The 54,941-nt window shown below is 59.0% G+C and carries 55 protein-coding genes, 4 tRNA genes, 2 pseudogenes and 1 riboswitch (2 of these 62 cut by a window edge); of the genes and pseudogenes, 33 read left to right on the top strand and 28 right to left on the bottom strand.

Translation table 11 applies throughout. The annotated features are described in order from the left end of the window. Both ACNFHO_RS16050 and ACNFHO_RS16055 read left to right on the top strand, forming a co-directional pair. A protein-coding gene (locus ACNFHO_RS16050) for a hypothetical protein (protein WP_416766848.1) crosses the window boundary here: on the top strand, positions 1–189 show its end. The gene continues 282 nt to the left of window position 1, outside the view; 189 of the gene's 471 nt are visible here — the last part of the coding sequence; the start codon falls outside the window, past its left edge; the stop codon is at positions 187–189. 69 nt (positions 190–258) lie between these two features. Further along, entirely contained in the window at positions 259–549 is a 291-nt protein-coding gene (locus ACNFHO_RS16055) for a PA4642 family protein (protein WP_054894593.1), read from the top strand. Between the two features lie 86 nt (positions 550–635). Here the strand turns inward: ACNFHO_RS16055 and mqo are convergent, their stop codons facing one another. Together mqo and ACNFHO_RS16065 are read right to left on the bottom strand one after the other, a co-directional pair. Continuing rightward, complete coding sequence (gene mqo, locus ACNFHO_RS16060; RefSeq protein WP_054894592.1) at positions 636–2,141, bottom strand: malate dehydrogenase (quinone); 1,506 nt, start codon at positions 2,139–2,141, stop codon at positions 636–638. 605 nt (positions 2,142–2,746) lie between these two features. Then, positions 2,747–2,980 carry a hypothetical protein gene (locus ACNFHO_RS16065; protein ID WP_063542935.1) on the bottom strand — a complete coding sequence of 78 codons (234 nt, stop codon included), beginning with the start codon at positions 2,978–2,980 and terminating at the stop codon, positions 2,747–2,749. Positions 2,981–3,124: 144 nt separating this feature from the next. On the opposite strand from ACNFHO_RS16065, the gene ACNFHO_RS16070 reads away from it, so the two are divergent. Beyond that, positions 3,125–3,709 carry a YajG family lipoprotein gene (locus ACNFHO_RS16070; RefSeq protein WP_054894590.1) on the top strand — a complete coding sequence of 195 codons (585 nt, stop codon included), beginning with the start codon at positions 3,125–3,127 and terminating at the stop codon, positions 3,707–3,709. Between the two features lie 136 nt (positions 3,710–3,845). On the opposite strand, the gene ACNFHO_RS16075 is transcribed toward ACNFHO_RS16070, so the two are convergent. Further along, complete coding sequence (locus tag ACNFHO_RS16075; RefSeq protein WP_054894589.1) at positions 3,846–4,052, bottom strand: hypothetical protein; 207 nt, start codon at positions 4,050–4,052, stop codon at positions 3,846–3,848. A 157-nt stretch (positions 4,053–4,209) separates the two neighbouring features. On the opposite strand from ACNFHO_RS16075, the gene ACNFHO_RS16080 reads away from it, so the two are divergent. Beyond that, a complete protein-coding gene (locus tag ACNFHO_RS16080) occupies positions 4,210–4,470 on the top strand; it encodes a hypothetical protein (protein WP_054894588.1) in 261 nt (86 codons plus the stop codon). 85 nt (positions 4,471–4,555) lie between these two features. On the opposite strand, the gene ACNFHO_RS16085 is transcribed toward ACNFHO_RS16080, so the two are convergent. After that, positions 4,556–5,722 (bottom strand): 1-acyl-sn-glycerol-3-phosphate acyltransferase, encoded by a 1,167-nt coding sequence (locus ACNFHO_RS16085; protein ID WP_054894587.1) that lies wholly within the window; start codon positions 5,720–5,722, stop codon positions 4,556–4,558. A gap of 128 nt (positions 5,723–5,850) precedes the next feature. Between ACNFHO_RS16085 and ACNFHO_RS16090 the strand changes: the two genes are divergently transcribed. From ACNFHO_RS16090 to ACNFHO_RS16100, 3 genes are read left to right on the top strand one after another with little or no spacing between them, the layout of a single operon-like run. Then, positions 5,851–6,036 carry a CPXCG motif-containing cysteine-rich protein gene (locus ACNFHO_RS16090; RefSeq protein ID WP_063542939.1) on the top strand — a complete coding sequence of 62 codons (186 nt, stop codon included), beginning with the start codon at positions 5,851–5,853 and terminating at the stop codon, positions 6,034–6,036. Beyond that, positions 6,036–6,296 (top strand): putative signal transducing protein, encoded by a 261-nt coding sequence (locus tag ACNFHO_RS16095; protein ID WP_054894585.1) that lies wholly within the window; start codon positions 6,036–6,038, stop codon positions 6,294–6,296. Before ACNFHO_RS16090 ends, ACNFHO_RS16095 begins: the two co-directional genes overlap by 1 nt. Before the next feature lie 12 nt (positions 6,297–6,308). Then, positions 6,309–6,929 (top strand): SOS response-associated peptidase, encoded by a 621-nt coding sequence (locus tag ACNFHO_RS16100; protein WP_054894584.1) that lies wholly within the window; start codon positions 6,309–6,311, stop codon positions 6,927–6,929. 82 nt (positions 6,930–7,011) lie between these two features. Here ACNFHO_RS16100 and ACNFHO_RS16105 read toward each other — a convergent pair whose 3' ends face one another. Together ACNFHO_RS16105 and ACNFHO_RS16110 are read right to left on the bottom strand one after the other, a co-directional pair. After that, complete coding sequence (locus ACNFHO_RS16105; protein WP_371105661.1) at positions 7,012–7,854, bottom strand: methyl-accepting chemotaxis protein; 843 nt, start codon at positions 7,852–7,854, stop codon at positions 7,012–7,014. A 12-nt stretch (positions 7,855–7,866) separates the two neighbouring features. Next, a pseudogene (locus tag ACNFHO_RS16110) lies at positions 7,867–9,117 on the bottom strand (HAMP domain-containing protein); the annotation flags it as partial. A gap of 155 nt (positions 9,118–9,272) precedes the next feature. Between ACNFHO_RS16110 and ACNFHO_RS16115 the strand changes: the two are divergent. Then, positions 9,273–10,088 carry a M48 family metallopeptidase gene (locus ACNFHO_RS16115; protein WP_054894582.1) on the top strand — a complete coding sequence of 272 codons (816 nt, stop codon included), beginning with the start codon at positions 9,273–9,275 and terminating at the stop codon, positions 10,086–10,088. 235 nt (positions 10,089–10,323) lie between these two features. On the opposite strand, the gene ACNFHO_RS16120 is transcribed toward ACNFHO_RS16115, so the two are convergent. The 3 genes from ACNFHO_RS16120 to ACNFHO_RS16130 form a co-directional block, all read right to left on the bottom strand. Beyond that, entirely contained in the window at positions 10,324–10,911 is a 588-nt protein-coding gene (locus ACNFHO_RS16120; RefSeq protein WP_054895644.1) for a TMEM165/GDT1 family protein, read from the bottom strand. An 87-nt stretch (positions 10,912–10,998) separates the two neighbouring features. Next, a riboswitch (yybP-ykoY riboswitch) is annotated at positions 10,999–11,121 on the bottom strand. 41 nt (positions 11,122–11,162) lie between these two features. Then, positions 11,163–12,161 (bottom strand): methyltransferase, encoded by a 999-nt coding sequence (locus tag ACNFHO_RS16125; RefSeq protein WP_416766849.1) that lies wholly within the window; start codon positions 12,159–12,161, stop codon positions 11,163–11,165. A gap of 304 nt (positions 12,162–12,465) precedes the next feature. Next, a complete protein-coding gene (locus ACNFHO_RS16130) occupies positions 12,466–13,425 on the bottom strand; it encodes a 2-hydroxyacid dehydrogenase (protein ID WP_112897343.1) in 960 nt (319 codons plus the stop codon). A 195-nt stretch (positions 13,426–13,620) separates the two neighbouring features. On the opposite strand from ACNFHO_RS16130, the gene ACNFHO_RS16135 reads away from it, so the two are divergent. From ACNFHO_RS16135 to phnN, 8 genes are all read left to right on the top strand, one after another. Further along, the gene (locus ACNFHO_RS16135) at positions 13,621–15,303 is read left to right on the top strand and encodes a fatty acid--CoA ligase (protein WP_416766850.1); all 1,683 of its coding nucleotides are present in this window, start codon (positions 13,621–13,623) and stop codon (positions 15,301–15,303) included. A gap of 324 nt (positions 15,304–15,627) precedes the next feature. Further along, positions 15,628–17,514, top strand: coding sequence for a DUF1302 domain-containing protein (locus ACNFHO_RS16140; protein WP_112897345.1), 1,887 nt, complete (start codon positions 15,628–15,630; stop codon positions 17,512–17,514). 24 nt (positions 17,515–17,538) lie between these two features. Further along, a complete protein-coding gene (locus tag ACNFHO_RS16145; protein WP_112897346.1) occupies positions 17,539–18,903 on the top strand; it encodes a DUF1329 domain-containing protein in 1,365 nt (454 codons plus the stop codon). Positions 18,904–19,111: 208 nt separating this feature from the next. Then, positions 19,112–21,676, top strand: a complete 2,565-nt coding sequence (clpB, locus tag ACNFHO_RS16150) for an ATP-dependent chaperone ClpB (RefSeq protein WP_054895234.1) — start codon at positions 19,112–19,114, stop codon at positions 21,674–21,676. A gap of 335 nt (positions 21,677–22,011) precedes the next feature. Beyond that, positions 22,012–22,087: transfer RNA gene (locus ACNFHO_RS16155), tRNA-Asn, on the top strand. A 4-nt stretch (positions 22,088–22,091) separates the two neighbouring features. After that, positions 22,092–22,168: transfer RNA gene (locus ACNFHO_RS16160), tRNA-Pro, on the top strand. Between the two features lie 6 nt (positions 22,169–22,174). Then, a tRNA-Lys gene (locus ACNFHO_RS16165) sits at positions 22,175–22,250 on the top strand. Positions 22,251–22,596: 346 nt separating this feature from the next. Continuing rightward, a complete protein-coding gene (gene phnN / locus ACNFHO_RS16170) occupies positions 22,597–23,157 on the top strand; it encodes a phosphonate metabolism protein/1,5-bisphosphokinase (PRPP-forming) PhnN (RefSeq protein ID WP_063542955.1) in 561 nt (186 codons plus the stop codon). Between the two features lie 105 nt (positions 23,158–23,262). On the opposite strand, the gene ACNFHO_RS16175 is transcribed toward phnN, so the two are convergent. From ACNFHO_RS16175 to ACNFHO_RS16185, 3 genes are all read right to left on the bottom strand, one after another. Beyond that, the gene (locus ACNFHO_RS16175; protein ID WP_054895236.1) at positions 23,263–24,558 is read right to left on the bottom strand and encodes an NAD(P)/FAD-dependent oxidoreductase; all 1,296 of its coding nucleotides are present in this window, start codon (positions 24,556–24,558) and stop codon (positions 23,263–23,265) included. A gap of 84 nt (positions 24,559–24,642) precedes the next feature. After that, on the bottom strand, positions 24,643–24,816 hold the full coding sequence (locus ACNFHO_RS16180) for a DUF3094 family protein (RefSeq protein WP_054895237.1): 174 nt from the start codon (positions 24,814–24,816) through the stop codon (positions 24,643–24,645). A 143-nt stretch (positions 24,817–24,959) separates the two neighbouring features. Beyond that, complete coding sequence (locus ACNFHO_RS16185; protein WP_054895238.1) at positions 24,960–25,589, bottom strand: DUF1780 domain-containing protein; 630 nt, start codon at positions 25,587–25,589, stop codon at positions 24,960–24,962. A 112-nt stretch (positions 25,590–25,701) separates the two neighbouring features. On the opposite strand from ACNFHO_RS16185, the gene ACNFHO_RS16190 reads away from it, so the two are divergent. Next, positions 25,702–26,397 carry an energy-coupling factor ABC transporter permease gene (locus ACNFHO_RS16190; RefSeq protein WP_416766851.1) on the top strand — a complete coding sequence of 232 codons (696 nt, stop codon included), beginning with the start codon at positions 25,702–25,704 and terminating at the stop codon, positions 26,395–26,397. A gap of 81 nt (positions 26,398–26,478) precedes the next feature. Here ACNFHO_RS16190 and yacG read toward each other — a convergent pair whose 3' ends face one another. The 4 genes from yacG to ACNFHO_RS16210 are packed head-to-tail and all read right to left on the bottom strand — an operon-like array spanning position 26,479 to position 29,375. Then, positions 26,479–26,679 carry a DNA gyrase inhibitor YacG gene (yacG, locus tag ACNFHO_RS16195; RefSeq protein WP_054895240.1) on the bottom strand — a complete coding sequence of 67 codons (201 nt, stop codon included), beginning with the start codon at positions 26,677–26,679 and terminating at the stop codon, positions 26,479–26,481. After that, positions 26,676–27,299, bottom strand: coding sequence for a dephospho-CoA kinase (coaE, locus tag ACNFHO_RS16200; RefSeq protein WP_054895241.1), 624 nt, complete (start codon positions 27,297–27,299; stop codon positions 26,676–26,678). Before coaE ends, yacG begins: the two co-directional genes overlap by 4 nt. Then, entirely contained in the window at positions 27,299–28,165 is an 867-nt protein-coding gene (locus ACNFHO_RS16205; RefSeq protein ID WP_416766852.1) for a prepilin peptidase, read from the bottom strand. Before ACNFHO_RS16205 ends, coaE begins: the two co-directional genes overlap by 1 nt. A gap of 1 nt (position 28,166) precedes the next feature. Then, positions 28,167–29,375: a type II secretion system F family protein gene (locus tag ACNFHO_RS16210; RefSeq protein ID WP_416766853.1), complete on the bottom strand. Its 1,209-nt coding sequence runs from the start codon at positions 29,373–29,375 to the stop codon at positions 28,167–28,169. Positions 29,376–29,588: 213 nt separating this feature from the next. On the opposite strand from ACNFHO_RS16210, the gene ACNFHO_RS16215 reads away from it, so the two are divergent. The 6 genes from ACNFHO_RS16215 to trfA all read left to right on the top strand — a co-directional run bounded on the left by ACNFHO_RS16215 (position 29,589) and on the right by trfA (position 33,512). Then, positions 29,589–30,029, top strand: coding sequence for a pilin (locus tag ACNFHO_RS16215; protein WP_414154796.1), 441 nt, complete (start codon positions 29,589–29,591; stop codon positions 30,027–30,029). Positions 30,030–30,081: 52 nt separating this feature from the next. Next, a tRNA-Thr gene (locus ACNFHO_RS16220) sits at positions 30,082–30,157 on the top strand. 165 nt (positions 30,158–30,322) lie between these two features. After that, positions 30,323–31,540, top strand: a complete 1,218-nt coding sequence (locus ACNFHO_RS16225; RefSeq protein ID WP_200929067.1) for a tyrosine-type recombinase/integrase — start codon at positions 30,323–30,325, stop codon at positions 31,538–31,540. Next, complete coding sequence (locus ACNFHO_RS16230; protein WP_416766854.1) at positions 31,537–32,283, top strand: hypothetical protein; 747 nt, start codon at positions 31,537–31,539, stop codon at positions 32,281–32,283. The genes ACNFHO_RS16225 and ACNFHO_RS16230 overlap by 4 nt, the downstream gene beginning before the upstream one ends. A 117-nt stretch (positions 32,284–32,400) precedes the next feature. Further along, positions 32,401–32,604: a helix-turn-helix transcriptional regulator gene (locus tag ACNFHO_RS16235; protein ID WP_081502512.1), complete on the top strand. Its 204-nt coding sequence runs from the start codon at positions 32,401–32,403 to the stop codon at positions 32,602–32,604. A 2-nt stretch (positions 32,605–32,606) separates the two neighbouring features. Next, entirely contained in the window at positions 32,607–33,512 is a 906-nt protein-coding gene (gene trfA, locus ACNFHO_RS16240; RefSeq protein ID WP_416766855.1) for a plasmid replication initiator TrfA, read from the top strand. Positions 33,513–34,060: 548 nt separating this feature from the next. On the opposite strand, the gene ACNFHO_RS16245 is transcribed toward trfA, so the two are convergent. The 3 genes from ACNFHO_RS16245 to ACNFHO_RS16255 are packed head-to-tail and all read right to left on the bottom strand — an operon-like array spanning position 34,061 to position 35,683. Continuing rightward, on the bottom strand, positions 34,061–34,525 hold the full coding sequence (locus tag ACNFHO_RS16245) for a hypothetical protein (RefSeq protein WP_416766856.1): 465 nt from the start codon (positions 34,523–34,525) through the stop codon (positions 34,061–34,063). Then, the gene (locus ACNFHO_RS16250; protein WP_164524110.1) at positions 34,522–35,448 is read right to left on the bottom strand and encodes a site-specific integrase; all 927 of its coding nucleotides are present in this window, start codon (positions 35,446–35,448) and stop codon (positions 34,522–34,524) included. Before ACNFHO_RS16250 ends, ACNFHO_RS16245 begins: the two co-directional genes overlap by 4 nt. Further along, a complete protein-coding gene (locus ACNFHO_RS16255; RefSeq protein WP_164524111.1) occupies positions 35,441–35,683 on the bottom strand; it encodes a hypothetical protein in 243 nt (80 codons plus the stop codon). The genes ACNFHO_RS16250 and ACNFHO_RS16255 overlap by 8 nt, the downstream gene beginning before the upstream one ends. A gap of 951 nt (positions 35,684–36,634) precedes the next feature. On the opposite strand from ACNFHO_RS16255, the gene ACNFHO_RS16260 reads away from it, so the two are divergent. The 5 genes from ACNFHO_RS16260 to ACNFHO_RS16280 all read left to right on the top strand — a co-directional run bounded on the left by ACNFHO_RS16260 (position 36,635) and on the right by ACNFHO_RS16280 (position 43,772). Further along, positions 36,635–38,491, top strand: a complete 1,857-nt coding sequence (locus tag ACNFHO_RS16260; protein WP_164524112.1) for a hypothetical protein — start codon at positions 36,635–36,637, stop codon at positions 38,489–38,491. 223 nt (positions 38,492–38,714) lie between these two features. Then, a complete protein-coding gene (locus tag ACNFHO_RS16265) occupies positions 38,715–39,170 on the top strand; it encodes a hypothetical protein (protein WP_416766857.1) in 456 nt (151 codons plus the stop codon). Positions 39,171–39,426: 256 nt separating this feature from the next. Beyond that, positions 39,427–39,945: a hypothetical protein gene (locus ACNFHO_RS16270; RefSeq protein WP_416766858.1), complete on the top strand. Its 519-nt coding sequence runs from the start codon at positions 39,427–39,429 to the stop codon at positions 39,943–39,945. A 408-nt stretch (positions 39,946–40,353) separates the two neighbouring features. Beyond that, on the top strand, positions 40,354–42,429 hold the full coding sequence (locus ACNFHO_RS16275; protein ID WP_164524114.1) for a DEAD/DEAH box helicase: 2,076 nt from the start codon (positions 40,354–40,356) through the stop codon (positions 42,427–42,429). After that, a complete protein-coding gene (locus tag ACNFHO_RS16280; protein WP_416766859.1) occupies positions 42,426–43,772 on the top strand; it encodes a DNA-processing protein DprA in 1,347 nt (448 codons plus the stop codon). Before ACNFHO_RS16275 ends, ACNFHO_RS16280 begins: the two co-directional genes overlap by 4 nt. Positions 43,773–44,897: 1,125 nt before the next feature. Here the strand turns inward: ACNFHO_RS16280 and rclC are convergent. After that, entirely contained in the window at positions 44,898–45,497 is a 600-nt protein-coding gene (gene rclC, locus ACNFHO_RS16285; protein ID WP_063542969.1) for a reactive chlorine resistance membrane protein RclC, read from the bottom strand. A gap of 172 nt (positions 45,498–45,669) precedes the next feature. Between rclC and ACNFHO_RS16290 the strand changes: the two genes are divergently transcribed. Further along, positions 45,670–46,617, top strand: a complete 948-nt coding sequence (locus ACNFHO_RS16290; protein WP_112897385.1) for an AraC family transcriptional regulator — start codon at positions 45,670–45,672, stop codon at positions 46,615–46,617. A 50-nt stretch (positions 46,618–46,667) separates the two neighbouring features. On the opposite strand, the gene ACNFHO_RS16295 is transcribed toward ACNFHO_RS16290, so the two are convergent. Continuing rightward, complete coding sequence (locus ACNFHO_RS16295; RefSeq protein ID WP_193217512.1) at positions 46,668–46,928, bottom strand: DUF2790 domain-containing protein; 261 nt, start codon at positions 46,926–46,928, stop codon at positions 46,668–46,670. Positions 46,929–47,293: 365 nt separating this feature from the next. On the opposite strand from ACNFHO_RS16295, the gene ACNFHO_RS16300 reads away from it, so the two are divergent. Next, entirely contained in the window at positions 47,294–47,644 is a 351-nt protein-coding gene (locus ACNFHO_RS16300) for a putative quinol monooxygenase (protein ID WP_153772554.1), read from the top strand. 100 nt (positions 47,645–47,744) lie between these two features. Then, positions 47,745–47,867, top strand: coding sequence for a hypothetical protein (locus tag ACNFHO_RS16305; protein WP_196759878.1), 123 nt, complete (start codon positions 47,745–47,747; stop codon positions 47,865–47,867). A gap of 8 nt (positions 47,868–47,875) precedes the next feature. Here the strand turns inward: ACNFHO_RS16305 and ACNFHO_RS16310 are convergent, their stop codons facing one another. Beyond that, the gene (locus tag ACNFHO_RS16310; protein ID WP_063542975.1) at positions 47,876–48,379 is read right to left on the bottom strand and encodes an Lrp/AsnC family transcriptional regulator; all 504 of its coding nucleotides are present in this window, start codon (positions 48,377–48,379) and stop codon (positions 47,876–47,878) included. Between the two features lie 138 nt (positions 48,380–48,517). On the opposite strand from ACNFHO_RS16310, the gene ACNFHO_RS16315 reads away from it, so the two are divergent. Beyond that, complete coding sequence (locus ACNFHO_RS16315; RefSeq protein WP_063542977.1) at positions 48,518–49,453, top strand: DMT family transporter; 936 nt, start codon at positions 48,518–48,520, stop codon at positions 49,451–49,453. 88 nt (positions 49,454–49,541) lie between these two features. Here ACNFHO_RS16315 and ACNFHO_RS16320 read toward each other — a convergent pair whose 3' ends face one another. Continuing rightward, entirely contained in the window at positions 49,542–50,672 is a 1,131-nt protein-coding gene (locus tag ACNFHO_RS16320; RefSeq protein WP_416766860.1) for an L-dopachrome tautomerase-related protein, read from the bottom strand. 51 nt (positions 50,673–50,723) lie between these two features. On the opposite strand from ACNFHO_RS16320, the gene ACNFHO_RS16325 reads away from it, so the two are divergent. Then, positions 50,724–51,614, top strand: coding sequence for a LysR family transcriptional regulator (locus ACNFHO_RS16325; protein WP_063546637.1), 891 nt, complete (start codon positions 50,724–50,726; stop codon positions 51,612–51,614). A 39-nt stretch (positions 51,615–51,653) separates the two neighbouring features. Here the strand turns inward: ACNFHO_RS16325 and ACNFHO_RS16330 are convergent, their stop codons facing one another. The 5 genes and pseudogenes from ACNFHO_RS16330 to ACNFHO_RS16350 form a co-directional block, all read right to left on the bottom strand. After that, entirely contained in the window at positions 51,654–52,442 is a 789-nt protein-coding gene (locus ACNFHO_RS16330; RefSeq protein WP_416766861.1) for a glycine betaine ABC transporter substrate-binding protein, read from the bottom strand. A gap of 12 nt (positions 52,443–52,454) precedes the next feature. Beyond that, entirely contained in the window at positions 52,455–53,552 is a 1,098-nt protein-coding gene (locus tag ACNFHO_RS16335) for a major royal jelly family protein (RefSeq protein WP_226938348.1), read from the bottom strand. 81 nt (positions 53,553–53,633) lie between these two features. After that, positions 53,634–54,641 (bottom strand): zinc-binding alcohol dehydrogenase family protein, encoded by a 1,008-nt coding sequence (locus ACNFHO_RS16340; RefSeq protein ID WP_153772551.1) that lies wholly within the window; start codon positions 54,639–54,641, stop codon positions 53,634–53,636. A gap of 180 nt (positions 54,642–54,821) precedes the next feature. Beyond that, positions 54,822–54,932, bottom strand: a pseudogene (locus ACNFHO_RS16345) (carboxymuconolactone decarboxylase family protein); the annotation flags it as partial. 2 nt (positions 54,933–54,934) lie between these two features. Beyond that, on the bottom strand, positions 54,935–54,941 hold the 3' end of the coding sequence (locus ACNFHO_RS16350; protein WP_063542985.1) for an SDR family oxidoreductase. Its footprint extends 758 nt past the window's final position; only the last 7 of its 765 coding nucleotides appear in the window; the start codon falls outside the window, past its right edge — the gene reads right to left on this strand; the stop codon is at positions 54,935–54,937.

Here is a 54,941-nt window from a genome sequence, read left to right on the forward strand (position 1 = left end):
GGCGGCAAGAGCCTCAAGCGGCCGACCTACGATGACAAGACCCGCACCCTGACGCTGAATTATCCACAGGCCGATTACCGGGTGATCATGGACCTGCTGCGCAACGAGACGCTGTACGTGCAGTTCCTCAGTTATGCCAACGGCCATGTCTGGGCCGACCTGCACACTGGAACCGTACGTACGCGTTGAGGCGCATGGGCAGCCAGCGGTACACTGCCCGCCTTTGAAATGCCCGTGATGGCCCAGTTGGAGTCGGCAATGCGTAAAGACAAGAAGCAGGTTATCGGTGACGAGATCAGCGACGACTACATCAAGACGTTCCTTCAGTTCGAGCCGGCAGATGGCCTGACCTCGCCGTCGCACCACAAGCTGATCAAGGCCTACCGTGGCCTGCGCATCGATGACTTCGAGCGTTTCGTCGGCTTCTTCGTTGAAGCTGGATACGATGTCGATGGCAAGGACGAGCACGGCAAGACCTTCGCCGAGGTGATCGCCGACCAGCGCAACGCGCCCGAGTACATCGAGATCATCGCTAACGCCCGCGGCTGATCCTCGAGCCGGTTCTGCCCTTTTTGCGGGTAGGGATTCCAGGCACAAAAAAACGCCCCTCGGGGCGTTTTTTCGTTTCAGCCGTTTCAGGCGTAGTGCTTGGCCGGGCTGTTTTGTGCCAGGTCCAGGGCCACGTCGTTGTCGGCGCTGATCTTGTGGTACAGCGCGGCATCGGTGGCCAGTGTCTTCTCGCGAGCCGGGAAGATCTCCTTGAGCTTGGCAGCCCAGGCGCCTTTGGCCTGCTCGGGGAAGCAGCGCTCGATCAGCTCGAGCATGATCGAGACCGTCACCGACGCGCCCGGCGAGGCGCCAAGCAGCGCAGCCAGGCTGCCATCGGCGGCCGAGACCAGCTCGGTGCCGAACTGCAGGATGCCGCCTTTCTTCGGATCCTTCTTGATGATCTGCACGCGCTGACCGGCCACTTCCAGGCGCCAGTCCTCGGCTTTCGCTTCGGGGTAGAAGCGGCGAAGCGATTCCAGGCGCTGCTCCATCGACTGCATCACTTCGCTGACCAGGTACTTGGTCAGGTCCATGTTGTCGCGGGCCACCGCCAGCATCGGGCCGATGTTGCCCATGCGCACCGACAGCGGCAGGTCCATGAACGAGCCATGCTTGAGGAACTTGGTGGTGAAGCCGGCGTAAGGCCCGAACAGCAGGGATTTCTTGCCGTCGACCACGCGGGTGTCGAGGTGTGGCACCGACATTGGCGGGGCACCGACCGCGGCCTGGCTGTAGACCTTGGCCTGGTGCTGCTTGACGATCTCCGGATTGTCGCAGCGCAGCCACTGGCCGCTGACCGGGAAACCGCCGAACCCCTTGCTCTCCGGGATGCCCGACGCTTGCAGCAGCGGCAGCGCCGCGCCACCAGCGCCGAGGAAGACGAAGCGGGCGTCGACTTCACGGCTGTTGCCGCTGTTGACGTCCTTGATGCTCACGGTCCAGCCGTCGCCTTTACGGCGCAGGCCGGTGACCTTCTTGCTGTACTTGACCTGGGCATTGGGGCTGTCGCCCAGCAGCTTGAGCAGCTTGTTGGTCAGGGCGCCGAAGTTGACGTCGGTACCCTTGAGCACGCGGGTGGCCGCGATGTGCTGGTCGGCCGGGCGGCCAGGCATCATCAGCGGCATCCACTCGTTCATCAGCGCCTTGTCTTCGGTGTATTCCATCTCGGAGAACGCGTGGTGCTGCTTGAGCAGCTCGAAGCGCTTCTTGAGGAATTGCACGCCCTTGTCACCTTCGACATAGCTCAGGTGCGGCACGGGATTGATGAAGTCGCGCGGCGAGCCGAAGCCGCCCTTCTTGCTCAGGTAGGCCCAGAACTGGCGGGACACCTCGAACTGGGTATTGATGTGCACGGCCTTCTTGATGTCGATGCTGCCATCGGCGGCCTGGGGCGTATAGTTCAGCTCGCACAGGCCGGCGTGGCCGGTCCCGGCGTTGTTCCAGGGGTTGGAGCTTTCCGCGGCCCCGGAGTCCATCGCCTCGACGACTTCCAGCTTGATCGCAGGGTCCAGCTCCTTGAGCAGTACGGCCAGGGTGGCACTCATGATGCCCGCGCCTACCAGTACCACATCAACCGATTCGTTCTGCGCCATTAACGCGTCTCCACAATCTACAGCACCTAATTGACAGCATAGGACCCCTGGGTTGGCCAGGATCGCCATGTCCGACTCTTCGCAGTTCTTGCAACTTCCGCGGACACCGCCAATCAGTCTTGGGTGTTCGATAATTGAACGCCATTTGCCACGGGTGCGGCAATTCGACTTATGGTCAAGTGTTCCGTCGTGCGTTATGGACCGGCCTCAGGCTCCCATCCAGGATGAGCGCTTTTGCCGTCTGTTCAGGGCTGTTCGAGACGTATCTGCCGCTTTTGCACATGCCAGACTGTTCATTTGCTCGCCACACTCTCGTGAAGTTGTGAAAAACCGTTTTTTCACGCTCTTTTGGAGTCGTGAACCTCAAAAGTGGACTGCGCGGTGGCAACCCGCAGGTTCATGCGCAGCAGACGGCCAGAGACAGCAGGCACGACAGCCAATGCAAGACCTGAGTGGAAGGCTCTCTGTGGGCGAAGCGGTGAAGGTGCCGGGGTCAAGCGGCGAGTGCGGGGCCCGATCAGGAGACGTCCTTATAATCGGGGGGAGATTATAACGAGGTCGCGGGCAGAAAGGTCGTTCTTCTTGGGTTTTTATTGCAGCGTTTGTCAGGCGGGGAGGATGCGTTGCTGCCAACGGCGGCTTGCAGGTACGCAAATCCGGGCACTGTTGGGCAGCGGATGGCCCAGCCAGCCCAGGTGCGCTTCGCTGACCTGGACCCAGCCACTGCCGCTCGGTGCCTGGTGGCACTGCTTGAAGGCCAGGCATTTTCCATCGGCATCCAGGCGGGCGTAGGTGTTGTGGCGCGGGCGTTGGAAGAGCAGGGTCCAGAGCGAGGCCATGGCGGCGAGTCCTGTTTGATCGGGCTGGGGCAAGGATAACGCCGGGGCCATGAAACCATTGTGACAGCAGCTGCGGGCCGATGACTGGCTTGCTTCAGGCTGGGTATACTGTGTGCCTTTGCCGCTTTTTCTGGAGAAATGCGCATGCTGCAACGTCTGTTGTTCGGTTTGATGGCGGTGGCCACCCTGAGCCTGGTCGGCTGTGCACACAGCCCGCAGCAACTCAGCCCGCAACCCAAGCTCACCGCTCAGCTCAATCCGGTAGGTCGTGGCCAGCCGGTGGTCGTGCGGGTGGTCGACGGCCGTGCTTCGCAGTCGCTGGGCACGCGGGGTGGCATGTACCCCGAGACCAGCACCATTACCGTCAACGGCAATGACGTGGTGCCCAAGCTGCAGGCCCAGGCCGAAGCGGCAGTACGCCTGCTCGGCTTTACACCCACCTCGGGTGCCGGTAGCGCGCCACAGCTGACCGTGACCCTGGCCGAGCTGAAGTACCAGTCGCCCAAGGACAAGATGTACGTGACCGAGGCCACCATCGGTGCCACCTTCCGTGCCGACGTGTCCAACGCCAACCGTCGCTACAGCGGCCGCTATGGCGCCTCTCTCGACCAGCGCTTCGGCATGGCGCCGAACCAGGAGACCAACACCAAGCTGGTCAGTGACGTACTCAGCGATGCGCTGACCCGGCTGTTCAAGGACCCGACCATCGGTCAGGTGCTGGCTGAATAAGCACTCAGCGTGGATGAACAAAACCCGCTGCCTGGCGACAGGCAGCGGGTTTTTCTTTGGCTGGACCAGGGCTGAGGCTCGCTCAAACCCTGGTTGGTGCGGCACCTGGGGTCATCTCTCTGTGGGTGCGGGCAGGTCAAGCCGCCTCGATTCCAAAGTCCAGCACACTCAGCCCGGTGTCTTGATCCACTTCAGGCAGGTCCTGGTGCGCATGACCGCCCAGGGCGCAATACACCAGCCAGCGCTGGTCGTGGACGTTGATCGCGAATCCGTCGATCAGTGCCTGCTGCTCGTCGCTCTGCGAGACGAGGTAGAGACGGTCCTGGTTTTCGGCGTGCAGCATGACAAGCTCCGGTCTGGAAAGGCCGACAGGGTGGCCTGTCTGGATGACGAGCGTGTGACAGATGAAATTTAGTGACACTTGGTCGCAAAAAACGGGAGGTTGGGTGGAGCTTGGGTAGAATGCCGGGCTTTGCTTATCGTCGTTTCGAGGTTGCGCGATGTCCCTGCAAGTCCTCTGGGGGTTCCTGGCCGCCCATCCCGCCAAGCTGATCAATGTCCTGGCGCTGTTCATCACCTGCCCCGGCGGCCTGCTGCTGCACAGTGCGCGGCGTCGCCAGAGCGATGTGCGTGAAAGCCTGGCTGCCGAGGAAGGGCTGGTCGATGCGTTCGACCTGCGTGTACCGCGCTACTACTACATCCTGGGCTTCTCGTGCCTGGCGATGGCGCTGCTGTTGTCCTGGTTCAGCACCTGGATCTGAACAGCTTTTCTGCGGCACAAGGCCGCTCCTGCAGGGATGGCGCCGTTCATGAACGCGGCGGTGTTCCTGCGGGAGCGGCTTCGTCTCAAACCACCTCGGCCTGGCGCTTGACCTGGTACTGATTGCGCACCGGGGTCGCATACTGCTGCACCAGGTATGGCCGGTGCTCCGCAGGGCAGGCCTCCAGGCGACGCTGCCACTCCTCCTTGGCCCGTGCCAGCTCCTCGGCCGCAAACACCTTCTCTGCGGCGGGTACTTCCAGCGCCGCGTCCTGCCCGTCCCACATCGCATAGGCCAGGTAGTGGACCGGGAACAGCCGGTAGCCGCCGAGAATCTGCCGGTCGATGGCCAGGGCCAGTTGCTTGGTGTCCTCGTGGTACTCGGTCACCGGCGGGGCGAAGTTGATGTGCACCCGGCCTTTGTAGCCGGTGATGCCCTGGGCGATGCTGTTGTCGTCTTCACCAGGCACTTTCTTGTAGGTGCCAGTAGTGGCGCGGATATACAGCTCGCGCGCCTTGGCCTGGTCGCAGGGGTCGTATTCGTAGCTGATCGACACCGGGATCAGGTTCAGGCTCTGGATCACTGCGCCGAACGGCTCGTCCTTGCGGCTCATGTGGAACATCTTGAGGATCGCCGAATCGGTGCGATCGTCACCATCCTTGGCACGGCCTTCGGCCTGGGCAATCCAGATCGAGGCGCTGTCGTTGCGGATCGAATGGTTGATGTAGGCCGACAGCAGTTGGTAAGCCGCGAGCTTCTCGCGTCGACCACTGATCGAGCGGTGCACGATGAAGCTCTTGTTCAGACGCATCATGTCGCTGACGAACGGCTTTTGCAGCAGGTTGTCGCCGATGGCGATGCGTGGCGTCGGCAGGCCGGCGTGATAGACCGCATAGTTGACGAATGCCGGGTCCATGACGATGTCGCGGTGATTGGCCAGGAACAGGTAGGCACTGCCCGACTTGAGCTGCTCGACGCCGGTGTAGGTGACCCCGTCGGTGGCTCGGTCGATGGTGCGGTCGACGTAGTATTCGACCTTGTCCTGCAGGGTCGAGACGCTGGTCACGCCAGCGAACTCCTTGCGCAGGCGCCGGGCGATCAGCGGCTTGAGCAGCCAGCCGAAGGCGCCCGCGATACGCGGGAAACGGAAGTGGGTGAGGATATCGAGGAATGCCGGGTCGCTGAGCAGGCGTGCCAGCACGGCAGGCACTTCAGCGTCGTCGTAAGGTCGGATGGCATCGAATTCGCCCATCATGCTCTCTTGTTGGAAACGGCTAGAGTAATAAAGTAGGGGCGGGGCCGAAAAAAAACGGCTCGGACACACACGGACCCCGTAAACAGACCGGCAATTATACGCATAAGTCACTGCGCAGGCCCCCGATGCTCGAAATCGACTTTTATGACTGCCCTTATTGCGGTGAGCGTGTGGAAACCACGGTCGATATTTCCGGTGGCGACCAGCACTACACCGAGGACTGCCAGGTGTGCTGCCGGCCCATCGTGTTCATCCTGCAGGTGCATGGTGACGAATGGATGCTCGAAGTACGCCGCGAGGACGATGCCTGATGCGCCGCATCTACGAACCGGAGAGCCTGATGGAGGCGCAGATGCTGGTAGGCATGCTGGCCAGCGAAGGCGTCCAGGTGCACCTGATCGGCGGCGATCTGGTCGGCGCCATGGGCGATCTGCCGATGCAGGGCTTGCTGGCCCTGGCGGTTGCCGATGAACAGGCCGGGTACGCACGGCAGCTGATCGATGAGTACAATGCCGCCCAGCCCCTCGCCGGGGACGAGCCGGAGAGTATCCCCGGTACCCTGATCTGCTAGGTTTGCTGTCTTATGTGTGGACGTTACGCCCTCTTTCGCTGGTCCCAGGCTTTTGCCGCCCTGCCCGGATTTCCCGCCGACCAGCAGGCCCAATGGAACATCTCGCCTGGGGCGTCGGTGCTGATTCAACGCCGGCTCGACGGCCAGTTGCAACTGGCCAGGGCTCGCTGGGGCCTGACCCCGGCCTGGCTCACCGACCTGTCCCGCACCCCCGCCCATGCCCGCGCCGAGACCCTCGCCGAGCAGCCGATGTTTCGCGAAGCATTTCGCCAGCGCCGTTGCCTGATGCCGGCCAACGGCTTCTACGAGTGGCGCGGCACGGCGCGCAAGCGCCCGTACTGGGTCACGCCGGGGGAGGGCGCATCGCTGTTCTATGCCGCGGTGTGGGAGGCGTATCCGGTGCAGGAGCAGGTCTGGCTCAGTTGTGCGGTGGTCACTCAGGCGGCGATGAACCAGCGTCGGCCATTGATTCTCGATGAGGCCGGGCAGGCCGCCTGGCTGGATCCCGACACACCGCTGGCGCGCCTGCACGAGCTGCTGGCCAGCCCTCCCGCGGCGTTGCGCGAGCGGGCGCTGGCGCATCTGGTCAATGATCCGAAGCTCGATGGACCGGAGTGCCTGACTCCGGCTTGAGATTTATGGCGAGCATTTCGCGGGCAAGCCCACTCCTCACAGAGATGGGCTTGCCCGCGAAAAGAGCGACTCGGTATTTGAATCAAACCCTGAACTGATTGATCAACCGCCGCTGCTGCTCGGCCAGCTTGGTCAGCTCGGCACTGGCCTGGCTCGATTCGTCAGCCCCGCCGGCCACTTCGCCGGCCACCTGGCCGATGTTGATGACGTTGCGGTTGATGTCCTCTGCCACCGCGCTCTGCTGTTCGGCGGCGCTGGCGATCTGGGTGTTCATGTCGTTGATCACCGACACGGCCTCGGTGATGCTCTCCAGCGCTTCGGCAGCACGGCTGGCCTGCTGCACGCTGTCGTCGGTCTTGCCCTGGCTGTCTTCCATCACCTTGACCACATCGCGGGTGCCCTGCTGCAACTGCTGGATCATCTGCTGGATTTCCTGGGTCGCCTGCTGGGTCTTCTGCGCCAGGTTGCGCACCTCGTCGGCGACCACGGCGAAGCCGCGGCCCTGCTCTCCGGCGCGGGCCGCCTCGATGGCAGCGTTGAGCGCCAGCAGGTTGGTCTGTTCGGCGATGGCGCGGATGGTCACCAGGATGGCATTGATGTTCTCGCTGTCGCGGGCCAAGGTCTGCACCACGGTCACTGCACGGCCGATCTCGCTGGCCAGGATGCTGATCGACTGCGAGGTGTCCCGCACGATCTGCATGCCCTGGTTGGCAGCCTGGTCGGCATTGCTGGCGGCATGCGCGGCGTGGGTGGCATTGCGTGCCACGTCCTGGGCGGTGGCGGTCATCTCCTGCACGGCGGTGGCTACCTGGTCGATCTCGGCCATCTGCTTGTGCACGCCCTGGTTGGTGCGGATGGCGATGTCGGCGGTGTGCTCCGAGGAATCGCTGACTTTCTGCACCGAGGTCACCACCTGGCTGATCATCGCCTGCAGCTTGGCCAGGAAGGTGTTGAAGCCTTTGGCGATGGCGCCCAGCTCGTCGGCGCGATCACTCTGCAGGCGGCGGGTGAGGTCGCCTTCGCCCTGGGCGATGTCGTCGAGCATCGCCACCATCTGTTTCAGCGGACGGGCAATGCCATGGGCCAGCAGCCAGATCACCAGCAGGCCGAGGGCGGCGATGCCCAGGCCGACCAGGGTCATGCCGGCGATGTCGGTACGGCGCTGCTCGCCGAGGTCTTTCTGTAGCTGGTTGACGTCGGCCATGACCGTGCTCAGCGGCATTTCCAGCAGCAGGACCCAGCGCGCGTCGGTGCTGGCGACCTTGAACGGCAGGAACAGCTCGATACGGTCCTTGGCGGTGTCGACTTTATAGTGCAGGTCTTCGCCGCTGATACTGGCCAGGGTTGCGGCTTCGGCCGGGTCCAGCACGTCGCTGGCCTTCTCGCCGAACTTGGAGGCGTCCTTGGTATAGGCGACCAGGCGACCGTTGCTCGACACCAGTGCCAGTTCGCCGGCGCCGTTGTACAGCTGGCGGTCGGCGGCGTTGAGCAGGTCCTGGATGAAGTTCACCGACAGGTCGGCCCCGGCGATGCCCTGGAACTGACCGTTGACCATGATCGGCTCGACGAACGAAGCGAGCATCACCATCTTGTCGCCAACCTTGTAGGGCGCCGGGTCGATCACGCAGGCCTTCTTGGTTTCCTTCGGGCACAGGTAGTACTCACTGGCGCGTACCCCGGTCGACAGCACGGTGTGGTCGTTGACGTCCACCAGGCGGTCCTGGCCGAGACTGCCGTCGGCGTTGCGGAACCACCAGGGCAGGTAGCGTTCGCCATTGATGTCGGCGTGATCCAGTGCGTTCGGTTCCCAGCCCAGATACGCCCCGAGCACCGTCGGGTTGACCTCCACGGTGCGCTTGAGCAGGTTGTTCAGGTAGGCGCGGTCGATCTGCATCAGCGGTTTGCCGTCGGCGTCCTGCATGCCGAGCATGGCGTTGACCGTGGCCAGGCTGCGGCTGATCAGCAGCGGCGCTTCCAGGCCGCGCTGGATCTCGCTCACCTGGGTGCGGGCCAAGGCCGACAGGCGCTGTTCGATCACGCTTTCGAACTGCTGCTGGGTGCGCTGCTGTACCAGGTCCTGGGTGCGGGCCCCGGAGTACACGGCGTACAGCACCAGCGCCGCGACAATGCTCAATACAATGGCACCGGCCAGGGCCGCCACGGAAAACTGGATCGACTTGAACTTCATTACTGGAAAGCTCCACGCAAGGAGGTCGTTTTCTTTTGTTATCGGCGTGGTCGAGGGAAAGCATGAGGGGAGGATGAGAGAAATCTTCCCTGCGGCTCTGGCAGGGTCAGGCGAGTGAGCCTAGGATACGCGGCATGTAAAAAGGGAGTGTTTTCATGCGTAAGTCTTTCGTGATCAGCCTGTTGAGCGCCAGCGTTCTGCTGGGTGGTTGCCAGGCGGTCAATACCACCAGCGGCGGAGCGGTTGGCGTCGAGCGCAAGCAGTACATGTTCAGCATGCTGTCGACCGATGAGGTCAACCAGATGTATGCGCAGTCGTACCAGCAGACGCTCGGTGAAGCGTCGAGCAAGGGCGTGCTGGACAAGAGCAGTGCCGATGCCAAGCGTGTGCAGGTCATTGCCGACCGCCTGATTGCCCAGGCCCCGCAATTCCGGCCGGATGCCGCGCAATGGAAGTGGGAGGTCAACGTGATCAAGAGCGATGAGCTCAACGCCAACTGCGGCCCGGGCGGCAAGATCATCGTCTACACCGGGCTGATCGATCAGCTCAAGCTCACCGACGCTGAGCTGGCTGCGGTCATGGGCCATGAGATCGCCCACGCCCTGCGTGAGCATGGTCGCGAGGCGATGTCCAAGGCCTACGGTATCGAGATGGCGCGCCAGGGCGCCGGTGCGATCTTCGGCCTTGGCCAGGACAGCATGGCGCTGGCCGACACCGTGGTGAACTACTCCATGACTCTGCCCAACAGCCGGGCCAACGAGAACGAGGCCGACCTGATCGGCCTGGAACTGTCGGCACGGGCCGGTTACGACCCGAATGCGGCGATCACCCTGTGGAACAAGATGAGCAAGGCGTCCGAAGGCGCACCGCCTGAGTTCATGAGCACTCACCCGGCTTCGGCCAGCCGCATCGCGTCGCTGCAGGCCGCGATTCCGAAGGTGATGCCGCTGTACCAGGCGGCGAAGAAGTAACGCGCTCTGGGCTGTGGGGTAGTTGTCTGGTTCAACTATCCCGCGGCTGGAGCAATTCCTGTGGGAGCTGGCTGGTCCCGCTTTCACCGGCAAAGCCGGTGCCAGGTGCTGCGGTGTCTGGCACCGGCTTTGCCGGTGATCGCGGGACGAGCCCGCTCCCACAGGCCGATTTGTTCCCAGGAACCGGTTTGCTTCCAAAGGCCGGTCGGCTTCCACGGTTCCTGTCCTGAAGGCCCTAGCCAATCCAACCACTGGTCTTCATCGCCGAATACACCGCGACCGCTGCCAGCACGAAGAACGCTGCCGCCGCCAGTCGACGGATCAACGCCAGCGGCAGTTTGTCGGCCGCGAAGTTGCCCGCCAGGACCACTGGTACGTTGGCAATCAACATGCCCAGCGTAGTGCCGATGATGACCATGATCAGGTGCGGGTACTGCGCGGCCAGCATCACCGTGGCGACCTGGGTCTTGTCACCGATCTCCGCCAGGAAGAACGCGATCAACGTGGTCAGGAACGGGCCGAAGCGGCGTGCATTGCTGGTTTCGTCATCGTCCATCTTGTCCGGGACCAGGGTCCACAGGGCGGTGGCGGTGAAGCTCGCAGCCAGGATCCAGTGCAGCACGCTTTCGGTGAAGAACCCGCTGACCCAGGCCCCCACGGCGCCGGCGGCCGCATGGTTGGCGAGGGTGGCGGCGACGATGCCGGCGATGATCGGCCACGGCTTGCGAAAGCGCGCCGCGAGAATGAGCGCGAGCAATTGCGTCTTGTCGCCGATTTCGGCGAGCGCAACGATGGCGGTGGGAACGAGCAGGGATTCGAGCATCAGGCTTCCTACGGGGCGGGTCGACACGGCTATGACACGTACAACCTCCCCGCCCCGGGTAAGGTGTGCGTGTCATAGGTCTTGTCAAACCCCGGGCTCATCTGTGTGAGCCGTGAGGTCGCACGCGCCATGGCCTGTGGGCCAAGTGTGTTGACGCGTACCGGGCAAGCAGAGGGTGCTTGCGGGAGACTACTCCCCTAGGACGGAGCGGATTCTGCCTAGCCGGAACGGTTTGGGCAAGCGTTAATTTTTTAACCGCGTGTTGCCCTGTAGATCCGGAAGCCATCCGCTTCGGCGCGGATTTCGCAGTTGCCCAAGGCCTCCTGGAGCAGGGGTTGATAGCGCAGGAAACTATTGGCAACCAAGCGTATTTCGCCGCCTTCTTGCAGTATTTTGCTGCTTTTTCTCAGCAGGTTTTCCGCCGCCTGATAGTCGGTGTGCACCCCGGTATGGAACGGGGGATTGCTCAGGATCACGGTGAGATTATCGGGTGCTGCATCAATGCCATCACCGCTGATCACCTCGCCTTGCAGACCATTTGCAGCCAGGGTCAGTCGACTGGCGGCCACGGCGAAGGCATCGACATCGAGCAGGGTGACATCGCTTTGTGGATAACGTCGCTTGATGGTCGCGCCGAGTACGCCCGCGCCACAGCCAAAGTCCAGCACATGGCCGACCGGCAGTTGCTCCAGATGCTGCAGTAGCAGCGCGGTGCCGCGATCCAGGCGGCCGTGGCTGAACACGCCCGGGAGGCTGACCACCTGCAGCGGGCCATCCTCGAGCGCCAGCTCGAAGCGCTCCGCCAGGCTCTCCAGAGGCTTGGCCTCGGGCGCATTGTCCACGGTCACCTGCCATAGCTGGCAATGCCGGGCGCTGTCGAGCTTGCGCGGTTTGCCGAAGGCCTGCAGTTGCTTGGCCGCGCCCTCGATTCCGCCACGTTTCTCGCCGACCAGATACAGCTCGCGCCCGCCCAGGCGCGAGGCCAGGGCATTGAGCAGGTAGGCAGCAAGGTCGCGGGATTTGGGCAGGAACAGTACCGCCGCGTCGAACGGAACCTGTGGCACCTCCACGCCGTGGTGGCTGCGGCCAGTGAAACGCTGCTCCAGCAGCGCCTGATCACCGGCGTGCCAGGTCCAGGCGTGCGCGTGCGGCAGTTGCCCGAGCAGGCCATCGGCGGCGGCGCCGGCGATCAGCAGCGGGCCCTGGAACAGGTCCGCCTGGCGGAGCAACACTTCACTGCGCGGGTCCATCGGCGGACGCCTCCTGAAAAAGCGCGAAGTGTATCACTTGGCGTACCGGGACGCGGCGTGGTCGCTGCAGGAACAACTGCCGTGTTCAAGATCTAAAGGCCAGCCCAATCCCGCGTGGGAGCCACTGTCTTGCTCAAAATCTGTGGGAGCGGCGGTTCGCCGCTGCGACTTGCCCGCGAACACGGGCGTAGCCCGTGCCAGGCAGCGCAGTGCCTTTTTCGCGGGCAAGCCCGCTCCTACAGGTACCGCACCCGCGCTGAGGACCGTGCACGGGTTGGCAGTGGCGACCGAGCGGGTTTGCGCTTCAGGCCACCACCCGCCGTGGCTGACCGGCGAAGAACGCCTGGGCGTTTTCGGCCAGTTGCCCGACGATACGCTGGCGCGACTCCACCGCACCCCAGGCACTGTGCGGGGTGATGATCAGCCGCGGGATGTCTGCCGCCAGCAGCGGGTTGCCGTTTACCGGCGGCTCGACGCTCAGCACATCGGTCGCCGCACCGCCCAGGTGACCGCTGCGCAAGGCATCGGCCAGCGCCTGTTCATCGATCAGGCCGCCGCGGGCGGTGTTCACCACCAGGGCACCCGGCTTGAGCAAGGCCAGTTCACGAGCGCCGATCATGTGGCGGGTCTGCTCGTTCAGCGGGCAGTGCAGGGTCAGGGCATCGACTTGCGGCAGCAGTTCATCCAGCGCCAGGCGGTCGGCGCGCGCCGGTCGTCCGGGGATCTGCCCGCTCAGCACACGCATGCCGAACGCCTCGGCCAGGCGCGCCACCGCGCCGCCCAGCTCGCCGTGCCCCAACAGGCCCAGGGTCTTGCCTTCCAGCTCGACGATGGGGAAGTCCAGCAGGCAGAACTGGCTAGCCTTGGCCCATGCGCCGTCCTTTACTGCTTGCTGGTAGTCGCACAGCCGGGTGGCCAGTGCCAGCAGCAGCGCCAGGGTGTGCTGCGCCACCGAAGGTGTGCCGTAGCCCTGGCAGTTGCACACGGTGATGCCTTGGGCGCGGGCGGCGGCGAGGTCGACGTTGTTGGTGCCGGTGGCGGCCACCAGGATCAGTTTCACTTGTGGATTGGCCGCGAGCGCCGCAGCATCGAGCATCACCTTGTTGCTGATCACCACGCTGGCGCCCTGCAGGCGTTCGCTGACCTGTTCCGCTGCGCTGGCGGCATGCAGTTGCAGGCTGTCGAACTGCTGTTCGAGCGCAGAAAGGTCGAGATCTCCCAGGTCAAGGGAGTGATGGTCGAGAAAAACTGCATGACGCGACATTGGCGGCTCCGTCGGCAAAGGCCAGAGGTGGGGAGCGCATCGGCTCCGGATTCTGCGGCGCTGTAACGCCCTGTTCGCACATTGCCACTCATACTTTGCGACGCCAAATCATTCCTTCGGCTGATTTGACCGCCGCGTCACCGATCTACAGTAAATCCTTGAATATCCGGCACGCTTTTCAGAAAAGGGATACCCATGCTGCAGACCCGCCTCCTCAAGCCCGCCGACGGCGCCTACACTTACCCGCTGCTGATCAAACGCCTGCTGATGTCTGGCAGCCGCTACGAAAAGACCCGCGAAATCGTCTACCGCGACAAGGTGCGGCTGACCTATCCCGAACTCGGCGAGCGCATCGTCAGGCTGGCCAACGTGCTCACCGAAGCCGGGGTCAAGGCCGGTGACACGGTGGCGGTGATGGACTGGGACAGCCACCGCTATCTGGAATGCATGTTTGCCATCCCGATGATCGGCGCGGTGGTGCACACCATCAACGTGCGCCTGTCTCCCGAGCAGATCCTCTACACCATGAACCACGCCGAAGACCGCTTCGTGCTGGTCAACAGCGATTTCGTCGGCCTCTACCAGGCCATCGCCGGGCAACTGACCACGGTCGACAAGACCCTGCTGATCACCGATGGCCCGGACAAGACCGCCGAGCTGCCGAACCTGGTCGGTGAGTACGAGCAACTGCTCGCCGCCGCCAGCCCGCATTACGACTTCCCCGACTTCGACGAGAACTCGGTGGCCACCACCTTCTACACCACTGGTACCACCGGCAACCCCAAGGGCGTGTACTTCACCCACCGTCAACTGGTGCTGCACACCCTGGCCGAAACTTCGGTGCTCGGCAGCCTCGACAGCGTGCGCCTGCTCAGCACCAACGACGTCTACATGCCGATCACGCCGATGTTCCACGTGCATGCCTGGGGCATCCCCTATGCGGCGACCATGATGGGCATCAAGCAGGTGTATCCGGGGCGCTATGAGCCAGACATGCTGATCAAGCTGTGGCGCGAGGAAAAGGTCACCTTCTCCCACTGCGTGCCGACCATCCTGCAGATGCTGCTCAACTGCCCTTCAGCCAAGGGCCAGGACTTCGGTGGCTGGAAGGTGATCATCGGCGGCAGCGCGCTCAACCGGGCGCTGTACGAGGCTGCCCTGGCGCGGGGCATCCAGCTCACTGCGGCCTATGGCATGTCGGAAACCTGCCCGCTGATCTCCTGCGCGCACCTGAACGAAGAACTGCTGGCCGGTGGTGAAGACGAGCGCGTCAGCTACCGCATCAAGGCCGGCGTACCAGTACCCCTGGTGGAGGCGGCCATCGTCGACGACCACGGCAACTTCCTGCCCGCCGACGGCGAGGCCCAGGGCGAGCTGGTGCTGCGCGCCCCCTGGCTGACCATGGGCTATTTCAACGAACCGGAAAAGAGCAACGAGTTGTGGGCTGGCGGCTGGTTGCACACCGGCGATGTCGCCACGCTCGATGGCATGGGCTACATCGATATCCGCGACCGCATCAAGGATGTGATCAAGACCGGCGGTGAATGGATCTCCTCCCTCGATCTTGAAGACCTGATCAGCCGTCACGTTGCCGTGCGCGAGGTGGCGGTGGTCGGCGTGCCCGATCCGCAGTGGGGCGAGCGGCCATTCGCGCTGCTGGTGGTGCACGAAAGCCAGCAGCTGGACGCCAAGATGCTCAAGGAGCATCTCAAGCCGTTCGTCGAGTTGGGGCACATCAACAAGTGGGCGATTCCGAGCCAGATCGCCGTTGTTACTGAAATTCCCAAGACCAGCGTGGGCAAGCTCGACAAGAAGCGTATCCGCGTGGACGTCACCCAGTGGCAGGCCAGTAACAGTACCTTCCTCTCGACCCTGTAACACTTGCCCGGGTCACGCCTGTTCTGGCGTGACCCGCGTGTTAGAGGTATCGCGCCTTGTCAAACGACGAAATTGAGCCATGCTTCTGCACTGCCAGCGATCGAAGTGGCCATTTGCGATGCCTCTGCTTGCGAGACGCAAATCACACTTTAGAGGGATCAAGCGCGTGTGGCCGCTGGCTATAGTCGGGTCAGGGGATTTTCAGAAATGGGGGAGGGCGCACGCGCATGCCGTGCTGCCTCTGGCAGGAGCCTGCTCGCAGCGCTCGGGGCCGTTTCTGAAAGGACTCACTGCCATAACAAAAAAGTACATGGAGTAGCGTCGATGACATCTGCAAACCCGTTCTGGCGCCGGGCCAAGCTGCCCTTGGCCGTCAGCCTCGCTTCCACGCTCGCAAGTCCCGCATTCGGTGTGAGTTTCAACATCGGGGAAATCGAAGGTCAGTTCGACTCATCGCTCTCCATCGGGGCCAGCTGGTCGACTGCCAATCCCAACAAGAACCTGATCGGCGTCAACAACGGTGGCAAGGGCCTGTCCCAGACCTCCGACGATGGCCACCTGAACTTCAAGAAAGGCGAGACCTTCTCCAAGATCTTCAAGGGTATCCACGATCTCGAGCTCAAGTACGGCGACACCGGCGTCTTCGTCCGTGGCAAGTACTGGTACGACTTCGAGCTCAAGGACGAAGGCCGCGAGTTCAAGGATATCAGCGACTCGGGGCGCAAGTCGGGGGCCAAGTCCTCGGGCGCGCAATTGCTCGACGCGTTCATCTACCACAACTACGCCATCGCCGACATGCCGGGTTCGGTGCGCTTCGGCAAGCAGGTGGTGAGCTGGGGTGAAAGTACCTTCATCGGGGGCGGCATCAACTCGATCAACCCGATCGACGTCGCTGCCTTCCGCCGCCCAGGCGCCGAGATCAAGGAAGGCCTGATCCCGGTCAACATGTTCTACATCTCCCAGAGCCTGACCGACAACCTGTCGGCCGAAGCCTTCTACCAGCTCGAATGGGACCAGACCGTCACCGACAACTGCGGCACCTTCTTCTCCCAGCCCGACATCATCTCCGACGGCTGCACCGACAACCTGCGCGTGCTCAACAGCAGCCGCACGGTGCCAGGCGCAGCGCAGCAGTTCCTCGCCACCCGTGGCGTGAACATCAACGAAGAGGGCGTGATGGTGCGCCGTGGTCCGGACCGCGACGCGCGTGACAGCGGCCAGTTCGGCGTGGCGCTGCGCTACATGTTCGAACCGCTGGACACCGAGTTCGGTGCCTACTTCATGAACTACCACAGCCGTGCGCCGATCTTCAGCGCCACCGGCGCCTCGCCTGCGGTGTTCGCCGGCATTCCGTCGCTGCCAGCCAACTTGCGTCCGCTGGCGCCGCTGATCGTCGCGGGCAACTCGCAGTACTTCGTCGAGTACCCTGAAGACATCCGCCTGTACGGCCTGAGCTTCTCCACCACCCTGCCCACCGGCACGGCGTGGAGCGGTGAAATCAGCTACCGTCCCAACGCTCCTGTGCAGTTGAACACCACCGACATCCTGTTCGCCGGTGTGCGTCCACTGGGCGGCGCCCTGGCCAACGCTTCGCTGCTCAACGGTACCCCGGGTCAGGACCTGCACGGCTATCGCCGCAAGGAAATCACCCAGTTCCAGACCACCCTGACGCACTTCTTCGACCAGGTGATGGGCGCCAGCCGCATGACCGTGGTGGGCGAACTGGGCGTCACCCATGTGGGCGGCCTGGAGAGCGCACACGACACCCGTTACGGCCGTGACCCGGTATTCGGCCCAGGCCCGCTGCCGGCCACCGGCGGCGCCAACACCTGCCAGGCACTCAATGCCAGCACCATCGCCGGTGCCGGTGCAGGCGCCTCGACCACCAACCTCAACCGCAAGTGCGAGAACGACGGCTATACCACCAGCACCTCCTGGGGTTATCGCGCCCGGGTGATCTGGGACTACAACGACGTCTTCGCCGGGGTCAACCTCAAGCCCAACGTGGCCTGGTCCCACGACGTGTCCGGCTACTCGCCAGGCCCTGGTGGCAACTTCGAGGAAGGCCGCAAGGCGATCAGCCTGGGCCTGGACGCCGAGTACCAGAACACCTACACGGCGAGCCTGTCGTACACCAACTTCTTCGATGGCAAGTACAGCACCGTGGATGACCGCGACTTCGTCGCCCTCAGCTTCGGCGTGAACTTCTAAGAACTCTGATCCAGGACGACAACGATGAAGATGACCACAAGTCTGCTGAAAGCCGGTGTGCTGGGCATGTCCCTGCTGGCGACCAGCGTCATGGCTGCGGTTTCCGCCGATGAGGCGGCCAAGCTCGGTACCACGCTCACGCCGATGGGCGCGGAGAAGGCCGGTAACGCCGATGGCTCGATCGGCCCGTGGGAGCCGCTGGCCAAGACCGCCGGCAGTGTCGATGCCAGGGGCTTCCTGTCCGACCCGTACGGCAGCGAAAAGCCACTGTTCACCATCACCGCCGCGAACGCCGACCAGTACAAGGACAAGCTGGCCCCTGGCCAACTGGCGATGCTCAAGCGCTATCCGGACACCTACAAGCTGCCGGTGTACAAGACCCACCGCGGCGCCACCGTGCCGGATGCCGTGTACGCCGACATCAAGTCCAACGCCACCCAGACCACCCTGGTTGAAGGCGGCAACGGCCTGAACAACTTCCGCGGCGCGATCCCGTTCCCGATTCCCAAGAGCGGTGTCGAGGTGATCTGGAACCACATCACCCGTTATCGCGGTGGCAGTGTGTCGCGTCTGGTCACCCAGGCCACGCCGCAGCAGAACGGTTCCTATAGCCTGGTGTATTTCAACGACCAGTTCGTGTTCCGCGACAAGATGAAGGACTACGACCCGAACAACCCGGGCAACGTGCTGTTCTACTTCAAGCAGGAAGTGACTGCGCCGGCGCGTCTGGCCGGGACCGTGCTGCTGGTGCACGAGACCCTCGATCAGGTCAAGGAACCGCGCAAGGCCTGGATCTACAATGCCGGCCAGCGCCGTGTGCGCCAGGCGCCGCAGGTTTCCTACGACGGCCCGGGTACCGCCGCCGACGGCCTGCGCACCTCCGACAACCTGGACATGTACAACGGCGCGCCGGACCGCTACGACTGGAAGCTCGAAGGCAAGAAGGAGATGTACATCGCCTCCAACGCCTACAAGCTCGACGATCCGAAGCTCAAGTACGCCGACATCATCAAGGCCGGCCACATCAACCAGGACCTGGCCCGCTACGAGCTGCGCCGTGTGTGGCATGTGGTCGCGACCCTGAAGCCAGGCCAGCGCCACATCTACGCCAAGCGTGACTTCTACATCGACGAAGATACCTGGCAGGCTGCGGTGATCGACCAGTACGACGGGCGCAACCAGCTGTGGCGCGTGTCCGAGGCGCATGCCCAGCCGTACTACAACAACCAGGTGCCTTGGTACACCCTCGAAGCGATCTATGACCTGCAGTCGGGCCGTTACCTGGCACTGGGCATGAAGAACGAGGAGAAAAAATCCTACGACTTTAGCTTCAGCGCCAACAAGGCTGACTTCCAGCCTGCGGCCCTGCGTCAGAGTGGCGTGCGTTAAGCGTTCAAAAACCAACTCCGTGTCATCTCCCAGAACGCCCCGGCTTGCCGGGGCGTTTCTGTTTCGGTCGGTTCATCAGGCTGACCTCGGTCAACCCCGCTAAGCTTGAATCTTCCAGAATCAGCCTTATCTATTGGTCATCTCAGGCAGGTTCTTCATTACAGGTGCTGTCCATCGCTCCGCCTGCCCTTTAAAGGAAGGTATCCCCATGCGAATAGACCGACTGACAAGCAAGCTGCAACTGGCATTATCCGATTCCCAATCCCTGGCCGTTGGCATGGACCACCCGGCCATCGAACCTGTGCATCTGCTGCAGGCTCTGATCGAGCAGCAGGGCGGTTCGATCAAGCCCCTGCTGATGCAGGTAGGCTTCGACATCAGCAGCCTGCGCAAGGCGCTGACCAAAGAGCTCGACCAGCTGCCGAAAATCCAGAACCCCACGGGCGACGTGAACATGTCCCAGGACCTGGCGCGCCTGCTCAACCAGGCTGACCGCCTGGCCCAGCAGAAGGGCGACCAGTTCATTTCCAGCGAGCTGGTGCTGCTCGCCGCCATGGACGAGAACAGCAAGGTTGGCAAGCTGCTGCTTGGCCAGGGCGTGAGCAAGAAGGCTCTGGAGAACGCCATCAACAACCTGCGCGGCGGCGAGGCGGTCAATGATGCCAACGCCGAGGAATCGCGCCAGGCGCTGGACAAGTACACCGTCGACCTGACCAAGCGTGCCGAAGAAGGCAAGCTCGATCCGGTGATCGGCCGTGACGACGAGATTCGCCGCACCGTGCAGGTACTGCAGCGCCGCACCAAGAACAACCCCGTGCTGATCGGCGAGCCCGGCGTCGGCAAGACCGCCATCGCCGAAGGCCTGGCCCAGCGCATCATCAATGGCGAAGTGCCCGATGGCCTCAAGGGCAAGCGCCTGCTCGCCCTGGACATGGGCGCGCTGATCGCTGGCGCCAAGTATCGCGGCGAGTTCGAAGAGCGCCTCAAAGGCCTGCTCAACGAGCTGTCCAAGCAGGAAGGCCAGATCATCCTGTTCATCGACGAGCTGCACACCATGGTCGGCGCCGGCAAGGGCGAGGGCGCGATGGACGCCGGCAACATGCTCAAGCCGGCCCTGGCCCGTGGCGAGCTGCACTGCGTTGGCGCCACCACGCTCAACGAGTACCGCCAGTTCATCGAGAAGGACGCAGCGCTCGAGCGGCGTTTCCAGAAGGTGCTGGTCGAGGAGCCGAGCGAGGAAGACACCATTGCCATCCTGCGTGGCCTGAAAGAGCGCTATGAAGTGCACCACAAGGTGGCCATCACCGACGGTGCGATCATCGCTGCGGCCAAGCTCAGCCACCGCTACATCACCGACCGCCAGCTGCCGGACAAGGCCATCGACCTGATCGACGAGGCCGCCAGCCGCATCCGCATGGAAATCGACTCCAAGCCAGAGGTGCTCGACCGTCTTGATCGTCGCCTGATCCAACTGAAGGTGGAGTCCCAGGCCCTGAAGAAGGAAGAGGACGAAGCGGCGAAGAAGCGCCTGGAAAAACTCACCGAGGAAATCGAGCGCCTTGAGCGCGAATATTCCGATCTTGAGGAAATCTGGGCGTCGGAAAAGGCCGAGGTACAGGGCTCGGCGCAGATCCAGCAAAAGATCGAACAGGCTCGCCAGGAACTGGAGGCTGCTCGCCGCAAAGGCGACCTGAGTCGCATGGCGGAGTTGCAGTACGGGGTGATCCCCGACCTGGAGCGAAGCCTGCAGATGGTCGATCAGCACGGCAAGACCGAGAACCAGTTGCTGCGTAACAAGGTCACCGAGGAAGAGATCGCCGAGGTCGTCTCCAAGTGGACCGGCATCCCGGTGTCGAAGATGCTCGAAGGCGAGCGCGAGAAGCTGCTGAAGATGGAAGGCCTGCTGCACGAGCGGGTGATCGGTCAGGACGAGGCGGTCACTGCCGTGGCCAACGCCGTGCGCCGGTCGCGTGCCGGGTTGTCCGACCCGAATCGCCCGAGCGGCTCGTTCCTGTTCCTCGGCCCGACCGGCGTGGGCAAGACCGAGCTGTGCAAGGCGCTCGCCGAATTCCTCTTCGACACCGAGGAGGCCATGGTGCGCATCGACATGTCCGAGTTCATGGAGAAGCACTCCGTCGCTCGGCTGATCGGTGCACCACCAGGCTATGTGGGTTACGAGGAGGGCGGCTACCTGACCGAGGCGGTGCGTCGCAAGCCCTACTCGGTGGTATTGCTCGACGAGGTGGAGAAGGCGCACCCGGATGTGTTCAACGTGCTCCTGCAGGTGCTGGAGGACGGCCGCCTGACCGACAGCCACGGGCGTACCGTTGATTTCCGCAACACGGTCATCGTCATGACCTCCAATCTGGGCTCGGCGCAGATTCAGGAATTGGTCGGCGACCGTGAGGCGCAACGTGCAGCGGTGATGGATGCGGTGGGTTCGCACTTCCGTCCGGAGTTCATCAACCGGATCGACGAAGTGGTGGTGTTCGAGCCGCTGGGCCGCGAGCAGATCGCCGGTATTACCGAGATCCAGCTGGGCCGCCTGCGTGGTCGTCTGGCCGAGCGCGAGCTGTCGCTGAGCCTGAGCCCGGAAGCCCTCGACAAGCTGATTGCCGTTGGCTACGACCCGGTGTATGGCGCACGGCCGCTCAAGCGTGCGATCCAGCGCTGGATCGAGAACCCGCTGGCGCAACTGATCCTCGGTGGCCAGTTCGTGCCCGGTGCGGCGATCACGGCGAAGGTGGAAGGCGACGAAATCGTCTTCGCCTGACGAAGTTGCCATCGCGGGCTTGCCCCGCGATGGCACCTGCGCAACCCCGCAAACCCCTGATTTTTCGGCGCAGGATCTAACTCGCTGAAAATTTTGAAAAAAATGCTTGCACAAAAAAACGAGTGCCCCTAATATTCGCCCCGCTGTCAGGCACTACGCAGATCACCGGCGGTAAAGATGATCTGAAAACAACTTACAAATCAGTAAGTTGGGTAAAAAAAAGTGGTTGACAAGCAAAACGAAGAATGTAGAATAGCCGACCTCAGCAGCGACAACGCTAAAGAGATTGAAGCTAACACAAGCTTCGAAGCTGTAAGAGTTGTACGAAGTTCAGTTCCGCGATAGCTCAGTCGGTAGAGCAAATGACTGTTAATCATTGGGTCCCTGGTTCGAGTCCAGGTCGCGGAGCCAATTTCGGGGTGTAGCGCAGTCCGGTAGCGCGCCTGCTTTGGGAGCAGGATGTCAGGAGTTCGAATCCCCTCACCCCGACCATTTTCCGGGTCGTTAGCTCAGTTGGTAGAGCAGTTGGCTTTTAACCAATTGGTCGTAGGTTCGAATCCTACACGACCCACCATGTAAAAAGGGCATCTCGAATGAGATGCCCTTTTTCTTTTGTCTCGAGAAAATCATTTCGTAACTCGCGGGTGTTTTCCTGGGGTTGCATCTGTTCTGTTCAAAATCTGAAGGCCAGCCACAATCTCTGTGGCAGCGGCCGACTTGGCGTGCGAGGGGCTGCTGGATATCCTCCCAGCGATTATCATTCGACCAGCCTGCTGCTGCGGTCAATCTCGGCACCGCCGAGCACAGCGGCATCGGTTTGCCCCGTATCGTGCAAAGGGTCAGTGCTGGGAGGGTTGCATGACCGTGGCGATATCCGCGTCGGTGCGGCAGGTCTGGCGAGAAGCGAAGAGGGTGTACTGATGGCAGGCAGGTTGATTTACCTGATCGGGCCGTCCGGATCCGGCAAGGACAGCCTGCTGGACGCCGCCCGCGAACAACTGACAGCGCGTGGCTGTCGCATTGCCCGGCGGGTCATCACCCGGTCTGCCGAAGCGATGGGCGAAGCCGCCCTGGCGGTGAGCGCCGCACAGTTCGAGCAGATGCGCGAGGACGGCGCCTTTGCCCTGCACTGGCAGGCCAACGGCCTGCACTACGGCATTCCACGGGTCATCGACCAGTGGCTGGGGGAAGGGCACGACGTGCTGGTGAACGGCTCGCGTGGCTACCTGAACACGGCGCGGCAGCGTTATCCAGACTTGCAGGTGGTGCTGCTCAGTGTCGAACAGGACATCCTGCGCCAGCGCCTGCTGGCGCGGGGACGTGAGTCGCAGGAGGAAGTGGAGGCGCGCCTGGCGCGTAATGCCCGCTTTGCCAGCGAAGCGCGCGAGGCCGACCCCGGCTTGCTGGTGCTCGATAACTCCGGGCCACTGGCCGACACCGTCTCGCGTCTGCTCGCGCACCTGGAGCGGCCATGCAGCTGACCCAGCTTGGCACTCTGCCCTGCCGGGCACGCCAGAGCTTGCGGCACCTGCGCGGCGACGTGCTCGCAAAAAGGGCCGCAAAGCGGCCCTCGTGATCTCAGCTGATCAGTGCAGCTTCAGGCGCGGCTCGGTGCCGCGTCCGATCTTGCTGCCGATCATCAACATCGCCGTGCGGAACACCCCATACAGCGCCATCTGGTGCATGCGGTACAGCGACACATAGAACATCCGCGCCAGCCAACCCTCCAGCATCACGCTGCCGGTCAGGTTGCCCATCAAGTTGCCCACCGCCGAGAACCGCGACAGTGACACCAGCGAGCCGTAGTCCTTGTACGCGTAGGTTGGCAACGGCTTGTTCTCCAGCCGCGCCTTCAGGCTCTTGGCCAGCATCGAAGCCTGCTGGTGCGCCGCCTGCGCCCGTGGCGGCACATTGCGGTCGCTGCCTGGTTGAGGGCAGGCGGCGCAGTCGCCGAAGGCGAAGATGTCGTCATCCCGCGTGGTCTGCAGCGTAGGGCGTACCACCAACTGGTTGATCCGGTTGGTCTCCAGGCCGTCGATATCCTTGAGGAAGCCTGGCGCACGGATACCTGCCGCCCACACCTTCAGGCTCGCCTGGATCACTTCACCGGTCGCGGTTTTCAGGCCTTCTTCGGTCACTTCGCTGACCGCAGCGTTGGTCATCACCGTCACCCCGAGTTTCTCCAGGGTCTTGTGCACCGGCACGCTGATGCGCTCCGGCAGCGCTGGCAGCACGCGCGGGCCAGCCTCGATCAGGGTGATGTGCATGTCCTTGGGCTGGATGCGGTCCAGGCCGTAGGCCGCCAGTTCGTGGGCTGCGTTGTGCAGCTCCGCCGCCAGTTCCACCCCGGTAGCACCGGCGCCGACGATGGCCACGCTGATCTGCTCGCTGGCCTGATCGCCCGCGTGGGCGCGCAGGTAGTGGTTGAGCAGTTGCTGGTGGAAGCGCTCGGCCTGCTTGCGGCTGTCGAGGAACAGGCAGTGCTGCGCCGCGCCCAGGGTGCCGAAGTCGTTGGTGTTGCTGCCTACGGCGATCACCAGCGTGTCGTAGCCCAGGGTGCGCGCCGGCAGCAGCTCGCGGCCTTCTTCGTCGAGGGTCGCGGCCAGCTGGATCTGCTTGCCTTCACGGTCCAGGCCGCTCATGCGCCCCAGCTGGAAGTTGAAGTGGTTCCACTTGGCCTGGGCCACGTAGTTCAGCTCGTCTTCCGAGGAGTTCAGCGAACCGGCAGCCACTTCGTGCAGCAGCGGTTTCCAGATGTGCGTCAGGTTGGCGTCGACCAGAGTGATCTCGGCGCGCTTGCGCTTGCCGAGGCTCTTACCCAGGCGGGTCGCCAGTTCCACGCCGCCGGCGCCGCCGCCGACAATCACGATGCGATGAGTCATGGGGATATCTCACAAGTTTTACGGAATTCTTGGACACAAGGTCCGGCCGCTGCGTGCGAGAGAGGAGGGCGAGCGCAAGGCAGCTCATAGCACCAGTCCACTCAGCAAGCGGCTCAACAGGCCCAGACCAATGGTCACGATCACCACCAGGGCAAGGAGCAGCCAGGGCCTGAAAGGCTTGCGCTCGACTTGATGCTGGGGGGCTCGCAGATACTCATCGACGCGACGCTGATCTTCCGGATTCAGGCGGCTGGTCATGGTGGGCCTCGTGGGTAGACGCTTGGGATGACGAGAACGCTACAACCTTTCCTGCAGCGTTATCGCAAGCACGTGAAACAAATGATAATACCTTTCATCTCCGCCGCCGAGTGTACGCCATCGCAAAGACACCCGGCACGCGATCAAAGACTGATACCGACATCGAACAGAATACTGCGCCCCAGGTTGCCGCGCAGGAAATCCGGCGCGTCCGGGTGGGCGAACAGCACCCGGGCGAAGGTCGGCCCCACCAGCGACAACGAGCGCCAGCCCTGGCGCAGGTATTCGGTGGGCGGTGGGAAATGGCTGTTGAGGTCGAGCACCTCGCGCTTGAGGCTGGCGAAGGCGATGATGTCCAGCTCGCCCAAGTCCAGCCCGCGCTCGCGGTAGTTGTGCGCCTTCTTGCGCAGGGTCGGGGCCAGGCGCGCGAGCAGCTCCTGTGCGCTGATTCGCCGGGGGCGCGCCTCGCGGCGCACCAGTTGGGCCAGGGAGAAGGCACTGCGCCGACGCTGCAGCTCCTCGCGCCATTCGTCGTTGAGCCGACGCCCTTCGTCGAGGACGAAGAACACCTCGAACGCCGCATCGCGAAACAGCACGTCAGGCGGCTCCTGGCCGGCCGGGGTGAAGTCCTCGCTGCGGTAGGGAATGTTCAACCCTTGCAGCAGGCGCTGGCAGACCCAACGCTCACGCTCCCATTTGCGGGCATTGGACAGGAACGCGTTGGCTTGTTCGGCCTGGATGGTAAGCAGGCGCAGGTAGTCTGAGTCATCCATGGGAACAAGCTTAGCCTGCAATTGTGAAGGATAAGGGCTTGTTTGTTCGTGGGAATCGTCATCAGGGAATGGGTGTAGACTCGAAAGCATCCGACATGCACGCGAGGTCGCGGTGATCAGCGCACAGGTCCTGTCCTCCACCAGTCTCACGCTTGGCTGGCTGGCCTATGTTCCCCTGTTGATCTGGGCGGCCAGCCGCACTCGCTGGGTCGAGCTGGTCAGCGACCCGCGCCGCCAGCACCTGCTGTTCGGCACCGTGTTCGGCCTGTTCGCGCTGTGGCTGGTGCGGCGCGATTTCGACACCGGCGTGTCCTACCACTTCATCGGCATGACCGCCGTGACCCTGCTGCTGGATTGGCCGCTGGCCATACTGGGCGGTTTTCTTGCCCAGATCGGCCTGCTCGCCCTCGGCCGCCAGGACCTGGCAGCGCTGGGCGTCAACGGCCTGTTGATCATCGGCTTGCCGGTGCTGGTCACCGAGGTGTGCGCGATCCTGGTCGAACGCGCCCAGCCGCGTAACCTGTTCGTCTATATCTTCTGTTCGGGATTCTTCGCTGCCGCCCTGGCGACCTTGTTGTGCCTGATGGCCGCGCTGGGTGTGCTATGGCTGGACGGGCTGTTCGCCATGCCCGAGTGGCTCAGCGATTTCGTCGGCTACCTGTGGCTGATGATATTCCCCGAGGCCTTCATCAACGGCACCGTGATCAGCGCCCTGGTGGTGTTCTGCCCCGAGTGGCTGGAAACCTTCAACCGCACCCGCTACCTGCAGGCCCCGTGGAAGGATGAAGAGGGCGAGGGGAAGGACTGAATCGCCTCTAAAAACGCCTGTAGAAACCCTCTGCGGGAATGGCACCAGCAAAGCCTGGGCCATCCCCACCCCCTCATCAAATCAATGCCGAGGCTCAAGATCCCCCGAATACAGCTCATCCTCCGACTCCGGCGCCGCTGGAATCTTGTGTTCCTCGGCCGCCCAGGCCCCCAGGTCGATCAGCTTGCAGCGATCCGAGCAGAACGGCCGGTTCGGGCTCTTCTCGCTCCATTCCACAGGTGCGCCACAGGTCGGGCAATCGACGGTCATTGGCTGGCTCAAGGCTGGCCTCCTCGCAAAGTCAGGTAAAAGGCATGCAACTGGTCGATCTGCTCATGCAACCATGGCAGGTCGCGGTCATTGACCACCACATCGTCGGCATGGCGCAGGCGCTCTTCCCGCGCCAACTGCGCCTTGAGAATCGCCTGCACCTGCTCCTCGCTGGTGTTGTCACGCTGCAGCGTGCGCGCGATCTGCAGCGCTTGCGGCACATCGATCACCAGGATGCGCTGGGTCTTCTGGTACTGCCCCGACTCGATCAGCAGCGGCGACACATACACCGCATAGGGCGACTCGGCCTTGGCCAGGTAGCTGAAGATCTCCTGCCCGATCAGCGGGTGCAGCAGTTGCTCAAGCCAGCGCCGCTGCGCAGGGTCGGCAAAGATCTGCTGGCGCAGCGCCGAGCGATCAAGGGTGCCGTCATCCAGCAGCACGCCCGCACCAAAGCGCTCGACGATGCTCGCCAGCGCCGGCCGACCCGGCTCGACCACCCAGCGCGCCGCCTGGTCGGCATCCACCAGGTGCACGCCAAGCTCGACGAAGCGCTCGGCGGCGGCGCTCTTGCCGCTGCCGATGCCGCCAGTCAGTCCGAGAATCCAGGGGGTAAATGCAGCAGTGGTCATCAGTATCCGAGCAGTTGCATGTAGGAAGCGTATATTTCATCACCCCAGAGCCATGCGATCCAGCCCGCAATTGCCAGATAGGGCCCAAAAGGCATCGTCGTCCCCAGCGAAGCCTTGCGCAGCCGCAGCAGACACAGCCCGATCACCGCCCCCACTACCGACGACAGCAACAGTGTCAGCGGCAGCACCTGCCAGCCGCCCCAGGCGCCCAGCAGCGCCAGCAGCTTGAAATCGCCATAGCCCAGGCCCTCCTTGCCGGTGACCAGCCGAAACAGCCAATACACCGACCAAAGGCTCAGGTAACCGACCACCGCCCCCCACAGCGCATCGGCCAACGGCACGAACACCCCGAAGGCATTGACCACCAGCCCCAGCCACAGCGTCGGCAGCACCAGCACATCCGGCAGCAATTGATGCTCCGCATCGATCAGGCTCAGGGCCAGCAGGCACCACGTCAGCACCAGCGCCAACAGCGCCTGCACGCTCACCCCGAAATGCCAGGCCACCACCAGCGACAGCCCCGCGCAGGCCAGCTCCACCAGCGGATAACGCAGGCTGATCCGCCCCTTGCACGCCGAGCAGCGCCCACGCAGGGCCAGGTAACTCACGACCGGAATGTTTTCCCACGCCCGAATCCGATGCCCGCAGCCCGGGCAGTGCGAGGCCGGCAGGCACAGGTCGAAACGCTCATGCGCCTCCACCGGCATCCCCAGCACCTCACGCGCCTCGTTCTGCCACTGGCGTTCGAACATCACCGGCAACCGATGCACCAGCACATTCAGAAAACTGCCCACCAGCAGCCCGAGCACGGCTGCACTCACCAGGAAGAACCCTGGCTGGTCGGCAAGAAAAGTCCACAGATTCATGTCAGATCAGGCTACCCAACTGGAAGATCGGCAAGTACATGGCCACCACCAGGCCACCCACCAGAACACCGAGGATCAGCACGATGGCTGGCTCCAGCAGGCTGGTCAACTGCTCCAGCGCCTGCCCAACCTGTTCCTCGTAATGACAAGCCGCCTTGTTCAGCATCGCTTCCAGCGTGCCGCTCGACTCGCCGATCGCCGTCAACTGCACCAGCAGCGGCGCGAACAACGGCTCCAGCGCCATCGCCTGATGCAGCCCCAAGCCATTGGCCATGCCTTGGCGCAACTGGCGGATCGCCCGCTCGTGCAAGGCATCGCCGCTCGCCGCCGCCACCGTTTCCAGCGCATCGAGCAACACCACCCCCGAACCATAGGCTGTCCCAAGGCTACGTGCGAAGCGCGCCAACGCCGCATGGCTCAACAAGCGCCCGAACACCGGCACCCGCAGCGCCTGGCGAATCATCCAAAGCCGCCCCGGCAAGTGCTCCCGATACAGCTTGCGCACCGCCAGCCCCGCCACACCGAATATCCCCAGCACAGCCAGCAGATGCCGCCCCAGCGCGTCAGACAATTCGATAACCCACCGGGTAAAGGCTGGCAACTCCTTGCCCACCCCCGCAAACATCCCCTCGAAGCGTGGCACCACCTCCAGCAACAGCAACGCCGACACCCCGAGCCCCGTGAGCAGCAGAATCAGCGGATACAGCATTGCCTTGCGCACCCTGCGCCGCAGCGCCTGGCGCCGTTCCAGCAGGTCTGCCAACTGCTCCAGTTGCCTATCCAGCGTCCCCGACTGCTCCCCGACTCGCACCAGGTTGCAGTACAACGCATCGAACCAACGGGGGTGCCGCTGCAGCGCATCCGCCAGCCCCAACCCTGCAGAAACATCCTGCTGCAAGCGCCCCAGCAACCGCACCATCCCAGCGTCTGCACCACTGCGCCCCATCACCTCGAACGCCTGCAACAGCGGTACCCCCGCTTTCAACAGCGTCGCCAACTGACGCGAAAACCCCGGCGCATCCACCTTCTCCCGCTGCACCGGCAGCTTCCAACCCCGCGCACCCGCCGGCCACACCCGCGCGCCCTTGATCCCCTGGCGCAACAACCCCGCCTGCACGAATGCCGGGCTGCGCCCCTGCATCTGCCCACTGACCCGCGCCCCCTGCGCATCCACGCCTCGCCACGCATACAACCGAGTCGAATCCTTCATTCGCCAGCTCCTTGCCACACCCGACAAGCCCCGTAACAGCTTACCGCGCCCATCCCAGGGCAGAAATTCCAGACGCTCACTAGAGTAGTTGAGCGGACACGACGTCCAGCCACGCAGGGGTGACAAAAGGTGTCCATTGGGCTCTACTGCGCCCCAGCCGACCCCGACCTGCCCAGCGGCTCGAGGCCTGACCGAATCGACAAGGAACCTGTTATGAAAGGGCAACGCGGTATCACCCTCATCGAACTGATGATCGTCGTCGCGATCATCGGCATCCTCGCGACCATCGCGATCCCCATGTACACCAACCACCAGGCCCGCACCAAAGCAGCGGCCGGCCTGCTGGAAATCTCCGCGCTCAAGACCCCGATGGACCTGCGCCTGAACGAAGGCAAGGACGTCGCCGACGTTGCCGCGCTAGGCGGACAACCCACGACCAACCACTGCGCCATCGTCGCCAGCGGCAACGCCGCTGCAGGCACCGGTAGCATCGTCTGCACCCTCGCGGATGCGCCTGCGAACGTCGTGGGCAAGCGCCTGACACTGACCCGCGCGGCGACCGGGTGGACGTGCAGCACCGACATCGAAGAGGATCTTGCGCCCAGCGGCTGTGCAGGTTCGCCGGGGCAGGGTGGGGCGCAGGGTAATAAGTGAAGGGAAACAGGGGTTTGCGTATGGATGGCGGCGGTGGTAGCTTTGCGGACACGCCGGTGTAGCTCAGTCGGTAGAGCAGCGCACTCGTAACGCGAAGGTCGCAGGTTCGATTCCTGTCTCCGGCACCAGTCAATAGGTTCATGCAGTGCCAAGCAGTCGCATGAAACCCCTCATAAGCCCGCCTAGTGCGGGCTTTCTGTTTCATGCAGTGCCATCCGATTCCATCCCAGCCCTTGCTATCTGAGTACCCCTGCGAGTACCTTTGCGCTGTTCAATAATCTATGGGTACTCGCATGCCTTTGACAGCGCTGCAAGTGAAGAACGCTGCACCCCGTGAAAAGGACTTTGGCCTCGCTGACGGAGGTGGCTTATTCCTCTGGGTTCGAGCCGCCGGCGGCAAGTCTTGGCGCTTCCGATTCAGGCTGGACGGTAAGCAGTCACACATTTCTTTGGGCACTATCGACAACGTGACGTTGGCGCAGGCTCGCCAGCTTGCGTTTGATGCACGCCAGCTGGTTTCACAGGGGCGGCATCCAGGCCTTGAGAGAAAGGTCGCTCGGGCCCAGGCGGCAATTTCTCGTGCCAATACCTTCAAAAGTCTCGCACTGGAGTGGCATCAGCATAAGTCTGCACGCTGGTCAGAAGGGTATGCGACTGACGTCATCGAGGCTTTTGAGCTGGACATCTTTCCGCAGGTTGGAAGCTTGCCTCTGTCGGAGATCAAGCCTATGCAGTGGTTACAGGTCTTCCGCCGCATAGAGTCGCGTGGGGCTTTAGAAAAGCTACGCAAGGTTCGACAGCGCTGCCAAGAGGTGTACCGCTTTGCGATTGCCACCGGCAGGGTCGAGTACAACCCCATTGCAGATATCGGAGGGGCACTTCAAACGCCTACCTCCCGGCACTACCCCTTCCTTCCTATCGCGGAAATCCCGGATCTGATTCGAGGCTTCCAGGCGTGCCCAGGGCATGACGTGGTGAAAATTGCTACCCGTTTGCTAATTCTCACGGGTGTACGGACTGCAGAGCTCAGAGGGGCGCCGTGGTCTGAGTTTGACCTCGAAAATGCCCTTTGGACGATTCCGGCTCAGCGGATGAAAATGCGCCGGGCCCATCTGGTTCCTCTGCCGAAACAAGCTGTGTCTGCACTGCGTGAGCTAGAAAGCATCACCGGTGGCTACACGCTCGCATTTCCTGGTCGGAATGACCCCGCTAAGCCGATGAGCGAGGCCGCCATCAATCAGCTGCTGAAACGCTCGGGTTACGACGGCAGAGCCACAGGGCATGGATTCCGTCACACAATGTCCACCACCCTGCATGAGCAGGGGTACCGCAGCGAGTGGGTGGAAACCCAACTGGCTCATGTGGACAAGAACAGTATTCGAGGAACCTATAATCACGCTCAGTACCTTGAAGGGCGTCGTGAAATGCTTCAGTGGTATGCCAACCATTTAGATGCTTTGTCGTGTGGGGCTGCCGAGATTTCTATTAAAGGAAGAGAGTGTGCACAGTGAGTGATGATTTTATGCGCCTGTGTGATCTGGTGCCGAGATACGCTCGATTCCACAAAATTAGCCCGCAAGAAGCTGCATACGCGCTGTATGAACTGATTGAGAGATTATATGTTGAGTACGGTGTAAATCGATTTCTTCCCAATTCGGTTAATGATGTTTTTTGGGTTGGTTGTTTTGGAAGTCATGACCGATCCCCCAGAACTCATGTGATCTATTTTCAGGAGTTGAGCAAGTATTTTTACGAGCTTTTTTGCTCGCCGAGCAAGGGTGATAAAAATAAACTGAGCTGTTATTGTGAGGAGGCACAGCGGTCGATAGATGTTCCTGATAGCGTAGTTTGTTTTTCAGGGTCCGTCTTAGTAGAGTGGATTTTTAATGCAGGGTTTGAAAGTCCAGATTTTCTGTTAAGTACTAATTTAGCTGAGAAAGCTAAGGGTAGGAGCGATGGCGGGCTCAACGAGCAGGAGTTGGGCACTGTCATCAAGATTGTAAATGGTCTGGTTGATATAATAAAGGCAGTTGATAAGGCTCATCGCGAGTCGCCGACTAATTATGATGATAAGGTTAGCTCAAGTAATATCAAACGTTATGCCTGTACGCTCAGTAACCCGCCGCGTAAGAATTCTGATGTGTGCTCTACCTTGATAGCTCTCGCGGAGGAGGCTGGAGTTGACATGCCTTCATATCATGGAACCATGCGAAAATATATGGGTATCCAGTCCAAGTCCGATACAAAGGCGTGACTTATCCTTAGCGAAAATCTTGAGGAACCCTATGAGAATTTGAGGTTCCTCATGACTCCTCTACTGCGGTGCCATTGAATGCCTAGCCATCCAATCCGGCCTCAGGAGGCCCTGTAGATGGCTAACCAATCTGTTTCACCTTTGTTGCTTCGCCTGCCGGGAGTCTGTGCCCTAGTAGGGCTAAGCAAGTCTCAGATCTACCGTTTGATTCGAGCCGGCGAGTTTCCGCCTGGAATCTCTCTCGGAGCGAATTCTGTAGCATGGCCTGCCGAGCAGGTACAGGCTTGGGTAGCGGATAAAATCAGTTCCTCTGTTCGTTGACGATGGCTACAAATCCGCCACTTCCACCACGCGTAAATATCAAGATAGAGGAGCTTAGAAAGAGCTCCATTGCTAGGCGTAAAGAAAAAGATAAGCACGTTGAGGTCGAGGTTGAAGCCAAGCGAGAATCACTACCAAACTGGTCCGACTCAGTTAGGCGTGTACCTAATGTGGCTCTTAGATCGGCGTTGTTTGGGGCCATGAGGAAGGGCGCGCGTCCTTATGTTGAACAAATGGAGGTCAATGCGCTAGGTAGTGTCAGTATCCTCTATACAGGTGCTCTCCTTGATCAAGGTGATTTGGACGTTTGGGCAGCAGTTCTACATTTGGCGCGAATGCAAGAGTTGGGAGTGGAGTGCAGAATTACTGCCTACCGCCTTTTAAAAGTTTTGGGGAAAACCGATTCGGGTAAAAATCGACGTGTCTTGGACCTGAGCATCAGCCGCTTGAAAGCCACGGCTTTGCAGGTGAAGGTTGGTCGGTACGCATATGAAGGCAGCTTGATTCATGAGGTTTATCGCGATCATCATGAGCGAAGTGAACGAATTTATGTCGTACGATTAAATCCGAAGCTCGGAGTGTTCTTTCGTGAAGATCAATTCACCGATGTAGATTTGTCAATAAGGTATGCGCTGCGCGGTAAGCCGCTTGCACAGTGGCTACATGGATTCTATTCCAGTCACGCACGGCCATATGATCTTAAAGTCGAAACTTTGCATAGGTTGTGCAGAAGTCGTGCAAGCTCCTTGATTGATTTTAAAAAGGACTTGCTGAAGTCTCTTGAGGCAGTAAAGCAAGCAAGTGCCAATGTTGGTAGACCGTTTAGCTATCTTGTTGAAGCTCATTTGGTCCAAGTTAAGACGACTCCTAGCGCCTCTCAAAAGCGGCACCTAGATAAGAAACGTTGATACCGTCCCAGTCCCGCTGGTACCGTTTCAGCACTCCTGCTCGTAACGTACCAGCCTTCTACTATAAAGTTCCAGCTCGCCTGCCGATGCCGTTCCAGCACTCCTGCCGATGCCGTTCCAGCGCTCCTGTCGATACCGTTCCAGCACTCCTGCCGATGCCGTTCCAGCGCTCCTGTCGATACCGTTCCAGCACCCCTGCCGATGCCGTTCCAGCGCTCCTGTCGATACCGTTCCAGCACTCCTGCCGATGCCGTTCCAGCGCTCCTGTCGATACCGTTCCAGCACCCCTGCCGATGCCGTTCCAGCACTCCTGCCGATACCGTTCCAGCACTCCTGCCGATGCCGTTCCAGCACCCCTGAATACCGTTCTAGCACCCTTAGAATACCGTTCTGACACCCCCGCCATTACCGTTCCAGCACCCCTTGGACGACTTGAAAAATCGCGCTCCAGCCCAGTAGGAATAGGGTGTCGGCCGTACCACGGGAGGCTGCTAATCTCTTACTAATCAAATCTAATCGCTGCTTTGCAGTTGGGTGCTAATAACTGACTATGAGAAGAGATTACGATCCCTCTGGAGGGCTTGTTTCACGACTGCGGCCGTCGCATCGTCGCCAGTAGCCCATGTCTCCATCAGCACGTTTAGGTAAGCGATGCGGTCGTGCATCAACTTGACCTGTCTCTGATCGTCAGAGGCGGCCTTAATCGCGGCGTCTCGCTCTTGGTCTGCGATACCGAGAATCTGCATAAGGCTAGCTACCTCACGTCGATGATGCGTTGCAGTTGCAGCTAAGCGCTCAAGGTGCAGCTGTTCGAGAGCTTCAATTTCTTCGCCTTGTTCTCTGTGCAGAGCTAGCTGTCGCTGAGTGCTGGCATCCAGCAATGTTTCAGTTTGCGATATAGCTTTTTTGCTCTCGATAAGTAGGAGGAGGAGCAGGACAATTAGAATGAGCGAAGCACCTAAAACGAAGAGAAGGCAGCTGTGAATCAGGGTTGGATCGACGGTGGTGCTCAACGTAGATAGACCTCGGTAATCTCAGGGCGGAAGTGGCCCAGTTCCTGTGAGACCACTTCCAAGGCTTGTTTCCGTGGGAGATGACGTTGTAGTGAAGCCATTCGCTCTTGAGCGTACGTGTGCCGTAATCCATGTGCGCCATTTGACCAGCCGAGAGCTTCCTTCGAGGCAGTGCTGACGCTTTTGCTCCAAGGCTGGCCGCCGCCTATTGCATAGAATTGCTGGTAGTTGATGCCGCGATCCGTTACGACCCGTGGTGCCGCCAGCCGGGTCCTCTCTAATCGTTGAGCCAGCGGAATCGGGATACGCACCTCACGAACCAGTCCACCTTTACCGTGAACGGTGTAGCTGATCGTGGTTTCCCGAATTCCCGCAAATTTCATCCCATGCGTTGGACGTTCATCCGCTACACGGCGATGAGTTCTTTGGAGGCTCAGCAATTCATGTGCACGGAGACCCGCTGCGTATGCAATCTCTGTCGCAAGCGAGTTGTGAGGCGCTTGCCGAGAGGCGATCAGCCTCATCTGCTCGCGGTTATATGTTCGTGTTTGGTTGGCCAAACGGCGACCCAAAGTCGGATGCTCCTTCGTGCTCGTGCGAGCGGTCGCGCTGCTCTTGATTACTTCTAGAGTCTGGCCTAGCGGCAGTTTTAGGGTGACGTGCTGCATCATGGCCTGGAGAGCCTGACGCTCCATATCCAGGGTTTTCTGGCCCACGGTCGTCGCTCTTTGCTGCAGGTAGCTAATAGCGCGATCAGGAGTCATTTCACGAAGGCTGCCTAAGCGATGCTCCTGTAGGTAAGCGGTGATGCGTACCAACCGCTGCTCGTAGTTACGGACAGTGCCCACGGATCGAATGTGGGTGCCCTGGAGCTTTTTCATCACGGATGCAGCTTGCTTTGTAGGCTTGGCAAACTTAGCCACTCAGGCGATTCCGATGTAGCCATCGGTTCACTGTAGAGCGCTGAATCTTGATACCTTTTTCCGCTACCCAGCGTTGCAGTTCAGTGCCATTGCAGCCTGCGGAATCAAGCTGCAACAGCTCGTACTTATAGTTATCCAGCAATGAGCGACGTTGGGCATAGGTTCGGGGTTTTCTCCGAATCCTAGATTCGGCCTTGAGGCGTGCAGTAATGCTCTGCGCATCGAATTCGCTCATGGGATTCTCTCTATCAGGTGTAAGAACTCCTGACCGTTGCCGGTTCAGCGACACACCATCCGTAGATGGTTCGTTGTGTGCCTGTTCGCCCCCCTTAGCAATTGATGCAGGCGGGGACTGTTCACGCCTACTCGGATTCTCCGAGTGAGTTCCTGAGTGTCCGCTCAGGTTCGGCTGCCATTGGGTCTGGCTGACCATGTTGGGTTGTCTTCTCTCCTCAAGTGATTGGTCGTTGATGGTCCCGATATGTAGTCGGCGTTGGGCCGGGCACACACGCGATGACGCAGGTGTGGCCGATGGGCTAATGCCCGCGATGACGCAGGCCGAGCCCCCTGCCACTGTCCCAACCCATGAATCACATGGGTAACGAGACTGCCGGGCAGTGCGGTTTGGTTCGTGATCAGCTTACGAAAATGGGGGAGGGCAAACAACGCAACTGCGCTGCGTTGTATTTGTTGCGCGAAATCAAACCGTTCGATGGTGCCCGCTATGTGGCGCGACGTTTAGGAGCGTTACATAGCGGGCGCGGGGCGCGAGCAGAACCAGTAGCAGTAACTACATAGGGTTCGGTAGAACCGCAGCCAGTGGATTCATAGGATCGATACGTATCCTTTATCACTGGAGTGATGTGACGATGAAAATCGCGATTTTCTTGGACTGGGTTCAGATGCGTATGCCATTCCTTACCAGGTGGGCGGGTCGACTGGGATTGCTCCTAGGCCCCGTTCTTTGCGTTCTACATCTGATCGCCGCATCAATTTTTCCACCATATGGGAAACTCGTACTCGCCCAATATGATGCGGTCCAGCTCACCGGAAGCCTCCTAGCCGCTCCGACTGCGCAGTATTTCATTCTGTTGGGCGCGGTCTTCGGTGTCCTCTGGGTGTTCCTTTGGGCTGTCCGGTGTGGCTTGGCTCTGCGTAGTTGGATCATCTGTCGGCGGGCGGCCTGATGAGCATTGGCACGGCTGAGGATTTCGCCGGATTCAATTGGGTATTCGGGCTGTGGGAAAACGTTGCGTTGACGATCCTGACTGCCACCGAGCCGCTATTTGTCGCATTCAACGAAACCAGCAACGCGCTTATCGTTGCGGTTGGATTTGGATGGATGCTGCTCGTTGCATTGCGCGTGGGTCAAGGAGCTGCGCGTACGGTGTTGTCAGGATTTATGATTTTTCTCGTTGTGGCGTACGGAATGAGACCCGTGACCGTGACTCTTCCAAGCGGAGCAACGGTCCGGCTGGTCGAAGCTCAGGCGGTGCCGCTCAGTTTCGTGATGACGATTCACAAAATCTACAGAGAGGCTTTTGATCAGGTCCTGAGTGATCAAACAGTGGCCGGGACAATCGTCCCTGCGCAGTCCGCGATTGACAACATGGTAGGTCGATCAGCCGAAGTGTTTGCCGGCAGTGATTTGGCCCGGCTGATTAGAGATTACAACGCCAGTTGTGCCCCGGCGCCGGCTGAGCTTGCCGGTCCCGAGCACGCGGCCAAAGTGGAAGCTTTGCAGGCTATCGGGCTGCTCGGCGGTGGTGGCTTGGGGATACCGGATGAAGAAGTCGGCGTGATAGCACAAGCACGCACGGCTATTGGCGGCGCGTGGACGTATGTTTTCGGTTCAGCCGAAGAAAATGGTGGTTGGGGAGCTTATCTGTTAGGCGGCGGGGCTGCCCGGACTAGTCTGGGTCAAGTGCTTGACCAGAGAGCTATCCAGTCGCGTCGTGAGGCCGGTATTCGTGCACTTGAAGCTGCCGGGCCGTTCATGGGGGACCGCTATGCGCTGCCAACGCAAGCGCATTGGGCCGCCAAACTTGCAGGGGAATCTCAGGCTACGCCGTCTTACTTGTCGATCAGCACAGTGCCAGGGCAGGAGTCGGCTATCGTCGGCGACGATCAAGGAATAATGTTTCGACCCACCAGCTGCATCGAGGCATACAAAATTGCCCAGATGGGCGCTGAGCAGGCGTATCAGGCGTTGCGCGAGTCGGGTGCCGTTATAGCAAGTGGGCAGCGAGTAAGCGCTGAGGTGGGGGCTGTAAGTACAGCGACAGCTTGGCAGCGATTCATGGCTGGTTCGTTGCAGAAAACGGCGGGCCTCTCTCGTGGGGATAGTGAGGTTGCTGGAAGCTTCTTAGCCGCGGCTCAGATGTGGAAGAATTTCAGCGGGTGGCTTGATCTGCAAACGCTGTTACCTGGTTATGTGATCATGTCAGCCTGGTTGTTTTGGATTGTGTTACTCCTCGCGCCGTTCTTTTTGATGCTCGCACCTCTCAGGGGCGGTAGGATGTTGACCAATTGGCTGTCGCTGCTGATGCTGCCGGTCATCTCCGTTATGACCGCACAGATGATCACTGTTGCGGTGTCCCAGACTGTGGCGGCTGTTGCGGTTGCCCAAGCGGGGGCTGCTAGTGGGTGGTCAGGCGTCGGGGCGGACTATGACGGTCTTCGTGGGTTGATGTCAGCTATTGCAGCTGTATCACTGGGCATTTCCACCTGGATCACTTCGAGTATGCTAGGTGTATCGTTGGGAGGTTTGGCTGGTAGCCTGTCCGGCGCTGTGGCAACTGCCAGCGATGTAGGACGCCTAGGTATGAAAGCGGTTGGTTTTGCCATGATGGGCTCCCGAATTGCTAGCATAGCGGGAGCGGCCTCGACTGGGCGTAGGCGTGGCTCTAAAACTCAGTCGGGCAACGAAACCCCTCCATCCATGCCACCGTCAGCCAATCCGGTTGGGCCTAGCTCGATTCCCACATTTCGGCCCGGTAGCCCTGGTGTGAGATCGCTAAACCCACCGAAAGCTAGACGTTAGAGTTCGGGCAAGGGGGGCGGCGCTGACCGCCCTGGTACAGATGATGACGTCGCTATTTGCGGGGCTCATCTGTACAAGCCCTCCATTTCCGAAAGAAGCCAACAGATGCATTTGCGGCGCCCTAAAAACTCAATTGGGGGCACCGCTTTTGCGTTGCCGAAGCAGTTGGCCGCACAAGCTCGCAACTGCCGTTCCAGTGACTCACCTTTAAGGCTCCTCTGAGATGAGTCTCTGGTTCTTCGCCCTGCCATTGGCATGGCGTCGCCAGACCCAATCAAGCCTGCGCCACACCAGTGGCTATCCAGCGAAAATCTCCGAAAAACCACTGAGAATCATCGGCGCACCCTCTCGTGCTTTTGGGGGGCTGTTGATACACCCCGGCTTACCTTTGAGATCCGCCAAGAACTCCTCGATTCCCACTTGGGGTAGTGAGCATTTTTTTCCGGGGCCCGATGACACCATGCCAAGTGGTGTTTTGCTTCCTCCTCTACTGGGAGTGGAGATAAGCATGAAGACTCTTTTGATCACGGTTATATGCGCTGGGGGAGGGTATTGGCTGGGAACGAATCGCTTAGTACCTCCTTGGCTGGTAATCGGGTTGGCAATTTTGGGCGTGGGGTTATGGGCCATTGCCGAGTGGATTGAGCTCCGGGAAGGGAATGACGAGGGCAAACCATGATGTATGCCGATATGAAGGATCTTGCTGTGCTATCTGCAATGTTTCCTTCCTGGAGTTGGAGATTGGTGGTGAGACGACGGGTATTTGTGGCGTCGGAAGGACCGGTCATCCGACTCTACTGGATGCCAGCCCTTTTGAGCCTTGACGAGTTTCGTGCCCAGCTTTTTGTGAGCGAGCTCAATGCCTTAGGAGCGTCTGGTGGCTCAAGACAGGGGGAGTGGTGATAATGGCAAATTGTTATCAAGGAGTGTGCTGTGTGAAAAAATGGAAACTGGTGATGCTGGCCGTGGCATCCGCCTCCCTTGCCGGGTGCTGGCAGAGCGATTACGCCTTTGAGGGGAAATACTTCGCGGCGGAGGGAGAAGGGTGTGCGACCCCTACTAGCGCCTCGGATCGCGAGCAATATCTTCTGGATATCACCAAGCAGGTCCACGATGGTAAAGCCTTGTACTCGGCCAGATTCCCAATCGCTGCGAAGCTGGGAGCTCCTCTCACCAGCGAACAGAGCGTGGCTGCAACAGACGATAATGAGCTGATTTTCCGGTTCACTAAACCTGAGGTCTCTGGAGTGTTTTCAGGAAGCCCGGCAGTGGAAATCGTGCTCACCGTCGTGCCTAACAAGAGCAGGAAAGATCATCTCTGGATGAAAAAAGCGACGTTCACCAGCGTTCGAGACGGGAAGGTCACTGAGCGAGATTTCCTAACAGGGTTGAGAGCTGCCAACAAGGTAGGCGAGTCCGGTGCTTGTCTGAAGAAGGAGCGCGCCGCTCCCTGATCGGCTAAGCATCGCGCTGCCATACGCGCAAGGGTGGGGCACCTTCTCGTTAGGAGCTCGACCTTTGGTTCCGCTAGGGTTAGTCGTCGTTCTGGCACTACTAGACGCGGGGTTGTGGGTCGCAAAGACAAGTCACGCCCCGTGAACATTGGATGCTACCCTTCCGGCACTCTGCTACCGGCAACCAACGGTCGCCTTGCGAAGAGGCAAGAATAGAAGTTGACCTGCACTGTGCCGCATGGTGCAAGGCGCCGTCCTATCCGGTCTGGTAGGGTATGCGGGGCTGCGTGGGACCCTGCTCCCCAACCGTTGCGATACAGTGAATCAGGAGTTGTCACGAGTGACGAACTCGCATCTTACTCAATAGACCAGACACCAACCACGTGAGAACAAAAGGAGATCGATACCATGGAATACAATTCGGCACGTGCTTTGGAGCTCCTGCGGTTAGGTTCGGGGCGCCCCGATGCCACCTTCCGAGAAGGTCAGGAAGACGCTATACGCCATATTGTGGAGGGTAGGGGGCGTTTGTTAGTCGTTCAAAAAACTGGTTGGGGCAAGAGCTTCGTTTACTTCATCGCTACGAGGCTACTGAGAGAAGCTGGTGCTGGACCCGCCTTATTGATTTCCCCGCTACTGGCTCTGATGCGAAACCAGGTTGCAGCAGCAGAACGAATGGGTGTCCGAGCCGCCACGATCAACTCAGACAACACGCAGGACTGGGCAGAAATCGAGCGCCAGCTTGTTAGCGGTAGCATTGATATCCTTTTGATTTCACCTGAGCGTCTGGCTAATGAGCGTTTCCGTACCCAAGTCTTGGCGCTCATCGCAGGGCAAATCTCCCTTTTGGTCATTGACGAGGCGCATTGCATCTCAGATTGGGGGCACGATTTCCGTCCACACTATCGATTGCTGGAGCGGATGGTTAAAATTATGCCTTCCAACCTTCGCTTGCTGGCTACCACAGCCACCGCGAACAATCGGGTTATGGAAGACTTGAAGGCAGTGCTTGGTCCCAAGATTGACGTTGTCTGTGGAGACCTCACTCGTGCATCGCTGTCTTTACAGACAATTCGTCTTCCACGTCAGGAAGAGCGCCTTGCATGGCTTGCAGAGCGATTGGCAGCATTGGATGGACACGGCATCATCTACACTTTGACCGTGCGGGATGCCCTTATGGTTTCGGCATGGTTGAAAGGTCTAGGCTTTGTTGTCGAAGCCTATACAGGGCAGACTGGTGATCGTCGGGAGGAGTTTGAGCAAGCCCTCTCTAACAACAAAATCAAGGCTCTTGTCGCAACGCAGGCATTAGGAATGGGATACGACAAGCCCGATCTGGCGTTTGTGATCCACTACCAAATGCCAGGCTCTGTAGTCGCCTACTACCAACAAGTTGGTCGAGCGGGACGCGCGTTGGACGCCGCATATGGTGTTCTGCTCAGTGGTGACGAGGAAGCCGAAATAACTGACTGGTTTATCCGTAGCGCATTCCCGACCAAAGCTGAGGTCGCTAAAATTTTAGAGGCGCTTGAAAGTTCACCGCTTGGCTTGTCTATTCCGGAGCTTCTCAGCAAAGTGAATCTGAGTAAGGGGCGGGTCGAAAAAACTGTAGCACTACTTTCACTGGAAGCGCCAGCACCTATCGCGAAGCAAGGTGCTAAGTGGCAACTTACAGCAGCAAATTTGAGTCAAGGGTTTTGGGAGCGCGCGGAGCGGCTTACTGCGTTGCGACAGGACGAACATCAACAGATGAAGGACTATGCCCGATTGCCATTCGGGCAACATATGGCGTTTCTGATTGATGCGCTGGATGGGGCTCCTGGCAAGGTCAACATGCCTGTTCTACCTCCGTTACCTGAGACGGTGAATCCTGAACTAGTCAAAGCTGCTGTCGCATTCTTGCGGCGAACAAGTCTCCCCATCGAACCTCGCAAGAAGTGGCCTGACGGGGGGATGCCGATATATGACGTGAGGGGGTTTATTCCTGTTAATCGTCAAGCTCGTCCCGGAAAAGCTCTCTGCATATGGGGAGACGCTGGATGGGGCAGTATTGTGCGAGATAATAGGTATCTCCACGGCTATTTCTCCGATGAACTGGTTCAGGCATGTGTGGAAATGATAAAAAGCTGGGGGCCGAATCCCGCTCCAGAATGGGTTGCTGCTATTCCCTCTCTTAAGCATCCAGAAATCGTCCCAAATTTTGCGCAAAGGCTAGCCAGTGCGTTAGGTCTGCCATTTTACAACGCTCTCGCGAAGACGGAGGACAGGCCAGAGCAAAAAACCATGGCCAACTCTACTCAGCAAGCGCGTAATATTGATGGCTCTCTTAAAGTTGATTTGATAATTCCTAGTGGGCCTGTTCTTTTGGTTGACGATATTGTAAATTCTCGATGGACTTTAACTGTCGCGGCTTGGCTCTTGCAAGAGGCTGGTTGCGAAGCTGTGTGGCCTATGGCTCTTTCACTTACTGGCCATGATGAATGATGCCATACATTTCCCCTAACACTCAGGCGATATTATTGCTAACCGCGCCTTTGATTGTTGGTCGCGGTTTGCAGTCACCGGACTTGTTATCGCCTGCCGAATATAAGCGCTTGGCTAGTCATCTGCATAAAAACCAGAGGCAACCTGCCGACCTTATTGGCGAGGAGTCCCTGGAGGTCCTTCGGGTGTGTCGACCCGTGGTCGATGAAACTAGACTACAACGGCTGTTGGGGCGGGGTTTTTTGTTAAGTCAAGCAGTCGAGCGGTGGCAGGCACGGGCTATCTGGGTCATCAGTCGTGCTGATTCAGAGTATCCGAAACGTCTCAAAGCTCGTCTCCGTACTGATGCTCCAGCATTGCTGTACGGTTGTGGAGACATCTCTTTACTTGAAACTGGTGGGTTGGCTGTCGTTGGGTCAAGAAAGATCGATGATGGACTTGTCGATTACACTGCGTCTATAGGCCGACTAGCAGCATATGCTAATAGAACAATCATATCAGGGGGGGCAAAGGGGGTAGATCTGGCTGCGATGCGGGGAGCATTGCAGGCGGGCGGAAACGTTATTGGCGTTCTTGCTGAGAACTTAGAGCGAACTGCTATGAATCGCGAAGAAAGAAATTCTTTGCGAGAAGGTAAGTTGGTTCTTGTTTCTGCATATGATCCTAATGCTGGGTTCAATGTTGGGCACGCTATGCAGCGTAATAAGCTTATTTATGCGCTGGCTGATGCATCCTTGGTTGTTATTGCTGAAGTTAATAAAGGCGGAACTTGGGCGGGGGCTGTCGAGCAGTTGGATAAGCTTCACTACGTACCTTTGTTTATCCGCTCCACCGGTGAACCTTCGGCTGGCCTTGATGCTTTGCGTGATCGCGGAGCGATTCTTTGGCCAAATCCGCAGGATTCCGAATCGCTAGATCAAGTGTTCGCTACTAAATTTTTGATGTCAGAGGAGCCTCAACAGCCTGAGCTACTATTGACACCCTCTGAGTCAGCTGATGATGTCTTGGCAGAATCGCAGACATTGCTTAAAGCTTCTCATCCGCTCCAGGTGTCTGACAGTTTTGGCCGTCAAAGAGACGCAGCTAATCCAGTAATCAAGGAGGCCGATAAAAGAACGGATCTTGAGTCTGAGATGAAGATAGATTACTCGGAGCTGCTTTTCGTGACAGTTAGAGATTTGCTTGGGAAGCTACTTGAATCCCCAGCTAAAGACACTGATGTAGCTGCGGCCTTAAACATAACAATCGCACAGGCTAAGGTATGGCTTCAGCGTCTCGTTGAGGAGGGGGTTATCGAAAAGCAGAAGAAACCGTTGGGGTACGTCGTTAAGAAATCGCAGTAAGTAGAGTATACAGATGGTTGGACCGTCTCAGGGGCGCTCAGCGATCAGTTCAATCTCTTCAAGGGAAGCGCTCACCTTGCGATGAAAAGGGCTCGGATGTGAGTCTTGGGGTTCACTTGGTGGGGGATGCGCATATGGGCCGATTTGACGATGCTGTCGTCATCACGAATGACTCGGTCCTTACAGAGCCTCTCCCAATCGTCGTCCAGGATGCAAAGCGGCCTCTTATGCTGCTAAGCCCGAAGCAAAACCTGCGCAGAGTCTGCGTGAGCTGGCAACACATGTTTGCTATCTACAAGGTCATTTGGGTGCAGCTCAGTTCCCTGATCCGGGGATGGATCAAAACGGGGTGAGAGACTAACGGATTGGTGATGCGTCAGCACAGCGCCGGCGATCTTGCTAGTTGTGGTTGTCACGTCCCGATTCGATTCCGGTCATTTCGGCATCCGGCCACGACCACATTCTGATGTGGCAGCGCAAGGCGAGTACCTAATTGAGTACCCGTATTAATTTTTGATTTTCAATAGGTCCCGATTTTTCTGGGTTGAGTGTTGCGGATTCGATTCCTGTCTCCGGCACCAGTAAATTCGGGCCCTACGAAGTCCTTTTTTCAGTGATCTAACTGACCGTCACACCAGCCTGACAGCAAAAAAAGCCCCGCGCAGTTTTTCCTGGTGGGGCTTTTTTCATTATTAGATTCAACGACATCAAAGTGAATCCGGGATGAGAAATCCTTATGCCTTTGGCTTTTGGTGCCTAGCCGCTACGCTTTTGCTGCTCACTGCAGCAATTGGCGTCAGCCGCGATTAGCGCTGCCGAGATGCAGGACATAATTGCGGCTGGTGGGCACCTGGTCCACCGCGGCACAAGCCATCACCTCTCTAGCGCTAGTCATTTTTGCTGTGCTGGGCTTCAACACCTGCAAGCGCCAAGTACGAAAAGGGATGAACGTGGTTTGGACTGTGATGGCTGCGCTCCACAGGGGCGACGTTAGCTTTCAGCGCGTGGCTACCGAGCTACTCGTGACAGGCACCCCTGTTGACTTCGACGTCGTAAGGTATCGAAACGACATGGATACCCTTTTTCTCGACCGCGCGTAGCGCTGGCTCGCGGCGGGAGGGCTACCTAACCACTCACTCTCTTCTTATCCAGATTGATCAGGCTGGTGCCATTAATTAGCTGCTTAGCAGAGTCAGCAATCATCAACACACTACCTGCCAGCATCAACACATCCTTCAAGACCAAGCGTCCAGCTCCAGAAAGGTACGGGAAGCCGAATTGAGCATCTCCTAGATTCGCTACCCACGCTTCAGGCGTTGTGATCAGGAACGACAGCGTCACGATGGGTGTGAGGAAAGCGAGCACAGCTCCCGCGAGCCCCAGCTTCGGTGAGACAAGGTAAGCCAATACCAAAAACCCTATGCTCATCTCGACCACGCCCAGTCCATTTGAGAAGGCATAGGTATGGTTGGCAACTTGCCAAGCACGCTGCGCTAGGTCGAGCTGGCCTTCATGCGTGAAGTGCTCCCGATAGGCCTCTGGGTGTGCATAGAGGAACGAGAAGAATGGGCTGTTTGCCACAAATGGAGTGATGCTGTCAGCCTCGTAGGGCACGAATTTCAACGCACCAATCCACAGGAAAACAATGGCCACGCCAAAGCGAACGAGATGAATTCCAAGCTTATCCAGGCGGCTTGCAATGACCAGCAGTTGAAAGGGACTCATGGTGTGATTCCTTGTGGTTTCAAGATGAGTCCATCCTAAGAAGATTCCGCTTCGCGCTTTTGCCGGATGCGCTCCGCCTTTTTGCCAATCGTCTCAATCATCGCCTTTGGCGACTGCGCTTTCCCCTGGGTTGGTTTAAATTGCGCCCGGATAGCCTTCTGAAGAGATGACCATGACGACGTTAGACAAACTCATCACGCTTGCTGATGTGCGCGGCAGCATGGATCTGCGTTGCCATTTTGCGGGGCGTTGGTCGATTGACCATCAGCCGGATGAGCTCGGTACTGCGCGTTACCACATCGTCCTCTCAGGCCGCTGCCAATTACGCTTGCCTGACCACAGCCTTATAGAACTCAACGCGGGCGACATCCTGTTGCTCCCACACGGCACCGGCCACTTGCTTCAAAGTGATTCGGATGTTGATCAGCCAAATCGTCCGGTGGTCGTTCGCGAGGGGCTTTTACCTTTGCATCGGTTAAAAGGCGAAGGTGAGCCCTTGGATCTGCTATGTGGGAGGTTTATTTACCAGCCAGGCTCATCACTTTTCGAGGCGCTGCCTGAGTACATCCATGTCAGCTTGAGTTCGACACAGTCCGCTTCTGCGCTCTCTGCAATGACTGGACTGATTCGTAGCGAAGCCGAAGCCAACCACCATGGAGCTCGGTCTATAGTTGATGCCCTGACTACCGCGCTGTTCACAATGGTTCTGCGGTCATGGCTGGATACCAGCCCACCTGTTGAAAGTAGCATCGGTCTTCTGGCCGACCGGCGTCTTTCCAAAGTATGGCGTGCGTTGTTAGAGGATCCCTCAGATGCCTGGACCGTTGAGCGCATGGCAGAAATGGCCAACATGTCGCGCGCCAGCTTTATGAGGGCCTTTACGCGCATAGCAGGTTGTCCTCCGGGAACCTTGCTGGTTCGAATCAGGATGGAAATCGCATGCTTGCTGTTGGCAAAGACGGACTCTGGTTTGAGTGATATCGCTTTGGAGGTGGGTTACCAAACGCAGGCGTCATTCAGCAAAGTCTTCAAGGATGTGCTGGGGCAGACCCCTGGACAATATCGGCGAGAGCGAAAGCTGGGTGAATTGGAGGCTAGGCTCGCTAAGGATGCGGTGTGAATTCGCGGTGGGCCCGGCGCATAGCGACGGGCCAATCACCAAATCGTATATCAGCTGTCTTGGTGAGTTTCAGCGACGCGTTTGTAGTAAAGGTCGTGCTCTACCCCCGCGTGATCACGGTACACCAGCTTCACCGTTTCCAGCGCCTGTGAAGTTTCGGACTGAACCACAACGTCTTGCGAGACTACTTTATCCACGTCAATCACGTCACCGTAGCGGTACTGGTGAGCGTCTGTGTCCGGATTGTTGCCTTGTGCTACCGCGAAAGCGGCCGGGGTCATTAAGGCGAGGGCAACAATGAATTTTTTCATGATCATCTCCAATTTGTTTGCATGAGCGGCGTGTCGCTCGTTTGTTGGCGGGATCTATTCGACTCCCTTGATGACCATGCTATTGGCGAAGCTGCACGAGCTCTTTCGCTTTCGGCTCAGGTTCTTGTCCAATCATCTCAGGTAGCTCAGCGCACCGTTTTGCCGATAAATCCGACCTTCCGGAGTGCGATGCTTGCCAGGGCAGACGTTAGGAGTAAGGCTGCTCCTACCCTTGAACGCGCGGGCTACATCCAGGAGCAACAAAGGGACTTTCGTCAATTTGTTGAAACTGTTTCGCTACCCTTTGGGTTTCACGTGCTAGTGGAAGTGATCAAGCTAAGGTATCAACAAACTGGGTGCTCGCCATGACTAGTACGATTACCGTTGTAGCGCATATCACCGCAGATCCATCATCAGTAGCTGAGGTTCACAGCGCTCTGCTAATAGCTGTCGAAGCGACGCAGTCAGAGCACGGGTGTCTTCATTATCGTCTTTTTGAAAACATGGACACTCAAGGCCACTGGACCATGCTTGAGCTTTGGCAAAATGATGATGCGCTGACTCAACATACACTCGGTGAGGCGTTTAAAAATTTAAGCGCGGCTATCGACGGCAAAGCGAGTGTCCAGGTTTTTCGCTTGGCTCCAGCTGCTTCTGCTGTACAGGTGGAGACTGTTGTAAACCCAAACTTCTGGCTTGGAAACGGTTTGCCATGAGCTCTAAGCTAACGTAGCGTCTCAGTTTGGTTTCGGACTTTTCAGGTTCTCAGGTGAGACATAAGTTAGTGGAGGCCAGAACTTTTAAGTGTTCTTGGCGGTGGCTGAAGCCAGTCATTTTACTAGCGCCACATTTTCCCTAAATATTGCCGTCCCAACGCTGAGTCGATGGATCAAGGAAATGGAGGAAGAGTTCACTCCTCGGTTGAGGAGCGAAAGATAGAACGAACGTTAGTTATTGCTCGCTGAAGTGCGCCCTCTCAAGTGATTCGTGGGCAGTGCAGTCGTATATTTAACTTGGCTAAGTGCGAAACTCGATTTGATGCTTGCCACAACGGGTATGGTCGTCAAACAGTCAAGCAGTAGCGTCTGATACTTTGTCAGGTCTTCGCTTACCACCCTCAGCATAAAGTCCGCCTCGCCGCTCATCAAATAGCACTCCATCACCTCTGGGCGCTCCCTGATCGCGTTCGTAAATACTTCTAAAGACTGCTTGTCCTGGAGTTTGAGCGACACGTGTACGAATACATTTATTGCAAGGCCGAGCGCTGCAGGATCAACTAGCGTAACGGCGCCTCGCAAGACCCCACTTTCCTTCATCTCTGAGACACGTCGCCAGCACGGCGAAGTTGAAAGCCCTACCATTTCAGCGAGTTCGGCATTGCTTAACTCCGCGTTTTCTTGGAGTGCATCAAGGATACGCAGGCTAGCGTCATCGAGCTTTGAGCGGCTCATGGTAAATTTTTCCTCTGCATGAGAGCTTTCCAATGAAATGTACCGGTATTTCTACTTCTGAGGAAGAGATAGGTACGTTTTTTCGCGTGCTCAAAAATATCATGGTGCTACGTAACTAGATTGCAACGAGGTGGCACCATGCGCGCTTCAACTCAGCAAGTGTTTAAGACTCGCTCCAAGAATTTCGGGATATCTTCAACTTACGTTTGGCTTGGTGTCATGGTGCTTCTGTGGGGAAGTAGCTGGCCGGTTACTAAGCTTGCATTGCATGACGTACCTCCGCTCTGGCTGGCTACCATTCGTTTCGCCAGTGCCGCGGTTTGTCTTGTTGCTTATCTGGTCGCGAGAGGACAGCTCAAGCTTCCCGTTAGAGGGGATATGCCAATCATCGCAAGCGTGGGTTTGTTGCAGATGATGGCTTTCACAGGTCTGGGTATGGTGGCGATGGTTCATGTCGATACTAGCCGCGCTGTGCTCTTGGCATACACAACGCCACTGTGGTGTGTGGTTGTCGCCTGGGTCATGTTCCGTGAAATGCCCTCTCGGTTGCAGATTGCAGGGCTTGTCATAGGGATGTCAGGGATCGCGGCTGTGTGCTCCCCAGGAGAGCTCGAATGGACAAACCGGGAAACAGTGTTGGGGGCAATATTCCTGCTTCTTGCAGCGGTCAGTTGGGCAATTGTCATCCTTCACGTGAAACGTCATCGGTGGGTGACCCCGCCTCTGGCGCTTGCCCCGTGGCAGATGCTCTTGGCTACCATACCGTTGGCGATTGCAGCATATGTCAGCGAAGGCCCACCGACATCCCTTGTCTTGGATAGGAAACTGGCTGAGGAATTGTTTTTCATTGGTCCGATTGCGACATCGGCGTGCTTTGTGATCTCTGCGGAGTACGGACGGCGAATTTCGACGTTTGGCATGTCAAATTTCACCCTTGGGGTACCCCTCATTGGAACAGTGTTCTCTTGCTTGGCTTTCGGTGCGACCGTTTCCACCATGTTCCTTGCCGGGCTCGGCCTGGTGGTTTTGGGGGTCGTGGTTTCTGCATTAGCTTCGCGCTCCCGCCGGACCTAAACCATAAAGGTTGGCGGAGGCTTTTCGATAAACCCGTTTCAGAGCTCGCAATGCACAAGGCATCAGCTCTGAAACGGGTGCAGTGAGGTTACTTAGGGTCTATACGATAGACGCTCAGTGGTCGCTCGACCTTCGATGCGCCATTGTTGAACAAGCCTACTCGATCAACTTGTGCTGCCGGCAAGTACAATCTGCCCTGGTTGTCGAACGCCGGTGCATCGACCCAGTGCAGGCGACTGTCCTGTGCAATGGTTTGAATGGTGCCGTCAGTGGCGATTCGCTTGACGCTATCTTCAGCCAGGTCACTGAAGTAGAAATTGCCCTTGCTGTCCATGACTGTTCCACCGACCGGCGGCAGGTCTCGCCAGAACTCGACATGTTTGATGAGCTCAGCTTCAGGCAGGTTGGCGTCATCCAGCCAGCGCGTTTCAATCTTGTGCCAAGGGCCTTCCAACGGTGCAAAGTAGAGCCATTTCCCATCCGGGGATACTTCAAGGGGATCGGAGTGCACCCTCAATGCTGTCCCATCTGGCGCTCTGACTACTTTGCCGCTCAGGATAATGTCGCGGTTCGTGGGTGCGCGTACAGCAGGACTGGTCGTTAAGACGCGCCGGGCTTTGTTGGTTTCGAAGTCCAAGACAACGATGCCAGGAACGCCAGCGTCCGTCAGGTAGGCATGCTTGCCATTGAGGCGGATATCGTCGATGTAGCTATGTTCTTGAGCGATGCTGCTGTCGAATGGGATGACCTTGATCACTTCGCCGCTTTTTAGGTCAACGACCACGACCTTTGCACCACCTGGAATGACTTTACCGCCGAAGTCAGTTACGCCTGCATCGACAATCCACAGCCGGCTATTGTCATCGACACGCATTGCATTGACATTGACGAAGCGCTGTTCGGCCGGAATGGTTGCGTCATTGCTATTCCAGCGCTCATTTGGAAAGGGATGGGGCTGGCCTGCTGGGTCTAGCTTCGATACGGATGGCCCCGCTGAGCCAGTCCATTTTGGGCCCGATACGTATAGGCTTCCGGCGCTGTCCACAGCCACCGCATTCCATACGGCATTTGCCGATTGGGCTACCACGTGAAGGGTTGGCGGCACTTCGGCGTGGGCTACACCGATCAAGCCTGCCATCACAGCTGTTAGTACAAATCGTTTAGAGAAGGTCATTGCAAGTTCCTGTTTGAAGGGCTGGGCAATGATCATTTTTCCCATTACGCTGAAAAACCTCGCCATCACGTAAAGAATTTCGTCAAAGTGAAGAAAATCATACGAATCGATGATCTGCAGGTCTTCGTATCGACGGCTGCTGCGGGTAGTTTCTCCGCCGCGGCGCGGTTGCTTGACATCTCGCCCGCCTTGGCGAGCGGTGCCATTCAGCGTCTGGAAAGCAACTTGGGCGCGAGATTGTTTGTTCGCTCGACGCGTCGGTTGAGATTATCCGATGATGGCGAACGCTACTTGCCGCACGCGCGGCAAGCCTTGGAAGCACTTGATAATGGTGAGGTAGCGTTGACCCAGGGCCGTGACGAGATCGCTGGCACTATTCGTTTGTCGATGCCATCTGATATCGGCAGGAACGTGTTGCTCCCATGGCTAGATGAGTTTCAGCAAACGCACCCCATGGTACGTCTGCAATTGCGGGTTAGTGATCAGGTGGCTGATCTGGTGGGGGAACATCTGGACGCTAGTATCAGGTATGGACAGTTGAGTGACTCGGGCCTGGTGTCCTTAGCGCTCGCACCGATGAACCGCAGAACAGTCTGCGCCTCGCCGGCGTATCTCGCGCGTCATGGTATGCCGGAATCTCCTGAGGCGTTGAGTGAGCATAATTGCCTGAGATATGTAATGGGCGAGCAAACTTACGAGCGTTGGAGCTTCAATTTTCCACAGGGAGTGCGGACGGTTCAGGTGACGGGGGATCGAATCAGCGATGATGCCGACATTGTTCGACGCTGGGCTGTCGCCGGATTGGGGATCGTTTACAAGTCCAGGCTCGATGTTGCTGAGGATCTTCGTAGCGGCCGCCTGGTTGAGCTATTCCCGGAAAGCTATGGGCAGCCGGCGCCGCTTCAGCTGGTATGTGCCCATCGCACATCGCTTACGCCGGCCATCCAATCGCTTAGAGCCTTTCTAGCAAAACGTTTCGAAAGTTAGTCGGGGCTCAGTGGCGGGGCACGGGGCCCTGCTACTGATTCAAGCTCCCGCCGGTGCCGACTGACGTGCGAGCCAGATGTCTGCAGCTTCCAAGGCTGAAAGCTTTTTGTGACGGATAAGAAAATCAAGCTCACTGACCGCGGCATTGCCAGGTTGTAGCGAGATTAGGTCCTCAATCAGTTCTTTCGGCATCTCTTGCACAACGTCACTGGCGGCAATGAGCGTTGCTTGATCTTCACCACCCAACAGCCCGAGCGGTTCATCTAGGGCTCGGATTTGATAGGCATGGTGCAAATATTGAGGATGCCACAGCGGCACGACAAACCATTCCCGCTCGGCATAGGATTGCTCATAACGATTGAAGCAATCAGCCTCGGTGCCTTGCGCAAAAAAGTAGCCTTCAGCATCCAACGCGTATTGCGTCACCATGGCTTTGGAAAAGCGACTGATACCAGCACCAGGGTTTATGCCTTGGATGCGGCGGCTCATCCGCTGGGCAACATCCGGCCTCAACAGGTCTGCAATCGTAGCGACCTGATCCTCCGGTACATAATCAGGCACACCCCAAATGCAGAATGGGTTGTATAGAACTCCAAGGGAAGTGCTCGGTTTCTTGCAAGCTGCCAGGTAGGCACCGTGGCTGGCTGGCAGCCAGGCTGATACGAGCATCTCTACCTGTCCTTCGCTGTACAACCGGAACATTTCCTCATGAGGCGCTGTGCTGACTTCCACCAGATAACCATGTCGCTCTAGCGTGCGCTGCACAAGCGCTGCGCTAGCGGCATGGAAGCTGAGGTCGATGTAGCCCAAGCGAATGTGCTTTTGCATGTCATTTCCTTATCAATGCGTTTGCGCAGGCTTGGCGTCGATCTTGACGCGCATAAGGCTGTAAGGTTTCACCCGTTTGTCTTGGCCATCGTTGAAGCCAGGTGAGCGGTGCAGCTGGTTGGCAGTGAAGTACAGATATCCGTCTGGGCCGATCGACAAGGTATCCGGCCAAAGGACTCGCGAATCCTCAACCACGGTTTGCCAAGTGCCATCGGCAAGGCGTTTGCGGATGGAGTTGTGCTCATAATCCCCCGCATAGACTGCTCCGTTAGCATCAGCCTCAAGACCGTCGGAGGCGCCTTTTTCACCAAGGTCAACAACTGCTTGTTCAAGTTCGGCTTCGCTTACATTGGGGTCTCGCAACAAAGCCGTTGGAACCGAATACAGGTGTCGACTCGAAAGCGGACAGAAATACAGTGTCTTACCATCGCTCGACAGGGCGATGCCGTCCGAGGCTACGGTCAGCAATCCTGATTTACCCTGCGCGTCGCGTGTGATGAGTGCTGGTTTCCCTTCGATGACAGGTCGGAACTCAGGGTCTACGGAAGTCGATTTGGCCCCGCTGAGGCGGCGGGTTGCCGTACCGCTGGCCAGGTCCAGCACGATGATTCCACCTGGCCCTTTTACCGACGAATCGGTGACGTAAGCGGTACCTTCCTTACCTACGCGAAAATCAAAACGTACGTCATTCACATAGGTAGTTGGCAGAATCACTTCACGCGGGAACACAACTGTTTTCACGATCTTGTTGGTGTTCAAGTCGATTGCGATCAGCTTGGCTCCACCTGCCTTGGGTTCGGAGAAGGCGGGAGCGGCTGTATCCAATACCCAGACACGCCCTTGACCGTCAGCTACGACGCTCTGCACGCTGATGAACCCGGCGGCCGGATCCTTGGCGTTTTCCACATTCGTTTTCAGGTCCGGGTAAGGAACCAGATGGCCCTGTTTAATCTCCGCCACGGTGTAGGGTACTTCATCTCCCCAACGAGGGAAGTTGATGAAGATCCGACCCGTTTCGGTGACGGTCACGCCTGTAGGCATGGCGCCATTGAAAGCGAAAACACGTTCGGGGTTGGTGCCTGTGCCCGAGGCGGTATCGGCCATGGCCATTGCACTGAGCGAGACCGCGACAGCCAGGCCAGTGGCTTGGAAGAAAGCTTTCATATGCTTGTCCTTGAGCGTATCAGCGGGTTAGAAGCCTTCGAGAACGATCTTGCCTTTGGCTTTACCGCTCTCGATCAGAGCATGGGCGCGCTTCAGGTTATCTGAGCCGATTTTGCCGAAGTGTTCCCCAATGGTGGTCTGGATGACGCCGTTATCGACCAGCTCGGAAATTCTGTTCAGCAACTCATGCTGTTTGATCATGTCTGCGGTTTGATACAGAGAGCGCGTGAACATGAGTTCCCAATGCAGCGAAAGCGATTTGCGCTTGAGTGGCATGACGTCCAGTTGTGCTGGGTCATCAATCAGCGCCAGTTTGCCTTGCGGGCGAAGCACCTCAACGATCTGGTGCAGGTAGGTTTCGGTGTGGGTCAGGCTGATAACGTAGTCGACCGGGTTGAGTTTCAGGTTTTCAAGCTGCAGCGGGATCGAGGCGGAGTGATCAATCACATGGTGGGCGCCCAGTTCTTGTACCCAAGACTGGGTCTCTGGCCGCGACGCTGTACCGATGACGGTGAGTTGGGTAAGTTTGCGGGCCAGCTGGACCAGGATCGAGCCAACCCCGCCACCGGCGCCGATGACCAGCAGGCTTTGTCCTTTACCACCGTTCTCCTGAACGCCCAGTCGATCGAACAACAGCTCCCAGGCAGTAATGGAGGTCAGCGGCAAGGCTGCGGCACTGGCATTGTCCAGGCTACGTGGTTTTTGGCCGACGATGCGCTCATCCACCAAGTGAAATTCGCTGTAGCTACCAGGACGATCGATCGCGCCGGCGTAAAAAACTTCGTCGCCAACTTTGAACAATGAAACGTCGCTGCCGACTTCACGGACGACACCAACGGTATCCCAACCCAGCACTTGGACCTCTTGGCTGGTACTGCGGGCTCGCACCTTCGTATCTACCGGGTTCACCGCAATCGCCTTCACTTCGACAAGCAGATCTCGAGCACCTGGGGTGGGCTTCGGCAGGTCCGTTTCGAACAGGGAACGAGCGTTTTGGATCGGCAAACCAGCTTCTTGGAAAACTACGGCTTTCATATGAGGTTGTCCTTTACAGGTCAGAGAGTGATGTCAGGCTAACTCCCTTCGTAAGCCTCAAAAACTAGCTAACCCGAGGAAGACTTTCGCCGTTTCGCTGAAGGTTGAGGCGATCAGCCATTCACGGAATGGCTGATCGTTTTAGGAGGCGCGCACACGTCGCTTAAGTTAGGTGTCCGATCAGATCGCTTTCGGTGGGAAATCGATATCTGTTTTCGCCACGTTGTTCAGGTAGTTCGTCAATGTCAGCAGCGAGACCTGCGCGATGACATCGACGATTTTTGCATCGCTGTTCAGGCG

Source organism: Pseudomonas sp. NY15374 (assembly GCF_048068255.1).
Taxonomy (GTDB): domain Bacteria; phylum Pseudomonadota; class Gammaproteobacteria; order Pseudomonadales; family Pseudomonadaceae; genus Aquipseudomonas; species Aquipseudomonas machongensis.

Coding starts and splice junctions, on each gene's coding strand:
- ACNFHO_RS16055 (WP_054894593.1), top strand. CDS start 259: ATGCGTAAAGACAAGAAGCAGGTTATCGGTGACGAGATCAGCGACGAC.
- mqo (WP_054894592.1), bottom strand. CDS start 2,141: ATGGCGCAGAACGAATCGGTTGATGTGGTACTGGTAGGCGCGGGCATC.
- ACNFHO_RS16065 (WP_063542935.1), bottom strand. CDS start 2,980: ATGGCCTCGCTCTGGACCCTGCTCTTCCAACGCCCGCGCCACAACACC.
- ACNFHO_RS16070 (WP_054894590.1), top strand. CDS start 3,125: ATGCTGCAACGTCTGTTGTTCGGTTTGATGGCGGTGGCCACCCTGAGC.
- ACNFHO_RS16075 (WP_054894589.1), bottom strand. CDS start 4,052: ATGCTGCACGCCGAAAACCAGGACCGTCTCTACCTCGTCTCGCAGAGC.
- ACNFHO_RS16080 (WP_054894588.1), top strand. CDS start 4,210: ATGTCCCTGCAAGTCCTCTGGGGGTTCCTGGCCGCCCATCCCGCCAAG.
- ACNFHO_RS16085 (WP_054894587.1), bottom strand. CDS start 5,722: ATGGGCGAATTCGATGCCATCCGACCTTACGACGACGCTGAAGTGCCT.
- ACNFHO_RS16090 (WP_063542939.1), top strand. CDS start 5,851: ATGCTCGAAATCGACTTTTATGACTGCCCTTATTGCGGTGAGCGTGTG.
- ACNFHO_RS16095 (WP_054894585.1), top strand. CDS start 6,036: ATGCGCCGCATCTACGAACCGGAGAGCCTGATGGAGGCGCAGATGCTG.
- ACNFHO_RS16100 (WP_054894584.1), top strand. CDS start 6,309: ATGTGTGGACGTTACGCCCTCTTTCGCTGGTCCCAGGCTTTTGCCGCC.
- ACNFHO_RS16105 (WP_371105661.1), bottom strand. CDS start 7,854: ATGATCAGCCAGGTGGTGACCTCGGTGCAGAAAGTCAGCGATTCCTCG.
- ACNFHO_RS16115 (WP_054894582.1), top strand. CDS start 9,273: ATGCGTAAGTCTTTCGTGATCAGCCTGTTGAGCGCCAGCGTTCTGCTG.
- ACNFHO_RS16120 (WP_054895644.1), bottom strand. CDS start 10,911: ATGCTCGAATCCCTGCTCGTTCCCACCGCCATCGTTGCGCTCGCCGAA.
- ACNFHO_RS16125 (WP_416766849.1), bottom strand. CDS start 12,161: ATGGACCCGCGCAGTGAAGTGTTGCTCCGCCAGGCGGACCTGTTCCAG.
- ACNFHO_RS16130 (WP_112897343.1), bottom strand. CDS start 13,425: ATGTCGCGTCATGCAGTTTTTCTCGACCATCACTCCCTTGACCTGGGA.
- ACNFHO_RS16135 (WP_416766850.1), top strand. CDS start 13,621: ATGCTGCAGACCCGCCTCCTCAAGCCCGCCGACGGCGCCTACACTTAC.
- ACNFHO_RS16140 (WP_112897345.1), top strand. CDS start 15,628: ATGACATCTGCAAACCCGTTCTGGCGCCGGGCCAAGCTGCCCTTGGCC.
- ACNFHO_RS16145 (WP_112897346.1), top strand. CDS start 17,539: ATGAAGATGACCACAAGTCTGCTGAAAGCCGGTGTGCTGGGCATGTCC.
- clpB (WP_054895234.1), top strand. CDS start 19,112: ATGCGAATAGACCGACTGACAAGCAAGCTGCAACTGGCATTATCCGAT.
- phnN (WP_063542955.1), top strand. CDS start 22,597: ATGGCAGGCAGGTTGATTTACCTGATCGGGCCGTCCGGATCCGGCAAG.
- ACNFHO_RS16175 (WP_054895236.1), bottom strand. CDS start 24,558: ATGACTCATCGCATCGTGATTGTCGGCGGCGGCGCCGGCGGCGTGGAA.
- ACNFHO_RS16180 (WP_054895237.1), bottom strand. CDS start 24,816: ATGACCAGCCGCCTGAATCCGGAAGATCAGCGTCGCGTCGATGAGTAT.
- ACNFHO_RS16185 (WP_054895238.1), bottom strand. CDS start 25,589: ATGGATGACTCAGACTACCTGCGCCTGCTTACCATCCAGGCCGAACAA.
- coaE (WP_054895241.1), bottom strand. CDS start 27,299: ATGACCACTGCTGCATTTACCCCCTGGATTCTCGGACTGACTGGCGGC.
- ACNFHO_RS16205 (WP_416766852.1), bottom strand. CDS start 28,165: ATGAATCTGTGGACTTTTCTTGCCGACCAGCCAGGGTTCTTCCTGGTG.
- ACNFHO_RS16210 (WP_416766853.1), bottom strand. CDS start 29,375: ATGAAGGATTCGACTCGGTTGTATGCGTGGCGAGGCGTGGATGCGCAG.
- ACNFHO_RS16215 (WP_414154796.1), top strand. CDS start 29,589: ATGAAAGGGCAACGCGGTATCACCCTCATCGAACTGATGATCGTCGTC.
- ACNFHO_RS16225 (WP_200929067.1), top strand. CDS start 30,323: ATGCCTTTGACAGCGCTGCAAGTGAAGAACGCTGCACCCCGTGAAAAG.
- ACNFHO_RS16235 (WP_081502512.1), top strand. CDS start 32,401: ATGGCTAACCAATCTGTTTCACCTTTGTTGCTTCGCCTGCCGGGAGTC.
- trfA (WP_416766855.1), top strand. CDS start 32,607: ATGGCTACAAATCCGCCACTTCCACCACGCGTAAATATCAAGATAGAG.
- ACNFHO_RS16255 (WP_164524111.1), bottom strand. CDS start 35,683: ATGAGCGAATTCGATGCGCAGAGCATTACTGCACGCCTCAAGGCCGAA.
- ACNFHO_RS16260 (WP_164524112.1), top strand. CDS start 36,635: ATGAGCATTGGCACGGCTGAGGATTTCGCCGGATTCAATTGGGTATTC.
- ACNFHO_RS16265 (WP_416766857.1), top strand. CDS start 38,715: ATGAGTCTCTGGTTCTTCGCCCTGCCATTGGCATGGCGTCGCCAGACC.
- ACNFHO_RS16275 (WP_164524114.1), top strand. CDS start 40,354: ATGGAATACAATTCGGCACGTGCTTTGGAGCTCCTGCGGTTAGGTTCG.
- ACNFHO_RS16280 (WP_416766859.1), top strand. CDS start 42,426: ATGATGCCATACATTTCCCCTAACACTCAGGCGATATTATTGCTAACC.
- rclC (WP_063542969.1), bottom strand. CDS start 45,497: ATGAGTCCCTTTCAACTGCTGGTCATTGCAAGCCGCCTGGATAAGCTT.
- ACNFHO_RS16290 (WP_112897385.1), top strand. CDS start 45,670: ATGACGACGTTAGACAAACTCATCACGCTTGCTGATGTGCGCGGCAGC.
- ACNFHO_RS16295 (WP_193217512.1), bottom strand. CDS start 46,928: ATGAAAAAATTCATTGTTGCCCTCGCCTTAATGACCCCGGCCGCTTTC.
- ACNFHO_RS16300 (WP_153772554.1), top strand. CDS start 47,294: ATGACTAGTACGATTACCGTTGTAGCGCATATCACCGCAGATCCATCA.
- ACNFHO_RS16310 (WP_063542975.1), bottom strand. CDS start 48,379: ATGAGCCGCTCAAAGCTCGATGACGCTAGCCTGCGTATCCTTGATGCA.
- ACNFHO_RS16315 (WP_063542977.1), top strand. CDS start 48,518: ATGCGCGCTTCAACTCAGCAAGTGTTTAAGACTCGCTCCAAGAATTTC.
- ACNFHO_RS16320 (WP_416766860.1), bottom strand. CDS start 50,672: ATGGGAAAAATGATCATTGCCCAGCCCTTCAAACAGGAACTTGCAATG.
- ACNFHO_RS16330 (WP_416766861.1), bottom strand. CDS start 52,442: ATGCAAAAGCACATTCGCTTGGGCTACATCGACCTCAGCTTCCATGCC.
- ACNFHO_RS16335 (WP_226938348.1), bottom strand. CDS start 53,552: ATGGCCATGGCCGATACCGCCTCGGGCACAGGCACCAACCCCGAACGT.
- ACNFHO_RS16340 (WP_153772551.1), bottom strand. CDS start 54,641: ATGAAAGCCGTAGTTTTCCAAGAAGCTGGTTTGCCGATCCAAAACGCT.